Source organism: Dolichospermum sp. UHCC 0259 (assembly GCF_009711935.1).
In the GTDB taxonomy this organism is placed as follows: Bacteria; Cyanobacteriota; Cyanobacteriia; order Cyanobacteriales; family Nostocaceae; genus Dolichospermum.
Genome location: NZ_VIKX01000118.1, coordinates 1 through 54,472, shown reverse-complemented (window position 1 = coordinate 54,472; position 54,472 = coordinate 1). Strand labels below are relative to the sequence as shown.

The window sequence follows — 54,472 nt, the reverse complement described above, 5'->3', positions numbered from 1 at the left end:
CAAGGGCGTTATAAGGACGAAGACCGACGAGACGGGCGACTTCAAATTGGCGTAACATGAAGCCAATCAAACCGAATGCGCCATGTAGGGCTACGAAAGGCCACAAACCACCGAGTTGAATCCAACGGGTGAAGTCACCTTGAGCTTCGGGTCCCCACAGGAACAACAGGGAATGTCCCATGCTGTTGGCTGGTGTGGATACTGCTACTGTTAAAAAGTTAGCTCCTTCTAAGTAAGAAGATGCTAGTCCGTGGGTGTACCAGGATGTGACGAAGGTTGTACCGGTTAGCCAACCGCCCAATGCGAGGAAGGCACAGGGGAATAGTAATATTCCTGACCAACCTACGAATACAAAGCGATCGCGCTTTAGCCAGTCGTCTAATACGTCAAACCACCCTCTACTGGGGGCGCGTCCAACTGCGATGGTCATTTACTAAAATCCTCGTTTTTACTAAAATTTCAACGTTTTTTAAGCAGTGTTTCAGCAAGTTTACTGATTTATATCATCTGCCGTGAGGAACTAAACGTTTTTTTTACAATTCTAGCAGCCTTACAGACGCTAAGATTGTGAGAACTGACTGCTTGACAAATCGATCATTTCTCATAAATTATGACATGATCGGCTACCGTTAACCAGCAATCTAGGTTTTGGTAACGTAATGATTCTTAACTTATCACATTAGTCAGAATTTGGGCTGGATATAGAACAGGAAGTTAAATATTTTCTATCAATATCAGAATTTTAACAATTTGACACAGATTTTCTCATAAATCTTCGTAGGGGCGCAGGCCCTGCGCCCTAAGTTCTTGCAAGTTGAGGATAAAATTCATTGTCATCTCTTTGATAACTTGCAATCCAGACTGCTTCAGTGGCAGACTTGAGAAAGATAGTCCAAGGTAGATTAATGACCGTATCAACAACAATTAATAAAAGCGAGAACCTCCTCTCTCAAAAGGTTCTTGGTTCACGTCGGTTTAGTAACTACTGGTGGGCAAGTATTGTAACTATGGGAGCCAGTGGTTTTTTCTTAGCTAGTATTTCTAGTTATCTCAAAGTTAATTTACTCATAGTTACCGATGCCACACAACTCATATTTGTCCCTCAAGGATTGGTGATGGGACTCTATGGTACTGCTGGCTTGCTATTAGCTACATATCTGTGGCTGGTAGTTCTATGGGATTTAGGCGGTGGTTATAATGAGTTCAATCGGGAAACGGGGGCATTAAAAATCTTTCGTTGGGGGTTTCCCGGAAAAAATCGTCAAATCCAAATTGACGGTAGGATTGCGGATGTACAATCTGTCAAGATTGTGATTAAGGAAGGTCTGAATCCTCAACGCGCTTTGTATCTTCGGGTTAAAGGTAGACGGGATATTCCTCTTACACGAGTAGGTCAACCGTTATCTTTGGCAGATTTGGAAACCCAAGGTGCGGAATTAGCTCGTTTTTTAGGAGTATCTTTAGAAGGACTCTAGGAATTTTGGATTTTGGATTGGTGAACAACAAGAATAAGATCCCCGACTTCTCTAAGAAATCGGGGATCTGAGGTCAGGTTATTTTCACAATTTAAAATCCAAACTTCACGAATTGGCAAGAACAAATTAAGATATTTTGATTAATGCAGTCACTAACAATGCGGTTAAAATTTTCACAATTTTTTGTAGTTCTATTGATGATTGGTGCTTTAACTTTGGGAGGATGTACGAGTAATCCAACATCGTCTAGCGCATCCCCAACAGCAACAGCTACCTCAGACACTACTACTAGCGCAAAAACAGTATCAGAAACTATTAGCGAGACTGTTCCTGGAATCAAGGGTTTGCCACGTCTTCAAGGTAAGGCTACGGTGGTGATGACGGTGAAGCGTGGAGAAGTTGTTAACCCCACACCAATTGAGATGGAAATAGATGGGACAAATGCGCCAATTACTGCGGGTAATTTTGTGGATTTGGTACAAAAAGGTGTTTATAACGGTTTAGCATTCCATCGTGTTGTGCGCGAACCCCAGCCTTTTGTGGTGCAAGGTGGAGATCCACAAGGTAAAGACCCGAAATTTCCCGAAAGTAGATTGGGAACTGGTGGTTATATTGATTCTAAAACGGGGAATGAGCGACGGATACCGTTAGAAATTAAACCAAAAGGCGCAAATGATCCTGTTTACAGTAAAACTATTACTGAGAAGCCTGTATTACAACACAAGCAAGGGGCGATCGCTATGGCTCGATCACAATCCCCGGATTCTGCTTCTTCTCAATTTTACTTTGCTTTAGCAGATTTATCGTTCTTGGATGGTAACTATGCTGTGTTTGGTAATGTTACCAAAGGTTTTGAGGTAGTTAACAAAATCCAGCAAGGCGATCGCATTGAGTCTGCTAAAGTCACTAAAGGTGCGGAAAATCTGAAAATTTCTCGGTAGTTAGTTGTCAGTGGTCAGTTGTCAGTTTTCAGTTGTTCGTTGTCAGTGGTCAGTTGTTGATTTGTGATTTTATAAGTATTCTGATTCGTGACTCCTTCTTTCTTCATCCTGACTCCTGACTCCTTCTTTCTTCATCCTGACTCCTGACTCCTGACTCCTGACTCCTGACTCCTGACTCCTGACTCCTGACTCCTTCTTATATAAAATCTAAAATTGGTTAAAGTTGTTGTTACTGGAATTGGTCTAGTTTCTGCTTTAGGTAAAAGCTTAGAGGCTAATTGGCAAAATCTATTATTAGGAAAAACGGGAATTAAATTACATCAAATATTTCCAGAATTGGGAATCATTCCCCTGGGATTAATTGGTGAAAAACCTTCTTTATTAAATACACTCACGGAAATAGTTGTTAATTCAGCCCTACAAGATGCCCAATTAGAAACACCGTTACTTGATTGTGCTGTAGTCATCGGTTCTAGTCGGAGTTATCAAGCATCTTGGGAGATAATGGCGCGACAGATATATCAGAAAGAGGCAGAATTAAACTTAGACAATTGGTTAAATACTCTACCACAAATGAATGCGATCGCTGTAGCCCGGAAAATAGGCTCAACAGCAGCGGTTTTAGCACCAATGGCGGCTTGTGCAACAGGAATTTGGGCGATCGCTCAAGCTACAATGTTAATCAAAACTGGGCAATACCAACGAGTAATTACAGGGGCAATAGAAGCACCTATAACCCCCCTGACAATAGCCGGATTTAGGCAAATGGGGGCTTTAGCCAAAACAGGCGCTTATCCCTTTGATTTACAGCGAGAAGGCTTGGTAATAGGTGAAGGTGGCGCTGTCTTCATTCTCGAATCTGCGGAATTAGCAACCCAACGACAAGCCAAAATTTATGGAGAAATATTAGGTTTTGGAATGACAGCAGACGCATATCATGGAAACTCACCAGAACCAGCAGGTAAAAGTGCCATCATCGCCATTAAGCAATGTTTAGAACGTAGTCACATTTCACCCACAGACATAGATTATATTCACACTCATGGTACAGCTACCCAGTTAAATGACCGAATAGAAAGTAAAATTATTCAACACTTATTTTCACCAAAATTAGCGATTAGTTCCACCAAAGGTAGTACAGGTCATACATTAGGAGCATCTGGAGCTTTAGGTGTAGCCTTTTCACTCATGGCATTGCAACAGCAAATTTTACCCCCCTGTGTAGGACTTCAGCAACCAGAATTTAATTTAAATTTCATCACCTCAGCACAAGAAAGCACAATTCAGCAAGTGCTGTGTTTCAGCTTTGGCTTTGGTGGACAAAATGCTGTCATAGCTTTAGGAACAAGTAAAAATTTTTATTAGTTGTGAAAATTGATAAATTAGAGCTATAATTTATTACATCAACGTAATATAATAGAAAGTGAGTTGGGAAATAGAATATACTAATGAGTTTGAACATTGGTGGCAAACTCTTAGAGAGGAACAACAAGATGATATTGTCAGCATTGTTCAACTACTAGAAGAAAAAGGAACTCAATTACCCTTTCCTTATTCATCCGATGTTAAAGGTTCAAAAAATTCCCACTTAAGAGAGTTACGTATTCAAAGCGGTGGTAAACCACTCAGAATATTTTATGCTTTTGATCCGCGACGAGTGGCAATTTTACTGATTGGTGGAGATAAAACAGGAGATAACCGATTTTATGAAAAATATATTCCCATAGCAGATAGTCTTTATGATGAATATCTTGAAGAAATTAGTCGTGAGGGTTTAATATGACAGGACATAAAAAGTTTAGCAATCTTACTAAAGATTTCTCCGCAGAAAGAAAAACCAGAATAGCGAATCAAACAGCTACATTAAAAGAAGAAATGGCATTAGCTGAATTACGTCAAGCTTTAAAAATATCTCAAGCTCAATTAGCTGAAAAATTGCAAATTAAACAACCTGCTATTTCTAGATTAGAAAATCGTACTGATATGTATGTTAGTCATCTAAGACAAGTTATTGAAGCTATGGGAGGAGAGTTAAAAATAACGGCAATTTTCCCTGATGTGGAAGTAACAATTACTAATTTTGAAGATTTAGCAATGGATGTTGATAAGTAAGGTAATTCTTGATTAAGGAATTTACTACAAGAATTTTCGTAAGATAGTAACAGATTAATGAAGTTGTTGTTTTCGTAAAACCTCGAATAATTATTCAAAAATTTGAATCTGTGAAACTACCAGGAGTATCAATGATTTCCACACACAACTTTTTTTTTCAAAAAGACAAACAACAATTATTAGTTGATTTTTTATTGCATGGTAATGTAATAGATGAAAAATACCATTTGATTTTAGTAAGCTGTTATTTTAATTTAGAATCTACCAATACAATCATTCAAGTATTACAAAAAAAAATAAGCTTATGTAAAATATCAATATATATAGATAGAGGAGAAGCTATATGTATAGGACTTGACAAGATCAATGATTGGATTAAAAATAAGCATTCCAATAATATTGAGATATCTTTTAAAGTTAATAACTCTTCTAGCTTATTTCATGCAAAGGCATATTGTTTATTTTCGGATACTTCTAAAAAAGGAAGTTTGGTTGTAGGATCAGCTAATTTAACAGGAAGGGGCTTAACTGACAATAACGGAAATATAGAAATATTATATAATACTCAAGATGAAAGTGATATAGAAAACTTTTGTAATGATTTAAAAATCTTAGAAAACGACTTTATAGATGTTTCAAAAATAAATAAATTTGTAGCTGATGATGATTACTATTTCAAATATGCTCTAATTCAATTGGGGTGTTTTGTTGAAACAAATGATATAACTATTAATGCTGTACTACAGCATACATATAACTTCAATAAAAAAGGAAAGGAAGAATCCAGAACTGATAAGTATAAGCAAAAAGGCTTTTTAGAAGGAAATGGAGCTAGTAAAAATTATTTTCAAGGCATTAACGAAGATATAGAGACAATTTTTATAAAATATAATAACACTTATAATATCGACTGGGGAAAATACAGTATTAGAACAAAATTTGGTCATTGGATTCCTAAAAAAATACTAGGATATTTAGATGAAATTCCCAAGGAAAAGCAAAAAATAAAAGAATGTCAAAATAGCATATCTTCTGATCTTAAAAGTTGTTTTACAAAATCCAAGGAAGATATGGTGGAAGAGTGGAGAGAGTTATTAATGGATGACCGTTGGGTTGATCATCAGAATATTACTTCCTTAGAAGAAAAAAATTATAATAATATTATAGATATTTTAACTCAAGAAACTGAAAAATTTTTAAAAGATAAAATGGAATATTTTGTTTCTGAGTCTTGTCTAGAAAAGCTATTATTAAGATATGAAACCTTCAATATTTCTTTTGATTTTGCTAATCAAGATGAGATAAACACATTCTTTGAAAATTTAAAAGATAATTGTGTGAAAAGTATTAATAGTGATAAAGTAGATAAAAAAATAGATGCAATAAAGGAAGATATTAAAAATATTAATGATGAAAAGCCAGGGGATAAAGTTCTTGAGATATTTAACAAATATAACCTTGATATTAATACAAATATATTAAATTATTGCTTATATTTATCAATAAAATGCCAAAATCTTATTTTTTTAAATTGGCTCGATACAGATAGATTTATTAAAATTCAAGAAGAACTTGATAAAAAAAATAAAGCTAAAAAAGATAGAGAAAAAGCTACAAGAAAAACTGATACACGGTCAAAATAATATTATTATAATGATTGAAGTTACTTCCACAGCAAATAAAATAGGAAATCTTCTTCAAGGATAACTTATGAAAGAACTGGAACTACTTAAAAACTTATATTCTCAAGACTTAGAAACTAGAAAAAACTGGTATTCTCATGTTGCAGAAGCTTATAATAAATTCAGACCTCGCTATCCACAAGAAATTATTAATGGTGCTGTAGAAGTAGCTCAACTTTCCCACAAAGCTAATATTCTAGAATTAGGTTGTGGACCAGGAAATGCAACTTTAGCATTTGCTCAATTAGGTTTTTCGATGATCTGTCTAGAACCAAGTTTAGCAGCTTGTGACTTAGCCAGAAAAAACTGTGAAATGTATCCACAGGTAGAAATTCACCAGACTACATTTGAAGAATGGGAACTAGAAACAGAAAAATTTGATGCTGTTTTAGCAGCAACTTCTTACCATTGGATTAATCCTGAATTTGGTAATCTCAAGATTAATCAAGCTTTAAAAAATGATGGTTCTTTAATTTTGCTGTGGAATATGACACCACAACCAGAATATGAAGTATATCAAAGTTTTCGAGAAATTTATCAAAAGTATGCTCCATCTTTGGATAGATATGAAGATACGCAAACTCAAAAACAGATAGTGCAGTCTTTAGGACAAAAAGCCATTGACTCAGATAAATTCAAAAATCTAGTTTCCGAACAAGTTGTCTGTAAAGTTAATTATTATATAGATGATTTCTTATTACTGTTAAGCACATATACACCATACCTAAACCTAGATAGAGAAACTAGAAATTGTTTATTTACAGAATTACGAGAAAAGATCGCCAATAACTATGGAGGAAATATACAAATCACCTATATCTCAGCCTTTCAAGTTGCCAAAAAAGCTGAGATATAGTTTAGTGGATATCCTTTTTTTTCATTTGCGGGAACGTATAAATGAAATTATTTACACACCCAATACCTGATCACTATATTCATCTGCTGTCAATGTATCCTCATTAACTTCATCAGGGTCATTAATGCGAACTTTTAAGAACCAACCCTCACCATAAGGGTCTTCAGCTACTTGTTCTGGATCATTTATTAAAGCTTCATTGCGTTCTACAACTGTACCAGTAACAGGTGAATTCAAATCTTCAACAGCCTTCACAGATTCAATAGAACCAAATGTATCTCCCTTAGTAATAACATCACCAATATCTGGCAATTCCAAAAACACAATATCACCTAATTGGTCTATGGCAAATGCAGTAATACCAATAGTGGCAATTTCTCCATCTAAACGAACATATTCATGGGAATCTAAGTAGCGAAAATCCTGGGGATATTCTAAAGACATATCACTTTCTCTTCCACGTTAAAAAATAGTGTTACAAGAGTAACCTAAAAGACATTATTCCTCAAAACTCTCAAAGATTATCAGTTAGTAACACGATTCTTTGAGCGATAAAATGGGCGTTTCACAACTACCGCAGGGTAAGCTTTACCGCGAATTTCCACATCTAGCTGCTGCTTAAGTCTTGCTAATTGGGTGGGAACGTAAGCTAAGGCTATGGGATAACCAAGTGTGAGTGAGAGAGTACCACTTGTTACTTCTCCTACGACTTTTTCCGATGATAATACTGGGTAGCCGTGACGAGGAATATTACGTCCTTGTGTTTGCAAACCGACGAGTTTACGGGACATTCCTTGGGCTTTTTGCTGGACTAAAACTTCTCTGCCAATAAAATCACCTTTAGTATCCAAATGTACTAACCAACCTAAGCCAGCTTCTAGAGGTGTGGTGGTATCGTCAATATCTTGCCCGTAAAGTGCCATTGCCGCTTCTAAGCGAAGGGTATCTCTACAACCAAGTCCGCAGGGAATAACACCAGCATTATATAAACTTTGCCACAAGTCTATACCAACGGAGGAATCTACCATCACTTCAAAACCATCTTCGCCAGTGTAACCTGTGCGGGCAAGAAAGGCAGGTTTTCCAAAAATGGTCGTTTCTAAATGCCCAAAAGCCTTAATAGGTGATAAGTCTGTTGTGACTAGGGATTGCAGATGATCAGTAGCTGTGGGTCCTTGAACGGCAATTAAGATTTTATCCCGTGATAGGTCTTGAAATTGGACTACATCAAGATCAAGATGTGCCAATAGCCATTTTTTATCTTTGTCGGTAGTTGAGGCATTGACGATGATAACTAAATTCTGCGTACCACTGCTATCTGTATTTTGGTAATAAATAATGATGTCGTCAATGATTCCGCCTTGGGGGTTGAGCAATACGGTATATTGCGCTTGTCCAGGTTGTAACCGACTTAAATCGGAAGGAACTAAATACTCCAGTTGGGAAATCAGGTTTTTACCTTGAAGGGTAAATTTGCCCATGTGAGAAATATCGAACATTCCAGCGGTATTTCTGACAGCATGGTGTTCTTGGGTAATACTACTATATTGTATGGGCATTTCCCACCCCCCAAAGCTGGTAAATCTGGCTTTGAGTTCTATACCCATTTGATATAGAGGGGTTCGTGTTAGAGATTGGGTAATATTTTCTTGATTAGCCACAGGTAGTTATTTATATTTAAGTTTACGTGCGATCGCATCTCAACATTTATCTATCCTACGAGATCGTTGTTAATTTAGCAGAAAATCACTTCTGCCTCCTTCCTGCGGTTTAATGATTAATGGTGGAATTGTTGAGATTTATTAAGCAAAAATTATGAAGTATCGCTCAATTTTGGCTAGTGTGATTTTAGCTTTAGTATTGTTTGTGTTTCCCTTATCAGCGCAAGCAGCAAGCTCTTCTAGTGTTACTAATTCTCTTATAAACAAGGGAGTCGGGGGGAAAGACTTTTCTGGACAGAGTTTAATTGGGATTGAGTTTACCAGTGTGAAATTAGAAAATACTAATTTTAGCGACGCTGATTTACGTGGTGCTGTATTTAACGGTGTTTTATTGGATGCTGTAAATTTTCATGGTGTGGATTTTAGTCAAGGAATTGCTTATTTATCAAGATTCAAAGATGCCGATTTAAGTGATGCAGTTTTTACAGATGCGATGATGTTGCGTTCTACTTTTGATGAAGTTAATGTTACTGGTGCTGATTTTACCAATGCAATTCTAGATATGGTACAGGTAAAAAAAATCTGTGCTAAGGCTAGTGGTGTCAATTCTAAAACAGGTGTAGATACTCGTCAATCTTTAGGATGTAGGTAAAAACTCCTGTGGTTATCCCCTTCAGATTAATGAAGGGGCTTTTCATTCTTTTCTATTAAAAATCATGGTTTATATTTAGTGAATTTTGTCAATACTTAATTTTATTTGTATGCCTCAATGAGTATTTGCAAGCACAAACTTTTTTATACAAAATGAAAAACTAAATCAACATTAGTACAAAAACCTGATAGTACAAGCTCTATCTAGGGATAAATTGAGCAATTTTTTTTTGCTTATTGACTTTTATTCTTAAAAGGTCTAAAGTTTTTGATAAAATTAGTTGCAAGTAATTTGCAAAAATATTGAAAATAATTCTTAGTGGAGTAAAAAAATGGTAGTGAGTAAAAAAAGCTTTTGGGCGGTTAGTAGCGGATTCTTAGCCTTGACAGGAATGGTGTTAAGCGGTTTGGATTCTCACCAAATAGCCATAGCTAACCCTTTGAAAAATCAACCAGCACCACGCCTAATTGCTCAGAGAATCAATCCTTTAACTATAGTTTTTTCTAGTCGCTCTGATTCTACAGACTTGCAAAATAAAGCTAATAATGTAGCTGCTTTTTTATCCAAAGAGATAGGCATACCCGTTAAAGCGCAAATAGGTGATGAGACAGCCGCAGTAGAAGCTTTAAGAGCAAATCGGGCTGATGTAGCATTTTTAAGTAGCCGTCCGGCTCTAAAGGCAGAACAATTAGCAAATTCTCGGTTATATTTGGCTGAAGTTCGCAAAAATTACTCCGGTAGATATACTTATAATTCTATTTTTGTTGTTCCTAATAACAGCCAATTAAAAAGTAAAAATTCTCCAAAAGCAACTTTAGAACAACTCAGAGGCAAAACTATGGCTTTTACTTCTCCGACATCTGGTTCTGGGTTTATTTTTCCAGTGAGTGAGTTAGTAAAACAAGGTTTTGTGCCTAACCGCGATCGCTTGGAAAGCTTCTTTGGTAAAATTAGTTATGGGGGAAATTATAGTAAAGCTTTAGATGCTGTGGTTAGAGGTCAAGCTGATGTAGCTGTAGTCTCAGAATACGCTCTTTTCCCTCCCTATTTGGCGGCTGAAAATAGAGATAAAGTTAGAATATTACATAAAATTTCTGGTGTTCCTGCTCATGGTATTGCGATTGATGATGATGTCCCAGTTGTTACAAGAGAAAAGCTAATTAATGCTTTGTTGAAGTTAAATAAATCAGAAAATAATCAATTACTGAGCAGTTTATATAATTCTACAGAATTGGTTAGGATTGATCATAATCGTCATCTTCGACCAGTGCGGGAAGCCCTAAAAAATGTGGGGATGGAATAATAATTTAAACGTCAGCATTCAGAATTAGGAATATTGACAACAAAATTCTTAATTCTGACAAATTATGATTTCTTGATGAAATTTCCACCAAAATAGCTATGACTCTTAACTCTGAAGTAATTACAAATTATCATTTATCTAAAAGTAACGTGAATTTTATTGAATGTTGTCATTTGCAAACAGATTATATTGCTTCTTTAGAACGGCCGATTTTAAATAATATTAATTGCCAAATTAATCAAGGTGAATTTGTAGTATTGCTAGGATTGAATGGGGCAGGTAAATCAACATTATTAAAATCACTTGTGGGGTTAGTTCCCTTGATTAAAGGGGAAATTAAAATTAATGGTGTGTCCGTAAGTGATCAAAACTTACCGCAAATCCGTCGAGATGTGGGAATGCTATTTCAGGGAGGGGGCTTAATTCGCCAATTATCAGCAATTGATAATGTTTTATGTGGCAGATTGGGGGTAAGAAAGACGGGGCAAACTTTATTCGGATTTCCGCAGCGCGATCGCACATTAGCCTTAGAATTATTAACACAACTAGGTTTGAAAGAACAGGCATATCAAAAAACTAGTAGATTAAGTGGTGGACAACAACAAAAAGTAGCGATCGCTAGAGCATTAATGCAGTCTCCACAAATACTTTTAGCCGATGAACCTACCACAGGTTTAGATGTGGTAGCCTCACAACAAGTCATGGCAACTTTATCAGAATTGCATCAACAAGGATTAACTATAGTTACTATTTTACATGACTTAGCACTAGCTACAGAATACGGTCAAAGAGCGATAATTTTAGATAGTGGAAAAGTAGTTTACGATGGCAAATGTGAAAATTTACAACAGCAATTTTCATAACCTATTAAGTAAAATAATTAAAATTATATGGAGTAAGTTAAAAAATGAAAAAATTTTCTAGTTTACAAATTTTTCATCGTTATCCTTGGTTTATACCTTCACTTGTCTTCCTATTAATGATAGGAATTTATATTTGGTCGTTACAAGGATTAAAAGTTGATCTTCAATTATTAAAAGATAGCTGGCCTTTTATCACAGATTTTATTGCTCGGTTATTTCCTCCCAATTTACAAGTTTTAGACATTGCGATTAAAGGATTAATTGAAACCGTGCAGATGTCTGTCTGGGGAACATCCATAGGTGCAGTTTTATCCTTACCAATTGCCATAGCCAGTTCTAATAATATCGCCCCTTTATGGTTAAGATGGATAGCCAACTTACTACAAAATGCTGTGCGTTCCGTACCTTCAATTATCTTAGGTTTAATCTTTGTAGCTGCTACAGGTTTGGGTGCACCCGCTGGAACATTAGCATTATCAATATATACTATTGGCTATCTTGCTAAATTTTATCAACAAGCTATAGAATCAGTAGATTATCATTCCTTAGAGTCTTTACAGGTAATTGGTGCATCAAAAATACAAATTGCTCAATATGGGATATTACCACAAATATTACCATTAGGATTAGGTTATACCCTGTGGATGTTTGAATATAATATTCGTGCTGCTTCGGTTTTAGGAGTAGTTGGTGCTGGGGGAATAGGATTTCAATTAAAAAGCTATATAGATGGTTTTGAATATACCAAAGCCACAACCATGATGTTAGTGCTATTAGTAGTAGTCACAGTGATTGATTGGTTTAGTAGTAAATTACGCCGATATTTAGAGTCAATTTAGTATTTATCTGCGTTCAATTATTCTAAAAATCTTACTAATTCTTCCTTCTTGCTCCTGACTCCTGACTGGGCGCGGGCCCCGCGCCCCTACCTACTTATTAATAAAATCCCAAATAGCTTCAGCGACAACACCAGTACAAGTTTCTGGTAAATTACTTTCTCCGTGAGCAATATTATGTAACTGAACTTCGGGAATTAATCGAGCATAAGTATTACTTTTGGATATAGCAGTTTGTGTATCTTGACTACCTTGTAAAATCAAACAGGGAACATTAATTTTCGGTAAGCGGGTTTCTAATAATTCTGCTTCTATTTCTGGTCGCTTACGATTAAAAAGTAATTGACAAGCTGTTGAGGATTGTAACAATGTTTTTCTTGATTCTAAATTTCTAGCAATTTTTTCTTCCCAACCAATCAATTTAATAAAAGGCATAATTAAGCGTAATAATTTAATAATCAAGGGTGAAAAATAAAATAACCGCCGTTTTTTTTGCCATTCCTTTTTTTGCCCTTCCGCTGCAACACCCTCTGGTGATAATAATATTAAGCCAGATATTTGTTCTGGATATTTTAAAGCATAACTAGCCGCAATCCAACCTCCTAGAGAATTACCAGCTAAATAGACCTTTTCTAATTTTAAAGCTTTTAAAAAATCAGCTAAACATTCGATTTGTAAATTGATGGAATGGTGAATTTTAGGATTTGCTGATTCACCAAAACCTAACAAATCCGGTGAGAAGCAATGGATTTTTTCAGCTAATAATTCCATCGTGGATACCCATTCGCTACCATCATTCCATGCACCATGTAGAAAAACTACGGGTATTCCTGTACCAACTTCACGCCAAAATAATACCCCTTGACTAAGTTTTATGCGGGAGTTACGAAATAAAATATTCATTTTAATTTACTAATTTATTTGTCTAAGTTGTGCAATTTACAAACCCAAAATTTTGAATTTTCTACTTTTTAGGCAAGTGTTGTTAAACCATTTAAGTAGTCTTGTAACTGACGGAAATGATCATGGGACATATCTGGTTTTGGCAAAGAACTAGGAGGAAAAGCTTGAATTTCCATAACTTCTAAGGTATCTTTAATTGCCATTTCTCCTTGGACTTCAACTTCAACAGTAATGCAGATAGAATGAATCCGAGGATCACGATCTGGGGACGAGTAAACTCCCACTAAACGGCGAATTTTAACTACTTCCAAACCTGTTTCCTCTATCAATTCCCGACGGACTGCATGAGGAACATCTTCTCCCCAATCCACCATACCACCAGGTAATGACCAACGACCATCATCCTTTCTTCTAATCAGGACAATTTGACCGTCAGGTAAAACGGGGATAATACTTGTGCCAGTAATGGGGTGGCGAAATATAATACCCAGTACCGTTTGTCCAAAGTGCCATAAGCTCCGTGTGGACTGAATTATTGATGTAAAATTAGCAAAAATGTTCAAGTTTAAAATTGTTTGATTGTGTTCTATATATTTTTATAGCAGGTTGCATAGTTAGGAGGTACAAAATCTCAATTAAAACCTATACATAAAGCCAGTTTTACTCCTGACTCCTGACTCCTGCTGTAATTCATGTTGTTTCTGGAATCTGAAAAATTATTTCTTCTAATGTTCGTAATAATTCTTGCTCATTGTAAGGTTTAGAAAAATAAGCTTTTGCTCCTAATTGCATAGCTAACTGACGATGCTTACTACTACTACGGGATGTTAACATAGCGACAGGAATATTTCTTAACTCTGTATTGTTGTTGATGCGCTCTAAAAAGCTATAACCGTCAATACGTGGCATTTCAATATCACAGATCACCGCTTGGACTTGCAAACCACTTTCTAGCTTTTCTAAAGCTTCTTGACCATCTTTAGCCTGTTCGACTTGATACCCGCCTTTTTCCAAGGTTAGTGCCAGGTAACGGCGGACGTTAATGGAATCATCAACGATCAAAATTATGCCTTTTTGGCGGCTAGGTTGATTTAGGGTGGGGACTTTTGGCGGTTTGAGGAATGCAGTTTGTAGTCTTGTTGTTGGTAATTTATTACTGATGTGGGGACGTTCACCTGTTGTAATCCACGATACTAAATCATTGGTATTAATGAGGGGAACTACTCGACCATCACCAAGAATTGTACAGTTATCAAAACCACTGGGAAGGGGAATATTACCTTCTACTTGACGAATAGCTACTTCTTGTTCACCCCAGCAGCGTTCTACTTGAACTGCGACTTGTTGATGATCATGTTTGACTATCAATACACTTGTAGCATTAATGATCGGCAGAGTTTCTAATTCTAGGTTATTGTAGCGGGAGCAATTAAAGTCAAAGTAACTATTGAGACGCAGTAATGGTAATTGATTGTTTTGCCAGTTAATAAATTCTTTCCCGTTTTGGGAGAAGATTTGCTCTTGTTCTAGTAAGAAAATTTCCTCGATTACGTCTGTAAAAAATGCTAACACTAAGCGATCGCTCTCAACCAATAAAACCCGCGCGACTGACAAGGTAAATGGTACTGATAAGGTAAATTTTGTCCCCACTCCAGCTTGGGTGTCAACATTCACATCTCCTCGTGCTAATTTTAAGTTATTACGCACTACATCCATACCTACGCCCCGACCTGATAAAGCTGTGACTTGTTCTGAGGTACTAAATCCTGGTTCAAAAATCAATGATAGTAGTTCTTCATCACTAGCGATCGCTAATAAAGAATCATCCAAACCCATTGTTAAAGCCCGGTGACGAATTTTGTCTAAAGAAATACCTTGTCCATCATCACGAATAGTAATAATTGTGCGATTACTGTGATAGGCAGCTTTCATTTCAATTAAACCTTGTTCAGGTTTGCCTTGATTTTTCCGAGTAGTAGGATCTTCAATTCCATGATCAAAAGCATTGCGTAACAAGTGCATTAAAGGCTCATTTAAAGCTTCCAAAATACCTCTTTCAATTAAAGTATTTCCACCTTCAATTTTTAACTGCACATTTTTTCCATACTCAACATTTAAATCCCTAATAGCTCTAGGAAAACGTTCCACTAAATCAGAAAAAGGACGCATTCTCACCTGGGTTAATTGTCTTTGTAATTGTTTAGAAGTTTTATTTAGTTTTCGTGTTATTTGGTCTGTATCGTCCACACTTAATTGAATATCACTGGTAACTTCGGCAACTTGGACAATAGTTTCCATGACATTTTGAGATAATAAATTCAATTTTTGATAGCTATCCTGTTCTATAAAATTATTTTCTGCTTCTTGATTGCTATGATTAGGTGATTCCTCCGGCAGATGATTATGAGTGATTATTTTTGCGTAAGCTGTGCGTAGTTCTTGATTTTCTTGATCAAGAATTTGGACTCTTTGACTAAGATTACGCACCAATTTACGTAATCTTTCCATTTGCACATTTAACCCATTCCGTTGAATAATAACTTCTCCAAATAAATCATTAATTTTTTCTAAATGTTTACTAGGGACTCTAACTGTATTTTCTTGGTTTTCTCTTTCTTTAGGATGGGAATTAATATCAGTTTTACGTTCAGTATATTTATAATCTATGGGGAGATTGTCTGAAGCTAATACTTTATCAACACTTTCTGGAGATAATTCGACATTTTCTAATAATTGAAAGTCAGAAATAATTGATTTATTTAATAAATAATCTTGCTGGTTTGATATCTCAGAAGAATTATCATTAATAACTTCACCAAAATCAATTCTATTTGGTAAATTACCTAATTGATTACTTAATACTAAAGTTTGAGATTGTCGCCATGCTTTTAATGCTAAATCAGCGATTTCCACACAACTATCAGGATTAATTTCTAAATAATGGCTAACTGATTGACATAGTTGAGTAAATGCCGTTAATTGCAGCATTTCTCCTAACCCACCTAACTCGGTTGCCATTATTACTAATTCTGCTCTCAATCCCGATTTATTGGCATTTTTTAATCTAGCTTCTAGGTGTTGTAAATACTCTTCAACTTCAGTTTCAAATAATAAAGGGATAATTTCTGCATCATCTTCTGATGATAGCAAAGTTGCAATATTTTCTGGAGTCGGTTCACCTAAACGCTCATAAAGCTCGTCAAAAACTGGATAACAAAATTTTCTTAACCAATTATGATCCAGATTATTACCCTTTGCCAGTAACTCAACAATTTGCCGTAGCCAATCAACACTAGATAGTAATAAACTTTGTAAATGAGTATCAAGTTCCAAGGAATCTTTTTGAGTCTTTAAAACTTTAAAAGCATCTTCTAATTTATGAGCTAAATCACTTAATACGCGAAATCCCATCATTGCTGCTCCACCTTTAATAGAATGGGCGGCTCGCATGGCAGCATTAATATGTTCTAATTCAATACGTTTGCTGGTGTCAATTTCCAGTAATACTCCTTCTAAAGTATTGAGATAATCAGTAGCTTCTTCCAGAAATTGCATCTGGATTTCCAATTCTTTATCTTTAGTCATTAGTCATTAGTCCTTAGTCATTATTTATTAATTCAGAACAAATGAGAATATCAATTAGGTGGGAAAGTCTCAATAGTATCTTTTAACTCTTGAGAAATATCTACCGCTTTTTGTAAAGATTGGGAAACTTGACGCGAATTATGAGTATTACGTGCTGATGCCAGAGTAATATCTTTAATAGTTTGACTAACAATTTGTGATGTTTGAACTTGAGATTGAGTAGAAGTTAAAATTGATTGAACTAAGGTATCTATTTGCTGGGATACATCAACAATTTGTTGTAAACTATGTTTGGCATTTTCAATAATATTGCTGCTTTGGGTAACTTGATTAGTCCCCGTTGTCATTGTTTTTAATACTTCACCTGTTTCTCGTTGGATTTTGACAATTATTTCCTCAATTTCTTGAGTAGCGGCGGCACTTCTGGCGGCTAATTCGCCAACTTCTTCAGCTACCACTGCAAAACCTTGACCCTCTTCTCCGGCTCTTGCAGCTTCAATTCCTGCATTAATTGCTAATAAATTAGTTTGCATGGAAATTTGATTAATTATAGAAACCACACGGGAAATTTGTTGAGAAGATTCCCCTAAACGTCTCACTTTTTTAGCTATTTCATCAACTGTTTCTTGGACACAGAAAATATTTTGCAATGTTAAATCCATTTCTGCTCCAGTTTTAGTGGCTGTATGGTTAGCATCATTAACAATGGTGACAGCTTGCTGTGCTATATCAGCGATAGATTGAATAGCAATGGTCATATTTTCAATAGTTTCTAAGCTTTGGTGCATTTTTTCAGGTTCTATAATTGCCTCTGTGGTGAATTTTTCTAAATAAATATTTACTTCACTAACAGCTTGTTGAATTTGGTTGACAACTGGCTGAATACTATCCTGAAAATTCTGGAGTTCTAGAGAGTCTTGATTAATATTTGTTTGACTATGAGCTTTCAATTTTCTGATCTCTACTAGCAGATGAGATTGTTCTAAAGCATAGCCGACTTGTGTAGCAACTTGGGTCAGAAAATTAATTTCTCCAACTTGCCAAACATGAGGATGATGACAATGATGAGCAATCAAGAATCCTTTAATTTCCCCATGACTTAAAATTGGTGCTGTTAAACTACTTTGTACAGAAAATTTCTTTAACCATTCGATATAGCTACTGGTTAAATTTACTTCTTGTTCAATATCTGATATAGCCTCAAATTGATTACTTTTGCCAAGTTCTCGCCAGTGGGAATCATTGTTGTATACACCGAGCATTTTTTGATAATCATCAATTACCGATTCAGCAATTACTTTGACAGCTTGGGTTTTTCGGTGGAGTTTATAAACTATGACTCTATCTGTTTTGAGAATATGACTAACTTCAGAAATTGCTGTTTGATAAATAGCTTCAGACTGAAGGTTTAGGCGAATTTTTCTAGTTACCTCTAGCAGTAATTTTAGCCATTCAATTTCTCTTTCTTGATCTTCTTGTTTGTTGACTACACTTAGATTTATTTGCTCTTGAATTTCCTCAGCTTTTGCAATAGATGTACTCGCAATCTTAGCATTAATTCTCTGACTTAACCAAGCTACAAGCAACGTCATTAATAATGCGATTAATGGTGTTGTACTAGCAGTTAATGTTAAAAATTCTCTTTGTTGCTTAAAGGCGATCGCTGTATCTTTTTCTACGATTAATTGCCACTTGATATCCGGTAAACCTGATATTTGGGAAAATGGTATATAACTAATAAGTTGCTGCTGTTGATTATTTTTGGCAATGGCTGTAAATGTATCAATATTTTTTGCATTCAACACATTAGTTAAACTCGGATATATATTGATCAATTTTTCACCTAATACATCTTGATAAGAACTAATTAAAATTTTTCCTGTTGCATCTAAAAAATAATATTGATGATTCTCATCTATATAACCTTTGATTACTTTTTTTAAAGCCTTTATAGGCATACGGGTTCTGACTATACCAATAGTATTGCCCTCCACTGCATCCTTAATTGGTGCAGCTATGTAAATCACTGTGCCAATATTTTTAACTATTTCTGGTTGACTAATAATAGGAGTATTTTGTTTAATTACCTCTTGAAAATAGATGAGTTTTTTTTCTGGACTTAAAGATTCTCCTGATGATTGAATAATCACTTTTCCATTAAGATCAAATATGGCTACACTATCATAAACATTACTATTTTTGATTAAGCGATCTAAGGAGGCTTTTGTTTCTATATTAATTGTGCTGGTATCAACTTTGGATATTTTACTAGATTTTTCTGCTCCTGCTTTTTTGGGAGCTTTCGTCGGATTTGAAAAAGATATACTAGATAGGATCTGAATATCTCCATAACGTTGTCCAATAAAGTTATTAACTTTATTGCTTAAGTTAATTGCTGTATTTTCTTGGGATGTAATAATTTGCTTTGTAATTAACTTACTACCGAAAATATAAGCGATCGCGCCAATTCCCAAAACTGGTAAAGTACCAATAGCTATAGACAATATTATAGATTTTGTACTCAATTTAAATTGTCGCAAATATTCTAACATCTCATACAAAAACCTCTGATAGCTGGAACTTTTTCCTCTATTATCAACAACTTTAGCTGGAGAAATTAAAGATGCTTGATTTTGAGAATTACCACTTTGTTTGATATCAGTTTTATTCAACATATACTCCTCACACCACATCTATAAAATAAAAAATTACCACTTTCTTTGAGTATTAATTATTAGTTAATACCAAGAACCTCTGAACTTAAAATATGTACTGCATTTAATACCAATAAAATTTCTTCTTGTTGCACCACACAACCAGATAAGTACGGTACTAAACTAGATGCTACCTGTCCCACAGGAGAACGGATATCATCAGCAATAAACTTGGTTGTACCTTTAATTTCTTGAACAACTAAACCTAAAATCATTGATTCTATTTGAATAACAATAATATTATACTGACGCAACCGATGATCAAGACATTCCAGATTAAACATCTTTGGTAAATCAACTACCCAAATTATATGACTACGCCAATTCATCAATCCTAATATACACGCAGGCATATTCGGAATAGCTGTAACTGATGTCACAGGTACAATAATTGCTTCCTGCGTATGAGCAATGGATAAAACCGCACCCGTTTGTTGATTAAGTTGAAATTTGAGATAGCCATCTTCTCGGCTGTTATGTATGGCTTGATGGTTAAAGTCAATTTGCAACTTTTTCATGAGTAAGTATAATTAAGATCAATTTATTGTTGTTTTATGGGATAGCCATAAGTTTCCATAACTTTCTCTCATACTACCTTAATTATCATTCCAGTCCAGTAATTTCTCCATCTCTTCATCTGTGCCAAGTATACAGTAGGCACTAAATTTAAGGGCAGAGTTTAAATGCTTTACTACTGTTATAATTACTGTCACTACAAATTTACACATTCCGATCTCAAGATATTTCACTAACAGCCTTTTTTTACAGCTTCTTCCACTGCGATAACACCAATTACAGTTAGGAACGCAAATTTAATAACCTGGAATGGTGCGTTACGCTGTCGCTAACACACCCTACTTTTGCACTTTTCTTTATCTCATATTTTGCTTTTTCTCAGCTTTAGGATCACGATTGGCTACAGCGGCTAATTCGGCATCCATTAAGGTTTTTCCGGTGGCTGCGAGGTAAACATCATCTAAACTAGGACGAGATTGAGCGATGCCAAAAATTGGTAAATTGGCATTATTTAATGCTTGTTGAATTGTCATCAAAACGTCATTTTGCGGAGTAACTACTAAATTTAGAGAGTTACCTTGGGCGCTGTTGATGATGATTTCTTGGACAAAAGGTAAAGCTGCTAACAGGTTTTTGGCGGTTTCGGCTTCTTCTGGAGGTGAAAATTCACGGATTCTTAAAGTGATGCGATCGCCCCCCACCTGATCTTTTAACTGAGAAGGTGTACCATTAGCAATAACCAAACCTCTATCAATAATTGCCACTCTGTCAGCTAAAGCGTCAACTTCTTCTAAATAATGGCTAGTAATTACCACAGTAGTTCCCCCAGTCCGTAATTGCCGCAAGAACTCCCAAACTACAACCCGGCTTTCAATATCCAATCCTACCGTTGGTTCATCTAATACCAACACATCCGGCGCATGAAGTAAACCAGCCGCTAAATCTAGCCGTTTGCGTAAACCACCGGAATAAGTGCCAGTTTTTTTATCTGCGTATTCTTGTAACCCCAGCAAATCCAAAATAGTATTAATTCGCTGTTTAATCACCGCACCAGGAAGGTGATACAGCGCCGCTTGTAATTGTAGTAACTCCCGTCCAGTTAGCACCTTATCCAAAGCTACTTCTTGGGCTACATAACCCAGCTTTTGCCTAGCCAATTTGGGGTGATTTAAGACAGAAATGCCAGAAACTTCAATTTTCCCAGTATCAGGCGTTGTTAGGGTACATAAAGCCCGGAGAGTGGTCGTTTTCCCAGCCCCGTTAGGTCCAAGTAACCCAAAAATTTCTCCAGGTTGGACTTGAAAGGAAACATCCTGGACTGCGACTACATTACCGTAGCTTTTTTTAAGATTTTCGATTAAAACAGCGGCAGTCATGACAGCTATAATCCTTAACTATACAATTCGCAACAATCTATCTTTTATTGTACAAGTTAGGCGATCGCCATGATGAGTTGAATATTTCATTTTCAGATAATTTTCAATACAGATTTAGCCAAATGATCAACTATAGGGATAAGCTCATCTCTATCGTTATTGTTGATACTCTAGCTATACAGTACGGCTATCAACTCGACTTATTTGATTTATTTTTGAAACTATATAGTCAAAGAAACAGGTATAAATTTAGTACAATTTTGAGATACACCCAAGACTTGAGGAGTAAGTGGTGGAAAGTGCTGTAAGTTTATTAAGTTATAATCAAGAGATGGACTGGGAATGTCAATAATATATTTTGAACTTCTCATTCGCAAGCGGCCTGTTTCAAACCAAACACGGAACAAAATAAACCGTCGAGAATGGATAAATTTTGTGCATTCTGAAGCCCAAAAGGTTTGGACGGGTAGCAGTCCAATTAAAGATGCTAATTTACAGTTAACGCTAATTTATCTTTGTGGTGATAATTATGGTGATCCGAATCTACTTGACACCGATAACATTATTAAACCCATTCAGGATGCACTCAATGAGTTAGTTTATGAAGATGATGGACTAATATCAGATGTAGAGAGTCATCGTCGGTTTTTATCTGAGCCAATTGATATAACAAATTTACCTTTATTATTACAGGAAGGTGTCATCATTGGCGAAGAGTGTGTTTATGTCAAAGTAAGTGAATCTCAAACATTGGAAAAATACTTATGATAGACAATACTAAAAGTTTACATGATGAAAAAGTTGAATCTTTGATCAAGAAGTATCGTGATCAAGGATTTACTGTTATACAAAACCCGAAAGCAGATCAATTACCGTTTGATTTGGATAATTATCAACCCGATATTCTTGCTACGAAGAATGAAAATGAATCTAGTTTAATAGGTTTAATAATTGAAATAAAAACCAGTATTCATCCAGTTTCAGTTGAGCGTTTACAATCTGTAGCGGAAGAAATTAGTAGACATCCGGGCTGGCGTTTTTTATTAGTGACACTTGAAGATATAGAAGCCGAATCATTACCTGGAACATCGGAAGAACTACCTTCTTGGGAAGAACTAATCAGCTATTTTAGTCAAGTTAGCAAGCTTATTGAGAATAATAATAATATTGAACCTGCTTTTCTTTTTCTCTGGAGTGTTTTTGAGGGAGCATTAAGAAAAAGAGCAGTTGATGTATCAATTCCTGTTGAACGTTTACCAGTCATAAGATTGCTAAGATCAATGTACTCTTTGGGAGAGTTATCAATTTCTGAATTTGATATTGTTCAAGCTTATTTTGAAAAGCGCAATCGTCTGGCTCACGGTTATATTCAGAAGCTAGATTCAGAGGTTTTAGGTAAGTTTTTAATGTTGATTGTTGAGTTATTGGATGAATGGATTCCTGCCATACATAGAAGCCTTTTAAGCAAAACAGTGGCTAGTATGAAAGAAAATATTGAAACTGCACGACAGGAATATCATAAAGTTATGGAAATAGTTGCTTCTAACTTAAATGACGTACCAATAGAAACCAAGGATAGAATATTAGCAGTTATTAAGGAGATTTCGGAACAAGAAGGATTAACTAATAATTTCAATGATTTTCAACACTTAATTTATGAGTCTTGCGATCTTTCTACTGAATCTAAAAATCAACAGCTAAACAAAAATGAAATAGTTTTAGATGATAACGCACAAATAGCACTTGATGCTTTACCAACTCAAGAAAAAGAAAAGATTAGTTATGCTATTAGTTGTCTAGAAAACTTTCCTGATTGTTCAGAAATTGAAGTTTCTAATCTGAATTCAAGCCCAGATAATGATTTTATTGCGAAAGTAGGCATATATCGAATCATTTTTGAAGTTCAATCTAAAAAAGTAACTATTATTGATATAGTTAATTACAAACGGATTGAAATGTTATATGGATTATTAGCAAAGGCTAAAATATGAGAGATATAGATTCTTTTGATATAGATATTAATATGAAATTACTAATTTTACCCTCTTCTTTGCGCCTTTGCTTCTTTGCGTCTCTGCGCGAAACAAAAATAATATAAAAAAACCCAACTAAAAACATGGAACTATACTTAATCCGTCATGGTATCGCCGAAGAACATCAACCGCAACTAAAAGACGAAGAACGACAACTCACCCCAGAAGGAAGACAAAAAACCGAGAAAGTAGCCCAAAGATTAGCAAAGCTAGAATTACACTTTGATCTCATTCTCTCCAGTCCCCTAATTCGCGCTTATCAAACAGCAGAAATACTCATTGCGGCTGGACTGAGTTCCCAATTAGAAACATCAGATCATCTTAGCTTCGATGGTAATATTCAAAATTGGTGGCAAGAATGGCTTCAACCCAGAAAATATCCCCAGAAAACTAAACTAGCATTAGTCGGTCATGAGCCTAGTTTAAGCCATTGGGCAGAAATTCTCCTGTGGGGAGAAGCAAAAGAGAGCCTCATCCTCAAAAAAGCAGGTATGATGGGAATAAAACTACCAGATGATGGTTCAGCTTGGGGTCGTAGTCAAATGTTTTGGTTGACACCACCCAAGTACCTGCTGTAATAGTTGTTGCATCTGCAATTATTGTGGTGAAAATAGTCTCTGGTGAGTTAGCGTGAGCAGATATTTTACAAAGTAAATGGTGTTGCCATGACGGTATGCGAATACAAGCCTGGTTTAGAAGGCATTCCCGCAGCCCAGTCGAGTATTAGTTATGTAGACGGGCAGAAAGGAATTCTAGAATATCGTGGTATCAGGATTGAGGAATTAGCCGAAAAAAGTACATTCCTAGAAACTGCATATCTGTTAATTTGGGGCGAATTACCAAACGAGGAAGAACTAAAAGCATTTGAGCATGAAGTTCTCTTCCACAGACGCATCAAATACCGCATTCGGGACATGATGAAATGTTTCCCTGAAAGCGGTCATCCGATGGATGCGCTTCAAGCCTCGGCTGCTGCTTTAGGTTTATTCTATTCTCGTCGGGATTTACATAATCCGGTCTATATTCGGACTGCGGCTGTTCGTTTAATAGCGACCATTCCCACAATGGTGGCAGCATTCCAGTTAATGCGAGAAGGTAATGACCCAGTTAAGCCTAGAGATGATTTAGGCTATGCGGCTAACTTCCTGTATATGCTCAACGAGAAAGAACCTGATCCTTTAGCAGCCAAAATCTTTGATATCTGCTTAATTCTTCATGTTGAGCATACAATGAATGCTTCTACCTTTAGTGCAAGAGTCACAGCTTCTACATTGACTGATCCCTATGCTGTCGTTGCTAGTGCGGTGGGTACTTTAGGCGGTCCATTGCATGGTGGGGCGAATGAAGAAGTAATTCAGATGTTGGAAGCAATCGGTTCTGTAGAGAATGTTGTCCCTTATGTGGATGATCTTCTCAAACGCAAAGCTAAAATTATGGGCTTTGGGCATCGTGTCTACAAAGTCAAAGATCCCCGCGCTACAATCTTACAAGGCTTGGCAGAGCAGTTGTTTGAGAAATTTGGCTATGACGAATACTATGAAATTGCCGTAGAAATGGAACGGGTAGTTTCGGAAAAACTGGGTGGCAAAGGGATTTATCCTAATGTTGACTTTTATTCCGGTTTAGTGTATAGGAAGATGGGAATTCCTACGGACTTGTTTACACCAGTATTTGCGATCGCTCGTGTAGCTGGTTGGTTAGCACACTGGAAAGAACAACTGGTAGAAAACCGGATTTTCCGTCCTACCCAAGTTTACAACGGTCGTCACGAAGTCGCTTACACTCCCATTGACCAACGTTAACTAACAAACCACTCAACTCTAGATTTTGGATGTTCAATTCAAGTCCTCCGATGGACAGATTGATAACTGTCATATCTGCCATCGAGGCTTGTAGTCCAAAATCACAACTTCCTCCCATTGACAAATTTACAACAGCCGCCCAGGGCAAAAAATTAGACAATTTGGATACAATAGATAACCGTTGCCAACCTGGAAGCGGCTAATTTGTCTTGTCTGATGACTTACTGGCTCAACTTTTCCCCACTTACCAATCATCAATTCCCAATCCCAACCATAAGTAGAAGTTGTCTTGTGGAGTTTCATGGAGAAAACCATCCAAGGATATACTAAACTCATGACTTGGCAAAGGTATGGAACTGCAATCGAGCATCATCTCAGCAGAGATTATTACTAAAGCTGAAGGACAAAAGATGAAGATGGAAGTAATTTCATCCTTCATCGTTCATCAGAACGTTGACTTAAAGAGCAGCAAACATGAATCCAGGAATTGACCTTCAAGGAACTTTTATTCAATCTGTCAAGGACTTAGGCGTACCTCCAGGAGCAGCCAAAGCCCTATGGATGCCATTACCAATGGTACTGATGCTCATTGGGGCTACAGTAGGCGTTCTAGTTGCCACATGGCTAGAACGGAAAATTTCGGCGGCAGCACAGCAACGGATTGGGCCTGAATACCAAGGACCATTCGGATTATTAGTGCCTGTAGCAGATGGTCTGAAACTGGTATTCAAGGAAGATATCATCCCCGTCAAAGCAGATCCTTGGCTATTTACCATCGGACCAATTATTGTCGTTTTGCCAGTATTTCTGTCCTATTTAATTGTGCCATTTGGACAGAATATCATTATTGCTAACGTCGGCATGGGCGTGTTTTTATGGATTGCATTATCCAGTATTCAGCCCATTGGGTTATTAATGGCAGGTTATGCCTCTAATAATAAATACGCCTTGTTGGGAGGGTTGCGGGCAGCAGCGCAGTCCATCAGTTATGAAATTCCCTTAGCTCTGAGTGTACTAGCGATCGCCATGATGTCCAATAGTCTTAGCACCGTTGACATCGTGAATCAGCAATCCAACTTTGGCATTCTCGGCTGGAACATTTGGCGACAACCATTAGGTTTCGTGATCTTTTGGATAGCCGCCCTAGCAGAATGCGAGCGCCTACCCTTTGACTTACCAGAAGCCGAAGAAGAACTAGTAGCAGGGTATCAGACCGAATATTCAGGCATGAAATTCGCCCTCTTTTACCTCAGTTCCTACATCAACCTTGTACTTTCTGCCCTATTAGTAGCAATTTTATACCTTGGTGGTTGGCATTGTCCTATCCCCCTTGAGATGATCACTGGTTGGTTAGGAGTCAGCGAAAGTGACCCAGCCATTCAGGTAGTCACAGCGGTCATAGGCATTACCATGACCGTCATTAAAGCCTACTTACTAGTATTTCTTGCCATCCTCATTCGTTGGACAGTACCACGAGTACGGATTGACCAATTGCTAGACTTAGGATGGAAATTTCTCTTACCAATAGGCTTGGTAAATCTCCTATTAACCGCCGCCTTCAAACTAGCCTTTCCCGTCGCCTTCGGTGGGTAATGGGGATTGGGGACTAGGTAATAGTTTTCCCAATCACCAATCACCTTTTCCCCAATCACCTGTTACCTATCGCCTTAAAAGAGTAGAGATACAAAATGCTAAAATTCCTCAAACAAGTTGGTGATTACGCCAAAGAAGCAGTCCAAGCAGGTCGTTACATTGGTCAAGGATTATCCGTCACTTTTGACCACATGAGACGGCGACCTGTCACCGTCCAATATCCCTACGAAAAATTGATACCCGGTGAAAGATTTCGCGGTCGCATTCACTATGAATTTGACAAGTGTATTGCTTGTGAAGTCTGTGTGCGTGTTTGTCCCATTAATCTCCCTGTCGTTGATTGGGAAATGGACAAAGGCACTAAAAAGAAAAAGCTCAAACACTACAGTATTGACTTTGGAGTTTGTATCTTCTGCGGTAACTGTGTGGAATACTGTCCCACCAACTGTTTATCCATGACAGAAGAATACGAACTAGCCACTTACGATCGCCATGAACTTAATTACGATAGCGTAGCCCTGGGACGTTTACCCTATAAAGTTACAAACGATCCAATGGTGACACCACTCCGCGAACTTGTTTACCTACCTAAAGGCGTAATGGACCCTCACGGAGTTCCCGCCGATGCCCCCCGTGCAGGTTCTCGTCCAGAAGACCTAGTAGAAAGTGGTAATGGGTAATAGGTAATGGGTAATGGGGAATCAAAAATTTTTTCCAATTACCAATCACCAATTACCAATTACTAGTCAGCATTTATTAATCATCAATAAGGACAGAAAATAGTGAATCTAGCAGAAGGAGTACAGTCTGTATCACTTGGCATTCTTGGTGTAATGATGATTGGGACAGCGCTCGGTGTAGTGCTATTCTCTAACATTGTTTATTCCGCCTTTTTGCTGGGAGGTGTATTCATCAGCATGGCGGGAATGTACCTATTGCTAAATGGTGATTTTGTCGCATCAGCGCAAATCCTAATTTATGTTGGTGCAATTAACGTTTTAATTCTGTTTGCCATTATGTTGGTAAACAAAAGACAGGATTTTTCACCATTGCCTAGTGCGGGATTACGAAAAGTATTTACAGCTTTAGTCAGTTTTGGACTATTTGCGCTTTTAAGTACAATGGTATTAGCTACACCTTGGGCTTATACAACCAATCCCGTAGTTAGTCAAAATTCCATCGTTGTCATTGGTGAGCATTTCTTCAGCGACTTTTTGCTACCCTTTGAATTAGCTTCCGTCCTCTTGCTAATAGCGATGGTAGGCGCAATTATTTTGGCACGTCGGGAATATCTCCCCGACCAAGTACCAACCACTGAACTACAACAAACAATTTTAACCCTACCAGAACGTCCCAAAGAACTCATCTCCACTGGCAGCAGTTCTGGGAATGGGGAATAGGGACTGGGGACTGGGGACATGAATCACCCAATTACCAATTACCAATTACCAATCACCAATCACCAATCATGCAACTCCAATACTTTTTATTACTAGCCGCAGCTTTGTTTTGCATTGGTATTTATGGCTTAATTACCAGTCGGAACGCAGTGCGGGTACTCATGTCAATTGAGTTATTGTTAAATGCCGTTAATCTAAATTTAATGGCATTTTCCAACTTTCTTGATTCAACCTTAATTAAAGGTCAGGTTTTTACCGTTTTCGTGATTACCGTAGCAGCAGCAGAAGCAGCAGTAGGTTTAGCGATCGTTCTGACTATTTATCGCAACCGCGATACCGTTGATATGGAGCAGTTTAATCTTCTGAAGTGGTAATAGTCCGTGCAACTCAAGCAGGTAATCATTGCTTATAAAGCGCGAGATCCCCAGAGTAAACGCTGGGCCGAACTCTGTGCTAAACAACTAGAAAATCGTCAGTGCCAAGTATTGATGGGACCCAGTGGGCCAAAAGATAACCCCTATCCGGTTTTTTTGGCCTCTGCTAATCAACCAATTGATTTAGCTTTGGTACTCGGTGGTGATGGCACTGTCTTAACTGGTGCTAGGCATTTAGCGGCAGCCGGTATTCCTATTCTCGGAGTCAATGTAGGCGGACATTTGGGGTTTTTAACCGAGTCAGTAGATGAGTTTCAAGATCCAGAACTAGTTTGGGACAGGCTCTTGGAAGATCGTTATGCTATCCAACGACGCATGATGTTACAAGCAGCGGTATATGAAGGAACTGGCTCAAATTTAGAACCCGTAACTGAAAGTTACTTAGGTTTAAATGAATTTTGTGTCAAACCCGCTTCTGCTGACAGAATGATTACCTCAATTCTAGAAATGGAAATTGATGGTGAAATAGTAGATCAATATGTGGGAGATGGGTTAATTATTTCTACTCCCACAGGTTCTACTGGTTATACTGTTTCTGCCAGTGGACCAATTATCCATGATGGGATGGAAGCAATTACCATCACTCCCATTTGTCCCATGAGTCTTTCTAGTCGTCCTCTGGTTTTACCCCCCGGTTCGGTGGTTAGTATTTGGCCTTTGGGCGATTATGATTTAAGCACTAAACTCTGGATGGATGGTGTTTTATCTACTTCCATTTGGCCAGGACATCGTGTTGATGTGCGAATGGCTGATTGTCGCGCTAAGTTTATTGTATTACGAGCAAATAATTCATATTATCAAACATTGCGGGAGAAGTTACTTTGGGCTGGAACAAGAGTTCGTTACAACAATAATCACCGCAATTGATGTTTATGTTTATTTTCTAAACTTTCACCTCGGTACGCCCGTAATTGTTAATTCATTTTCGCCCCCAATTGCAATTTATTTGGGGGTTTTTTTATGTTTAAATGTAATAACCAGAATAACCAGATCCCCGACTTCTTGAAGAAGTCGGAGATCTATCTCCTCCTCATTTTGCAAACTGATAAATTTATGGCAGCAGTCAGGAGTTAGGGGGAAAAAGAAAGGAGTTATATGAGAGAATGGGAGTATTAAAAATGTGATTTAAGTAGGTAAGCGAAAATAAATAGAACTATGTTAAGTAAGTTAACAGATTCTGAAATTTGCTCATAGTTAGGGCTTTAGCCCTACTTTCAGGTCTAAAGACCTTACTACAAAACTTTAATTATTTACGTTACTCTACTTGTATTGGGTAGTGCATATTAATGGTAAAGTTACTGTTACCGTTGTTCCTACTCCCAGTTGACTTTCCATTTCAATTTTACCTGCGTGCATATCTACGCATTTTTTGACAATAGCTAGTCCTAGTCCTGTTCCTTGAATATTTTGAACATTACTGGCACGATAGAAATTCTGAAATAGATCAGCTTGATCTTTTAAAGGAATGCCAATTCCTTGATCTTGAATACAAAAAGTGGCAGTCTGATCTTTACAGATGACATTAAAGTAAATTTTGCTATGTTTATGAGAATACTTGATAGCATTGGAAAGTAAATTACTGAGAATACAGCTTAATAAATCTTCATCCATTTCTACTTGGGTACATTCTCCCTGGTAGTTAAAAATAATTTCGTATTGATTTTTGGTACTCAGTTGATTTATTTCTGTCATTTCTAGACAAAAATCTTTTAAGGATAATACTATTGGTTGATATTTAGTTTTCGCTGAGTCAGCTTTATTTATAAATAAAATATCATTTAATAAATGCAGCATTTTATCAATAGCATTTTGAATTCTTAAAAAGTATTTTACCCGACGTTCTTCACTTAAATTAGCACCGTGATATTCTAGTATTTCCACAGAACTTCTAATGATGGTCATGGGGGTGCGAAATTCATGAGATACCATAGCGACAAAACTAGATTTTAGTTGATTTAATTCCTGTTCTTTCGCTAGTGCTTGACGAGTTTTTTCTTCACTTTCTCGCAGTTTATTAAGAATTTCTCCACGTTCAATAGCATAGCGAATGGCTCGTTCTAATCTTGGCATTGTGATATCATCTTTGACGATGTAATCCTGTGCGCCTTGTGCCATTGCTTGTAGTGCTAAATCTTCACTATCTAAACCTGTTAAAACTACTACGGGAATATGGGGTACTGCTTCACGATATTCTTGGAGTGTTTGTAGTCCTATAGAATCTGGGAGGCTGAGGTCTAATAAAACAACATCAAATTTTCTCTGGTGATAATTTTCTAGTTGGGAATGATCTTTATTTAATTCTGAGTTATTTGTACTAATTTTAATGGCTGCTTCTAGGTTTTCAACATGAGTTATATGCCATTTTTTCGGATTGGCACGGGAAAATGTCCGATTAATAATCACTGCATCAGTCGGACTAAGTAGGTCAACAGGAAAATTTAAAGGTATGTAACGGTATGTAAAGTTGTCTCAATGCGATATTCTGATTGAGTTTCAGCCATTTTATAAAACGCAATACCCCTCATTTTTATTTTGTTCACCTACTTATCTTCTACTAATAAAATATGAATAGTTATTTGCTCCATATATAAAAATTGTCACAACTTATTAAGAATAAGGGGATTGTCTTTGTTGGGAAATCTATAAATCTCATTATTTCATATAATAGTCATTTCTCTAAGCTAACAAATATCGTTCTTGGTTAAGACTTTATACTATTTGGAGATAGTTGATCAATAAATTCTGGTGGCAATAAGGAGTAATTTTTATTACTTTTTTTCTTGGCTAAATTTATATGTACACAAAAAATGCAAAAAATCGTCTAATTAGATACAATTTATAAACATTAGGAGAAGTTTCGGAGAATAACATGGTCTTATTAAAAGGCTTTGAGATTGAGATGTACACTGGCACGCCTCAAGGTGACATTGTGGGACTATCGGACAAAATTGTTACAAATTTAGATGGGTTTATGCGTGAACCAGATAGCCGCAATGTGGAGTACATAACTCAACCATCTATAAATTATGATAGTTTGTTGTGTGCTTTGTTACGTCCTAGAAAGACGTTGCGGAATTATCTTCAAGGTTTAGATAATTATACTTTGATACCGGGTAGTACATTATCTTTGCAAGGAAGCCAACACTTTTTGCGTTCTGACCCCACGAATCCCTATCATGATTACATTGAACAAACCTATGGCACAAAGGTAGTTACAGCCAGCGTTCATATCAATGTTGGTATCAGTGACCCAGAGGTATTAATGCGTGCCTGTCGGGTCATCAGAATGGAAGCGCCTCTATTTTTAGCTATGAGTGCCTCTTCTTCTTTCCTGGACGGTAAAACCACTGGTTATCATTCCACTCGCTGGGGACTATTTCCCCAAACTCCTGATTATGTACCCTTATTTGCTAGTCATGCTGATCATATTCAATGGGTAAATGAACAGTTGGCGGCTGGAACAATGCAAAATGTTCGGCATTTGTGGACTTCAGTACGTCCAAATGGCGATCGCCGACCTTATGATCTAAATCGCTTAGAATTGCGAATTTGTGACCTAGTTACAGATCCTATTGCCTTGTTAGCGATGACAGCAATGCTGGAAGCACGGTTAATCCAAATTATTGACAACCCCAATATTGACCCCTTAACTCAAAGTCCATTTTCTCCCGAAGAACTCATTACCTTAACCAGAAGCAACGAAATGGCTGCTGCTACTCACAGTCTGGATGCAAAATTACAGCGATGGCAAGATGGTAGTAGTATCCTGGCTAGAGATTGGATAACACAAATCTATCAAGAAGTTTGGAGTATCGCCAAACAACAGGGCTTTAGTTGTTTCTTATCCCCTTTACAAAAAATCCTGCGCGAAGGCAACGAAGCTCAACAATGGTTACAACTGCATAAAATAGGCGTTGATACCCAGCGTGTAATTGCTCAAGCTATTATTGCTACCCAAGAACGGGAAACCGAACTAGAAAGCAAACTATGTTCATCTGTGAGGCAATAAAGGAGAGGCAAAAGGCAAGAGGGAATAGGCAATTTTCTAAAGTCGAGAAAATTCTTCCTCCTTCCTCCTTCCTCCTTCCTCCTTCCTCCTTCCTCCTTCCTCCTTCCTGACTCCTGACTCCTGACTCCTTTCTTCTTCTTCCATCCTGACTCCTGACTCCTGACTCCTGACTCCTGACTCCTGACTCCTGACTCCTGCTGAATGATTTAAAAAAAATAATCACAGAGAAATACTTAGCACATATTAAAAAAAACTATATATCGCCTCTACATTTTGGTAGATTTTTAGACAGCAAGAAATTCCCTAATATACAAATTAGAGTTGAGAAAGATGCCCCAGATAGTTTTAGTCAACCCACAAATTCCCCCTAATACTGGCAACATTGCCCGGACTTGTGCCGCTACAGGTACGGAATTACATTTGGTCGGTCCATTAGGATTTGAAATTAGCGATCGCTATCTCAAACGAGCCGGGTTAGATTATTGGCCTTACGTTAAATTCCATTATCATAATTCCATAGAAACATTTCAAAACGTACATAAACAACGTGGAGGTAGATGCTTAGGTTTTAGCGTTCGTGGTAATTTTAATTACATTAATTTTGAATTTCAACCGGATGACTGGCTACTTTTTGGCAGCGAAACAGCCGGATTACCAGATCCCATTCTCTCCACTTGTGACTCCACCTTATATATTCCCATGTATGAACCCGGTGTGAGGAGCTTGAACCTCTCAGTCAGCGTCGCCATAGGTTTATTTGAATGTCGTCGTCAGTTAGGCTATTTACAATAATTCATATTCACCAACAGAAATTTAGGATTAACTGTGATAGAAACATATTTATCAGAATCAACCATGCCAGAACCTTTGAAAATAATGTTGCATAAAATACACAACCAAAAGGTTAATCATGGTATATACTGATAAAATCTGTTAAGATGACATAAGAAATTTGTATAGATATTTTCAGGGTGATCTAACCACCAAGGATAGATTTTAGTTAATTCTCAGCTTATGACTCAAAAAAGCCAAAACACCCCAACACCTTGAATCTCAATGAATCGGACAACATTGTATCCAGAAATACAACAAAATAATGCAAAAATTGCTGATGTTGTATACGGTTGTTTTTTAGGGAAGAATAAAAGTAAAGTCTCGTATTGATAAAACGGATTTAGTTAAAAAATCTTGAAAACGTCTACAGCGGGATCATTGCTATTGTAGAAATCATCCCAGATCATGAACTAATAGAGACAATAGACCTAGCCAAGTTATGATATTTGTTTAGTTCTGTCTTTTTGCAGCAGAATGATTAGGGATGACTCTCAACAGTGAAAATTTTTAGGTTGTGAGGAGTGACTTAGACAAGAAAGCACCAAAAACTCTAGAGTTTACAAAGGTGTAGAACTTGTTTAAATCAGAGAAGCACGTTAATCTTGCGTAAGTGTCTCTGGTGAATGTGATCTTGATATGTGGTTTGATGTGATATCAATCATGAATTAATATCCAACTTAAAAATCAAGATCAGTTAAACGCTAGTGATCATTAGGAGGTCGTCTTTGAAACGAGCATTGAAAAAAAGAGATAAGGCTGTGTTGAACAATACCCCCAGCAGCGATGATGCCCCGGTAGAGCAAACAAATTATGAGATCAATACCAAAATGAACCGCCGGGCGCGGACTCATCAGGCAGCCATGATTGGCTTGGCGATATCCATGGGAGCAACCAGCCTTTTGGTGACTCGACAAAGCGATCAAGCCCAAGCAGCGGCTCCTGTTGGCAGTCAAAAAGCAGCTTCAACAAATCCATTTGTTGCTGAGAGTGAGATGAAATTTGCCGCCACCAAACTGGAAGCTCCAACCGTCTCACCCGCAGGCGCGTTAGCAAATCCAGTAATATTGGAACCAACAGTAGTTTCACAAGTACCTGGGCTTGAAGCTAAATGGCAAATTGCAACCAACAGCACAGCCGTCGAAGGCACCGCATCCAACGTAATTTCCTCAGCCCAATTGGTTGACAGAGATTCTGTTCACTCACAATTAGCACCCGGAGTAAGCTATAGCCCAATTCAGGTGACATTACCAACAAATAACCAACAGCCTGAGACGGCATCACAGTTGTCTAAAGTGGAAGAGGTTACTGGCAGTACCCAAAATTTGCCAGCAGGCGAGTTAGCCGACGGTAATGTTGATGCCCAATTAAAAGCACAGCAGGAATTTGCCCTGAATCGCTTACAGGAAAAATCAACCCGCTTAAGAAATAGTTTGGCAGATTTACGGTCTGAACAAACTCAAGATTTATTAAAAACTGGTATTAAAGAAGCACAGCCAACCACTGTAGCTAATAGATCCATACCAGAGCAATCGGAGAACTTGACTGATTTCAAACAATCTGATCTGATTTATCGGTTGAAACAGAACAAAGAAACAAGTGCAACGATAAAGCCAATACCTCTGCCTGCATCAGCCTCAACAAAAGTTGTCGCACAACTGTCTTCCTCAACATATCAAGTCAAGCCCGGAGATACCTTAGCAGAAATTGCTACCAATTACGGTACTTCTGTTTCTGATCTGGTTAGAGCTAACAACCTGAGTGATCCTAATCAACTGCAAATTAATCAAAGGTTAATTATTCCTGCGGACAAGATAGTAGAAACCTCTAGCCAGGTAGATAATTCTTCTTTAAACAACCCTAGTTTTAACCCCAGATCATTTGTTGCCAATAATACCAGTGTAACAATTACTGCCCCAACAAATGAGCAGTTAGAAGGGATTGAAACTCCGGCTACCAATAGCGTGGCTATCCCAGTACCAGTGGTGACAGCAGAACAAGAACGGACTAATTATCCTAGTATCGCTAACCAAATTAATGTTCCCGCGCCAATAGTCACAGACAGCGAAGGGCAGTCTACTATTCCTATTGTTATTCCCAAAGCCTTACCTACTCCCAGTAACTCTTACGGACTAGGTGGTGATGTCCCATTACCAAGAACTTTTTCCCAACAAAAGCAGGGTTCACAAAAACCCGTGCAAAAGGTATCTAAAGCCAAAGGTAATGAACGTATCCGCAGCTTGCAAGCAGAAATTGAGAGATTGCGTTATAAATACCGCGCTCAACAAGCCAGTATAGCTGTTACAGCCCCTGAAAACAATAGTCAGTCTGTACCCGTTGCTATTGAATCATCCAATAACTCCACAGTATCTCAAGCGAATGCCATCCAGATTGCCGTACCTCAAGCAATATTGCCCAGCTACAGCAATCAACCGCTTAAGACTCTAGTAACAGCATCTGCTCCCACCAACGATCCAATTAACCCAGAATTTGTGTCTAGCAAAACGGGCGCTAGATGGAATTCTCCCCGCAAATCATCTGGCATTAAGTTAACAGTGCCTCCTGCTCGGACTAGTGCATCTGACTCTTTAGGAAAACTGCGAGGAACTTCTGTTTCTCCAGCTTTACCACCTATAGCAGCAGTGGATATCTACTTGCCTCAGACCACTGAAGACAATCCTAGTTTCCCAGGTAGTTCTTCCTCCACAAGCTACATTTGGCCTGCTAAGGGAGTTCTGACCTCTGGTTATGGCTGGCGCTGGGGAAGAATGCACAGAGGGATTGATATTGCTAACTCAACCGGCACACCTATTTATGCTTCATCTGCTGGTGTCGTTGAGAAAGCTGGCTGGAATAGCGGTGGTTACGGTAACCTTGTGGATATCCGTCATGATGATGGTAGCTTAACTCGCTATGGACATAACAGCCGAATCCTGGTGCAACGTGGTCAAAGAGTGCAACAAGGTCAAACAATCGCGGCTATGGGTAGCACTGGTTTCAGCACTGGACCTCATAGTCACTTTGAAGTTCATCCATCTGGTAAGGGCGCTGTTAACCCAATTGCTTTCTTACCCAATCGCATTTAATTTCCGCTGGTTGGGAATTTAATGATTCTTTGGTTAATTGAGGGAGGTGAACTCCCTCTTTTTATTTTTCTAGTAAAAATTTGGAAATTGATAGTTGTCAAATGCAAATTGGTATGCTATCTTAATATAAGTTGATAAAACAACGTGGCTCAGTAGCTCAGTTGGTTAGAGTACGGGACTCATAAGCCTGGGGTCGTCAGTTCAAATCTGACCTGAGCCATTAAAAGCAATACAAAATAGAAGAGCTTCAGCTTTCAGTTATTTATATAACTGGGGGCTGAATATTTGTCTTAAGGCTTTCGGGACTATCAATTTAAGCCAAGGATAGTTAGGAAACTTTGCTCCTACTCTGATTAAATACAAGTCTCAGTACCAGCCTCCTAAAAAATCTTGGCTCTACGCTCCCTTGATGATATTTTTGGTAAAATATGCCCTACCCCAACTGGATTTAAGGTTTTAATTTTTTCAGAAATATAGATACCATACGTTAAAGGAAGCGGCAGAACCAGTTTTTATAAATACTTGTATTTTGAAATTAAATCTTGATTTTTTCCTTATTTTCCAGAGGAAAAGCTGCATCGGAAAAATCAATAGTTTCGCCAGCTATGGGTACTAAATGAGAATTTATATATGCTCATGCTACTTTTTTGTTTGGCTTTCCTTTCTAAAATTCCTTGACAATTATCCGTACATCATGATTAAATTTAGGCTTAACTTATATCCTTTTTATGCTATATTTAGCATATTTTTTTGAGAAAGCGATCGCTCTTTTTTCATCTAACATCTTCCACAATCATCATGATATTACCACCACTAAGAAATTCATTTCTTGGCTAATAGCAAAATTCAGCTAAAGCTAAATCAAGATTGATATTTATTCAGTCTGTTTTAACAGACTTTTGCTATTAGACTCAAAATTCATTCTGAGGCGGTTTTGCGGGAAAATGAAAGATGTATATTAACCGCAAAACCCTTAGATAAGTTCACCGAATGTTGATTAATTTTACTCGATAAATAAACACTTTTATTTAATTTATAATTGATCTAATTGCCTTTTTAATATTTTTAAATCATCAGAAACATAATCTGATTCCATCATGCTAATTTCCGATACTTCCTGGTATTCAAAATTAGCAACCTTATCTCGAAAAATCTTAGCTTCAGCAACTTTATTAGACAAAGCAAATAAACTCAGCTTTAAACAACTAGATAGAATCATCTGTTCTTGGATAGCAACCTTTAAATTATTCACCTTAATGGAGAAAAACTTTTGACGCTTTAAAGCCTCTAATGCCAAATAATCATTACCTTTTTCAATAGCTAAATTAGTTCTATCTTGCCATTTTTTCAACTCCACTTCGGCTTCATTATACTTTTTTATATTAATTTTTTCTATAGACATAGCTGAGACAGTAGCTTCACGAGTGCTTATTAATTCTTGTTCCATATCTTCAATAGCTAAATCTAAACTGTCCGTTCGCTCATTTTAGAAATCAAAGAAGGAATTAAGTCTTGCATGGTAAGAGATGTAGTTGATAAAGAGATTCAGGCAATTTCATCAGTGAAAGAATCTGTCGTTGAAGATCAGAAAGAGGCGTAACAAAGATGGTAGAATCAGGGAGAGAGTAAAGAGTTAAGTTGCGAAAAGTCTTAAGTAGCTGCTCAGTAGAAGGACGCGCAGTGGCTCGCTTAGGATTACCATCATAAAGACCAGCGAGAACTCGCTGTGCTTTTTGAAGTGCTTCGCGGACAACAAACTCTATGAGAGTAAAAACTCGTAATGCGATAGTCAGTAAAAACATCAAGCCAACAATTCGGTCTTGATTTTGAAAATAGATAGGTAAAGCAGGTAGATTACCACGCTTAAAACGATGAAAACCCCGTTCTAAGAGCCATTCATCACGATAGTAGATAACCGCTTGGGATAAAGAAAGCTTGATAATGGATGCGTTAGTAACATATAATCGCCATCCGAGTAACTGTTGAGCCTGTTCAATGGCAGCAGACTGACGAGAGAATTGAAGTTGAAGTTGAACACAAACTATCTGCTGTTGAGGAGATTTAGCTGTAGGTCGTCCCCGTCCCAGATGGCGCGTTTGGGTGGAAATTTCTGCCTTCGTGTTCACCACAAAGAACTCACTCACACGGTGACGTTTGAGAATAGCCTCAATTTTTTCATCGAGTTGTACTAAATCCTTTCCCGGTTTGGCAGCCAGCTTCAAAAGAGCATTTTCAGCCGCGTTGAGACGTTGTTCTAAACCTCTCAGTTGAGAATTAGCGAAGTTTTCGGAGTAAACTACTAGATAGCGTTCATGCCAACGCACCCACTGATGTGTTTCTGGATTCAGCTAACCCATGAATAATTACTACCGTATATTCACTGAAGTGTTATCACAGAAATAAAATTATCACTACCTAATTATTTTCTTCATTCTCTCTGCGCCTCTGCGTGAAAAAAACCTCTTACCCAAATCAAACAACCCACATCACATCCCGTAACGGTAAGGTAATAAAAGCCATATTTAGTAAAAATAAACAAAATAAATGACATCCATAGAATCCCACAAAAAAGCCAAAGCCCTCAAACCCGGAAGCGTGCGCCCCGCCAAAGAACTCTGTAGCGAATGCGGACTATGCGACACCTACTATATCCACTACGTTAAAGAAGCGTGTGCCTTCATTACCCAAAGAATAGACGAACTAGAAACCAGCACCCATAACCGCCCCCGCAACCTCGAAGACGAAAACGAACTTTACTTTGGAGTTCATCAAGAAATGATGTCCGCCAGAAAACAACAACCCATAGAAGGCGCACAATGGACAGGAATAGTTAGCAGCATCGCTATAGAAATGCTCAATCGTGGCTTAGTAGAAGGTGTAGTTTGTGTTCAAAACACCAAAGAAGACCGCTTTCAACCCATGCCCATCATAGCGCGAACCCCCGAAGAAATACTAGCAGCAAAAGTAAATAAACCTACTCTATCCCCCAACCTATCTGTATTAGAACAGATAGAACAATCAGGAATGAAACGGTTATTAGTCATTGGAGTAGGTTGTCAAATCCAAGCATTACGCGCCGTCGAGAAAAAACTCGGCTTAGAAAAACTCTATGTACTGGGAACACCATGCGTAGATAACGTTACCCGCGCCGGATTGCAAAAATTCCTAGAAACCACCAGCAGATCCCCAGAAACAGTCGTCAGTTACGAATTTATGCAAGACTTCCGGGTACATTTTAAACACGAAGACGGATCAGAAGAAACAGTACCCTTCTTCGGCTTAAAAACCAACGTCCTCAAAGATATCTTTGCCCCATCATGTATGAGTTGCTTTGATTACGTCAACTCCCTCGCTGATATCGTCGTCGGGTATATGGGCGCACCCTACCCCTGGCAATGGATAGTAGTTAGAAATGATACTGGGAAAGAAATGTTAGAACTAATCAAAGATCAACTCGACACCAAGCCCGTCATCTCAGAAGGCAACCGTAAACCCGCAGTACAACAGGGTATAAAAGCCTATGATGATGCAGTGACATTACCCATGTTTGCAGCGAAATTACTAGGATTAGTAATTGATAGAATTGGACCAAAAGGACTGGAATATGCGAGATTTTCCATAGATTCCCACTTTGCGAGAAATTACTTATATGTAAAACGGAATCATGGAGAGAAATTAGCAGCTCACGTACCGGAGTTTGCGAAGCGGATAGTGGCGCAGTATAAGTTACCGGAATAAAGTCTCACGCAAAGGCGCAAAGAAGCTTCTTGCCTTTGCATGAGGATTATTCTATATTGATCACCGCCTCAATAGCTGCTTGTAACGCCAGAGATACATGAGTCCAATGAGTCCCCCCTTGGCAATAAACCACATAAGGTTCACGCAATGGACCATCTGCCGATAACTCTAAGGTACTCCCTTCGATAAATGTCCCCCCAGCCATGACTACTTTGCTCTCGTAACCTGGCATATCATCGGGTATAGGTTCAAGATAAGACCCTATGGGCGAATGCTGCTGTATGGCTTTGCAGAAGGCAATTAGTTTTTTTGCTGAACCCAGTTTAATGGCTTGGATGACATCTCCTCTTGGCGCTAATGGTGGGGGGTTGACTGGATATCCGAGTTTATCAAAGACATATCCGGTGAGGTATGTTCCTTTCATGGCTTCCCCTACCATCTGCGGGGCTAAAAATAATCCTTGGAATAATAGGCGGTTTTGGTCAAAGGTTGCTCCTCCTTCGCTCCCAATACCGGGGGCGGTCAGTCTACAAGCAGAGGCTTCTACTAAATCGGCGCGTCCGGCTATATAACCACCGGCACTCACTACTGTACCTCCAGGATTTTTGATTAATGACCCGGCCATTAAGTCAGCACCAATATGGGTTGGTTCTTGGGTTTCGATGAATTCGCCGTAGCAGTTGTCTACAAAACAAACTGTGTGAGGATTTTGCTGCTTGACTATGTGGACAATTTTTTCAATGTCGGCTATGGAAAGGCTTGGTCGCCATGAATATCCGCAGGAACGTTGAATCAATACTAACTTTGTGTTGTCGGTAATGCTAGAGCTTAAGTTTTGCCAATCTATTTTTCCTTGATCAGTTAATTCCAATTGGCGGTATTTTATGCCAAAATCAATTAGAGAACCTTGGCCTTGTCCTCTCAAGCCAATTACTTCTTCGAGAGTATCGTAGGGAGAACCGACTACTGCTAACATTTCATCCCCAGGACGAAGAACACCATACAGCGCACAAGCGATCGCATGAGTTCCCGAAACAAACTGCACTCGCACCACCGCAGATTCAGCACCCATCACTTGGGCAAAAACTTTATCTAAGGTTTCTCGTCCTAAATCATCGTGTCCGTAGCCACTTACACCAGCAAAATGGTGTGCGCCTACTCGGTGATGACGAAAGGCATCTAATACTCGTTTAAGATTATGCTTGACCTGAGCGTCAATACCAGAAAAAATTTCTAATAGCGCCTGTTCTGCTTCCCGCAGCCGTTCAAAGCTGTTCATCATTTCCTCATTGAAAAACATAAAATAGATATGCGGATTTTAGGATCGCGCAGACTAGGCTGAACAATTTCTATTCAGGTTACTGCATGACAATTGCTACTTCTAAACCTCACATTAACTGGGTTAATACCCTATTTTTCATTGCATTGCACGTCGGCGCTCTCTTTGCCCTAGTTCCTAGCAATTTTAGCTGGCAGGCAGTTGGTGTGGCTTTATTGCTCTACTGGGTGACTGGAGGTTTAGGTATTACGTTGGGATATCACCGTCTTGTTACTCACCGTAGCTTTCAAACCCCCAAGTGGTTAGAGTATGTCTTGGTGATTTTTGGCACACTTTCTTGTGAAGGTGGCCCCATTGAGTGGGTCGGTACACATCGGATTCACCACTTACATTCTGATACTGAATCAGATCCCCATGATTCCAATCAAGGTTTCTGGTGGAGTCACATGGGTTGGATGATTCATTTTGCACCCGCTCACGATCAAGTTCCTCGCTTCACTAAAGACATTATTGATGACCCAGTTTATCAGTTTTTACAGAAAAATTTCATTTTCTTACAAATTGCCTTGGGCTTAGTTCTCTATTTCATAGGCGGCTGGCCAATGGTGGTTTGGGGAATTTTTGTGCGGATTATTTGGGTTTATCACTGTACTTGGTTGGTAAATAGTGCTACTCATAAATTCGGATACCGCACTTATGAATCTGGTGATAGATCAACTAATTGTTGGTGGGTTGCTATTCTCGTATTTGGTGAAGGTTGGCACAATAACCACCATGCTTTTCAATATTCTGCTCGTCATGGTTTGGAATGGTGGGAAATTGATATGACTTGGATGACTATTCAGTTATTACAATTACTAGGTCTAGCAACAAACGTAAAGCTGGCAGAGAAAAAAGCATAAGCATATTTCTTGCTCAAAGTCAATAGTTTTATAGTCAATTCTTGGCTAAAAACTATTGACTTTTTGTGTGTAAATAAAGCAATTTTTAATTTGCAATTTTTAATTGCTGACTAACTATCCTAAGTGGTTGTTAAGTTGCTATAATCTCAGAAATTAATGTTACAAAACTTTGCAGCAAGTTACGTTTTTTAGTAACGTTGTGTTGCAGTCTGTTGTTTTTCAGGTATTCATGACTACATCAATCATCAAAAGTCAGGAAATAGCGGTCTCCACAGACCTGGGCAAAGACCAAATAAAACTAAAGCATATTATCAAAAGTCTGCCCAAGGAATGTTTTCAGAAAAATAGCCGCAAAGCGTGGACAACCGTAGTTCTCAGTTTATCTATGGCGGCATTAGGCTATTATTTCATAGCAATTTCCCCTTGGTTTCTTTTACCCCTAGCTTGGATTTTTACAGGAACTGCTTTAACAGGTTTTTTTGTTATTGGCCATGATTGCGCTCATCGTTCATTTGCCAAACGTCGCTGGGTAAATGATTTAGTGGGACATTTCTTCATGATGTTCTTAATTTACCCTTTTCATAGCTGGCGCATTAAGCATAATCATCACCATAAACATACTAACAAGCTGGACGAAGATAACGCTTGGCATCCTATTAGAACAGAAGTTTTTGCAAGTTGGTCTACAAATAGACAATCTGCCTTTGAGTTTTTCATGACTAAACGTCTCTGGTGGGTAGGTTCGATTGGCCATTGGGCAGTTGTCCATTTTGATGCCCGCAATTTCCAGAAAAAAGACCAAGCTAGTGTCAAATTTTCTGTGGCTGTAGTAGTAGCATTTGCCGCCATTGTTTTCCCAACTTTGATTATCACAACTGGCGTTTGGGGTTTTATTAAATTCTGGTTTATTCCCTGGATGGTTTACCATTTCTGGATGAGTACCTTCACCATTGTTCACCACACTCTTCCAGATGTTCCTTTTTCAACTGCTGATAAATGGAATGAGGCTTTAGCACAGTTATTCGGAACAGTTCATTGTGATTACCCTCAGTGGGTAGAAGTGCTTTGTCACGATATTAATGTTCATGTTCCTCATCATATTTCTACTGCTATTCCTTCCTATAATTTACGGTTGGCTTACAGTAGCATCAAAGAAAATTGGGGTCCTTATCTTCATGATGAATATAAGTTCTCTTGGAATTTGATGAAAGAAATCACTAATCAATGTCAACTCTACAAAACTGATATTGGTTATACTACTTTTGACGCATATCGGGCGGCGAAATAATTATAGTAGGAGTCACCGAGTCAGGAGTTAAGAGTATCTTACAATAAGGCTCTTAGTGTAGATTCTGTATCTCATTCCAGTGCATACCGCTATAGGAATAAGTGATGAATTTAGAAAGGATGAATTAATTATTAATTACTTACTTTTACTTTCATCATCAGTTCTTTTAGTTTGGCAATTAACCACATTTAAAAATGTTGAAGAAAATTGCCAATATTTCTCCATTTAAATTCCAGTGGTAACTAAATATTACCTCACAGTTAATTGATAATTTACAATCAACCAATCCAGTGCAATTAGATACAATCCAGTTCAATCAAAACCCTAGTTCTGAATCTGCTGAGGGTCAAGAGAAATTACCCTTTACTCTTCAGGATTTAAAAGCTGCTATTCCCGCTGAATGTTTTCAGCCGAGTGTGACTAAATCGCTTTATTATTTCTTTCGTGACGTTCTAATTGTGGGACTGCTGTATGCAGTTGCCCATTATCTGGATTCTTGGTATTTTTGGCCAGTTTTTTGGGTAATGCAAGGAACAATGTTTTGGGCTTTGTTTGTCGTTGGTCATGACTGCGGACACCAATCTTTTTCTAAGCACAAGTGGTTAAATGATTTGGTTGGTCATATTACCCATACCTTTATTCTCGTTCCTTATCATGGTTGGAGAATTAGCCACAGGACTCACCACAAAAATACAGGTAGTTTGGAGAATGATGAAAGCTGGTATCCTGTCTCTGAATCAGAGTACGATGAAATGCCTGTAGCGCAAAAAGTTGGGCGGTTTTATCTGTTCTTATTGGCTTATCCAGTTTATTTATTCAAGCGTTCTCCTGGCAAAGAAGGTTCTCACTTTTCACCCAGCAGCCCGTTGTTTAAGCCTTCAGAAAAATGGGATATTATCACTAGCACCACTCTTTGGATTGGCATGGTAGCTTTGTTAGGTTTATTTACCTATCAATTTGGTTGGATGGCGTTGTTGAAATACTACGCTGCACCTTACATTGTCTTTATCATTTGGTTGGATATGGTGACTTTCTTACACCACACTGAACCAGGAATTCCTTGGTATCGTGGGGAAGAATGGAGTTTCCTGAAAGGGGCAATTTCTAGTGTTGACCGAGATTATGGGATTTTTAACCACATTCATCATGATATCGGTACTCATGTTGCTCACCACATTTTCTTGAATATGCCTCATTACAATTTGCTAAAAGCGACTGAGGCAATTAAACCAATTATGGGTGAGTATTTCCATGAATCCAAAGAACCAGTTTGGAAATCTCTGTGGAATTCTGCGATTGGTTGTCATTTTGTTCCAGATACAGGTAGTAAGGTTTACTACACTTCTAAGAGTCAGAATGTCAAGTAATTTGTAGATTCTTGAAATCAACGAAGTCCGCTAATGCGGGCTTTTTTTATGTTAAAATTTCCTGAAAAGTGAAAATAGGGGATAATTATCCTCAAGAATCGGCATACTGAAATAAGGGAGAAATCAAAAAACCACTTTTGGGATGAAGGTAATAAAGCGACAATGAGACGTAAATCTGCTAATAATAGACCAACTAATCCGTCTAAACCCTCTATGTTCCAATCCCCGATTTTTAACTTCGCCACCATTGCCCTTTTAGGAGGAGTGATGATTTTGGGAATTGGGATTGGGATTGCGTTTAGTTCGACAACTACATTAAGTTCATCAAATGTGGCTTCCCGTGAGTTTATTGACACTAGAGCGCCAAATCCTGAGATTTGTGTGCAGTTTGGATCTAGTGCAATGGTGATGGATGCCAGACTCTTTGTAACTCTTAATCCCTTTAATGTCTTTGTTGCCCAGCCGAATATCCGTCCTGGATGTGTTATTCGTCAAAATAACTGGGCTATTTTAGAAAATAAAAAACTTGTAACATCAGATCAGGTACGAGAATGTAAGAATCGTCTTAATACCTTTGGCTTTACAGGGGACTTAAATAGTGAAAAGCCTGATATTAGATGTATTTATCAAAATGAGTCGGCTCAAAATTTCTTTTTATCTCAACCGGGGGCTGTGGGAAGTCCTCAAGATACGGAAAGATTTTAAAGCAGCAATGTCAGCAGGTTCTGAATTGCTCTATTTACCTGTTCCATTGTGATTTCTGGTGGTAGCTTCATTCAAAAATCAAGTGCTTTTTAAAGTTCTACATGATTCTTTCTTCTAGTAGTCTGTCAAAGACATTTTGACGGATAATACCTGAGTTCGGTGTTCGGAGTTCGGAGTTCGGAGTTCGGTGTTATGATTTTTTAACGAGAGAATAAGGGTTTGAGACTCATACTTGGGGCGAATTTTCCGCAAATTATCTTATGTCGAACTCAGGTGATAATGACTTTTGTTCTTCCCTCCCCTACCTCCCCTACCTCCCCTACTCCCCTGCTCCCCCTCTACTCTTCTGCGCCTTGAATTTTGAGTAACAAAGCACCGATCGCCCAACCTACGAAGATTAGACCGAAAGATAGCATAGCTGCATTTAACATTTCGCCGCCCATTTGCTGTAATGCTCCTTTGTGGATTGTTGAGTTATGTTTCCTGTTTTTCAGACTGCTGAATTTGATTTGAAGGCTCAAATCTCATTTTCAACTTTGAGGATTCAGGTAAACTGGGTCTATCAGAATTATTGGAATTAAACCTTATAAATAATTCTAAACCAATTTAGGGATGATATTTGGGGATGGACAGGGAAACACGACGATGGGCGGGGAAACATGACAATGGGCGGGGAAACCCCGCCCCTACAATAAATGATTAATCAAGATAAACGTCCGCGTTTGGTGTTGACACTGGGAGATCCGGCGGGTATTGGTGCTGAGGTAATTTTGAAGGCTTTGGCTGATCCTCAAGTTACTCAAGATTGTGATGTGGTAGTGGTGGGAAATAGAACTTTATTAACTCAAGTTTATGAAAATATCAGTAAAAATATTGATAATTCCCTGGCTTTGGTAAATCCTGCTAATTTGTCTATAGTTGATGTGCCTAGTGCTGGTGAAATTATTACTGGTGTGGGGAATGCAGCTAGTGGTGCGGCGAGTTTTGCTTATATGGAATATGCCATATCTCAGACTTTGGCGGGTGAGTTTGATGGAATTGTGACCGGACCGATCGCTAAATCTGCTTGGAAGGCTGCTGGTTTTAATTATCCAGGACAGACGGAACTTTTAGCCGCAAAGGCTGGGGTGGAGCGGTTTGGGATGTTATTTGTGGGGCGATCGCCTTTTACTGGTTGGACTCTGCGGGCGTTACTTGCTACCACACATATTCCTTTATGTCAAGTATCTGCTACTTTAACACCACAGTTATTAACAAAGAAATTAGATTTGTTGGTGGAGTGTTTAGAAAATAATTTTGGGATTAAAAATGGGAGAATTGCGATCGCAGGTTTAAATCCCCACAGCGGTGAAATGGGACAATTAGGAACAGAAGAAATAGATTGGTTAATTCCCTGGTTGGAATCAGAACGCCAAAAACGCCCCCATTTACAGCTAGAAGGACCCATCCCCCCAGATACAATGTGGGTGAAACCGGGTATGGCTTGGTATGGTAATTCTCCAGTTAAAAATCCTGCCGATGCTTACTTGGCACTTTATCACGACCAAGGTTTAATTCCCGTGAAGTTGATGGCTTTTGATCGGGCTGTAAATACTACCATTGGTTTACCCTTTGTACGGACTTCCCCGGATCATGGAACAGCTTTTGATATTGCCGGCAAAGGGATTGCTGACGCAACAAGCATGAAAGCAGCGATTCAGTTAGCGGTGGAGTTGGTTATACTCTAAACGGTTAAAACTTGGGCTTTTTGAAAAGTATGAAAATTCAGAGACAGCAAGCTATCTAGCTTTTCTTGTTTGTCAGTATTAGCGGTGTTAATACAGTTAGATATTGCTGGCTGAAAATCAGCAAAGTTAGCATAGTATTTAGAGGATAAAAATAAAGTTTACTAAAGAATTTTTGGGTTATTTTAGTCATCTTTAGATGACTTTGGTTATGAGACTGGGAATTCATTCCCAGTCGGGCTTCAATGATTATGTAATTGTTTCAGTCCCCTTGCGGGGATTATGCAAATTGAAACTTTTATATAACATCTTTCTGTATAAATTGTCAAATATAATTAATGTTTCAGTCCCCTTGCGGGGATTATGCAAATTGAAACTACCAATCATTATTTAATTATGCCTAGAACAATTGAGTTTCAGTCCCCTTGCGGGGATTATGCAAATTGAAACTCATTTTGCAGTAGCAAATGGAGAGAAATTTTACTGTAGTGTTTCAGTCCCCTTGCGGGGATTATGCAAATTGAAACTATCTAATTCCCTACGGATTAGGGTTGATAAGTCATGTTTCAGTCCCCTTGCGGGGATTATGCAAATTGAAACCCCTGCTTTACAACATTTTTAGGAGTTAAATAAATGATGTTTCAGTCCCCTTGCGGGGATTATGCAAATTGAAACACAATTAATTAAAGCCTTGACCTAAGCAAGTCGTTAGTTTCAGTCCCCTTGCGGGGATTATGCAAATTGAAACTTAAGTTGGGCGTTACTTACTTCTAAATTATCCTTAGGTTTCAGTCCCCTTGCGGGGATTATGCAAATTGAAACTCTAAGGATAATGTTAACGGTAAGGTAAGGAAGGAAAAGTTTCAGTCCCCTTGCGGGGATTATGCAAATTGAAACATTAAGCATCTGACGACTACAACGACTAAATAAATGTTTCAGTCCCCTTGCGGGGATTATGCAAATTGAAACAATTAAGCATCTGACGACTACAACGACTAAATAAATGTTTCAGTCCCCTTGCGGGGATTATGCAAATTGAAACAAAATCACGGTTTAAAGATGATTCAAACTCGAAACGAGTTTCAGTCCCCTTGCGGGGATTATGCAAATTGAAACTTAATTGCTCGTTGGTTAGTTTAGAGTTATCAGAAATGTTTCAGTCCCCTTGCGGGGATTATGCAAATTGAAACACTCAATCTACTGCTTCAGTTGGTCTATCTGGTGTCGTTTCAGTCCCCTTGCGGGGATTATGCAAATTGAAACATTAGTGGGTTAAGCATTGAGAACGGGCGTTTTAAACATGTTTCAGTCCCCTTGCGGGGATTATGCAAATTGAAACCCCGACCTCTGAAACCCAGTCTAAGAACAGACTGTAGGGGGGATTTTGGCGGACCTCTTAAAAAACCTCATTTCAGGCTTTGGGTCAGATGCCAACTGAAACTAATGAAACGCTGAAAGTATTGAATTGTCAAGGTTCTGGCTATTTGGCGGACCCCCAGGGTTTTTGACCCCGCTTCGGATTGCCAAAAAATCAAGCTTGTATGTTCATTATATAATGATAGCTTGTTCTTGTCTAGGTACTTCCGAACCATAAGTAATAGTTCTTTTCACACTACCAGAATCTAGTACATAAATCCTAATAGAATCCTGATCAGACTTAATCAGCTTTTCCATTTTAGTTTGTAATTGGGCAAATTGCACCGCAGTCAAAAAACACTCAAACACACTGTATTGAGTCCACTTACCATAACCACTCAGCATCTTATGTAAACGAGTGCGGCGTTTATTTGCAGCTTTGTTATCAGGTAAATCGTAAATAATCAGATAAAACAATGTAGTCATCGTAAAGATAAAGGTTTGTAAGGAACACCTTCTTGTAAATGCCGACCGAGTAACCGTGCTTGTAACTCTATCGCTCGTCTGTAGTTGCAACGATAATCAAAAACAGGATGTTTAAATTCATCATTCATTTTTGTATCAAAAGCTTTTAGAAATGTTTTTTTAGCATCATCTTTCAACCGATAAGCACCCAAACTTTCATGAAAATCATCCGGTTTAATTGCTTGTTTATGTAATAACGAAAGTACCAAATTATCAGCAATCAAAGCTCGAAATTCCTCCATCAAATCCAACACCATAGCAGGTTGACCACGACTAACTTCATGTAAATAACCGATATAGGGATCTAAACCTGCAATATGCACAGCAGCCATAACTTGACCTTGTAATAAAGCATAGGCAAAACTGAGTAAAGAATTTACCGGGTCAGTTGGTGGACGGCGATTTCTACCATTAAAAGTCCATTGTTTACCTACCATACGTTGCCAACAAGCAAAATATTCCCTAGCAGCTAAACCTTCAACTCCCATAACTTCATGAATAGTGTGTTTATCTTTGACTAAACTTTTGCGTTCTTTGAGAGGATTATCTTTTTCATTATGTCGGTACAAAACATTATATTGATTGTGAATTTTAGCCATGACAATTGCTTTGACTAATTCCAATCTTCGCACAGGATCACGATAAACTTCATACTGTGCTAATCTCAATTGACCATTCCGAGAAGATTTAGGCAAAGCCGAACCCAAATATTTACCAAAACTAGAAAGATAATGCACCGGCATTCCTAATTCTAAAGCGTAAACAAAAGCATCACCAGTAACTTGGGGATTACCCATCAAAATAACTTCATTTACAGTTTGAGCCGCAACTTTCTGTTTTTTCCAAGTCCCATCTTCCTGTTTTAAAGCTACTTGAAAGGCTTCATAATCTTTGCTTAGAACAGCATCGGGTTGGATAACGTAAAGAGTAGTCATAATTTAGTATTCCTGGCGTTGTAATTGTTTAATTTCAAGAGGTAAACAGATGTCTTTGAGACTGCATGATTGACATTTTTTAGGATGATCAATAGGTGCTGGCATTTTGTTTTGACTAGCAACATGAGCGAGTGCTATAGCTTGTTCTGTCATTTGCCTTAATTGCGGTGTAAATGCCACAGTTTGCCGTCTCCGATTGGCATGATAAAATATTTCACCATAGGTAATCGTGTGTCCTGTCCGTTCCTCCAAACATAAAGCCGCAGCACAAACTTGAAAATGGTCATTCAAATGTTGTGCCATTTTGCCTTTCTTATATTCCACCGGCACAAGTTGACCATTGGATTCTTCCACAGCATCAATAATTCCAGAAACTTTTAATCTATCTGACCATACCCATTGTTGTTGATGAATTAATGTTTCTCCTTCTTGAAATGTGCCTTCTTCATTAATATTGCGGTGGACATGACGACCTAAGATAATATGTTCATTATCTGCCATTTCACCTAATACATATTCTAGGTAAAATCTGCGTGGACAATATTCCCAAGCATTCAAATAAGCTAAAGGTAAATAATCTTCATTCATTGGTAATTGGTAATTGGTAATTGGTAATTGGTAATTGGTGATTGGTGATTGGTGCGTCGGATTTTAGTATTAAGTATTTAATTAAAATCCTTTAACTTTTGACTTTTAATTTGACCTGTCCCATACCCATAGATGTTTTGCGTCCTACTCCAGAAAAGACAGCAAAGTTAGCTAAAATATTGGCAATTCTGGCTTGTTCGGGGTCAAGAAAGTGATATTTCACCCAACCAACCGCACCAATTTCTGCTCCTCCTGCCATTTTTAAAGCATGAGTTTTCAGTTCAAAAGCGGAAACTAAACCTTGCCATTCAATTTGAGAAAATTGTAATTCTGTGGGTGCAAATCTGTTCCAACGTCGTAAAAGATTACCAAAAACTAATTCAGGTAATGGAAAAGGTTGAATATTTTGATGTTGCTTAAAACTGGTAGGAGAAATAAATTCTAAAGTGATATCATTCTCAATTGGAGATGTATTTAACAAGATGTTGTAGTCTGAACAACATACTAAAGGATGAGTTTCTGGTAATGAATAAATACTGCGAATTACAAAAGGACATTTTCCTAAATAAATAGCTTTGTCTTGGCAAGACTCTACACCTTTTAATAATGGTGCAATTAAATTACCATCTAAAAGAGAAATCCGAATCAGAAAATCATCACCTAATTGTGTGCCTTGTTTACGCCGATAACCAATTAATCCTGATAAACTAAAAGGTGATTCTTGACTATCATGAACTGCGGTTGCTATTTGAGGATTTCCTAAAGTTAACCATTGCAAAAATTGAGCATGAATCGCCCTACCTAATGTAGCAGGAATTGTATTTTCACTAGCAGCACCTAATTGGATAACTAAACTTTGTAAATTCATATTTTTTAGAAAAATGTGTGTTTTCAGATCCCCAACTTCTCAAAGAAGTCGGGGATCTTATTCTTCTGTAATACTTGCCCCATAAGCTATTCCTATAGGTAAACAAGTTTGATCAGGTAATTGATAATAATCTCCTGTCAATTGGGATTGACTGACTAAACTTGCAGGAGGCATCACAATCCGGTTATAAAGTAATAATTTAGTTGACGTGGATAAATCTAATGGATTTAAAGGATGTTTGGTAATATATTCTCCTGATTTGTGTTTAATATCTGTGATGATACTTGTTTCAACTCGGATTTTAGATGACCATTTACCCAAGCGAATCCAATTAGGAATTTTGATTGGTTCAGAAGCAATAATATAGGTTTTGAAGTGGCTACCAATTGCTAATTCTTTAGCACGACCATAGTTAACAGGATAATTTTTTCTTGCCCCTTCACCACCAAATTGTGCAGATTTTCCATAATAGGCAACTTGTGCAGCTTTAAAAGTATTAACTTGATATGACCAAGTAATAGGTAAAGCTGGAAAAACATAAATTCCTGCATTGTTTAGATGTAAAAGATTTTGTTCTTGACTAGAATCTAAATAACTAGGTTTTTGAGCATTTACACCTTTGACACGATAGACTTTAGGAATATATACGGTTTCAAAAAATGCAAAACTTAATGCCCAGTTGTGTAAATATTTTTCGGTTTCGTAGAGAATACCCATTTCCCGACTAGCAAAGAAAACGTTATCATGTAAGGTTAAGTCACATTGGTAGAGAATCATATTATTTATAAGTTGGGGATGGGAAATATTAATGTAATGAGGAGATAATATCCCCGACTTCTGTGATTAATTTATCATTTATGGACACAATAAATGAAAGAAGTCGGGGATCTGGGTATTATTTACCTTTGCCTTTTTTGGCTACAGCACCATAGGTTTCTGCATAGGTTTTGGTTTGTTGATATAGAGTTGTGAGGGTATTCTGTAATGCGGTTTCATTCTGATAAATAGCTGAAACTTCACCTAATAAATCAGTTAATTGTGAACCTATAATTACTTGGTTTTTCCGAATAGGTTCTTGATTAAGTAAATTGGTTGTCACGGCTGTTGCTTGGGTGATAATATCGGAAATTGGGGCATGAATATCTGGTTTGAGGGCATCATATAATGCTTGAGTCAAATGCAAATTACTAAATATTTCCCCATCACAAATAACAATGCCAATAATATGATTTGACATTGTACCTGTACGTGATTCCTGTGCGCCATAACGACGGGTTCGCATCAGATTCCCCAAGACATATAAAAAGCCTTCAAATGTAGGGTCACGCAGGGTTTCTACGGTGGGAAATGTGACTTCTGGGAGTACATGATCTAATTCATTAATTGCACTTCGCATTTCTCCTTTTTCGCTCATTGTTCCCCCTTCAAATGGTGCATTAAAGGTAAAACTGCGGTGAGATTGTTCGTAGGAACTTAGGGAAAAAGCAGAATCAGAATAAACCTTAGAACGTTCTGAACCACTATCACCAATTGCAAAACCGTAAATAATACAATCAGGGCATTTTTTACAGGAGTTTTCACCATTGTATTCACAGAATTTATCTTTTTCTGTGACGTTACTACTGGTTAAACCCAGAGAACGTAATAATTCTCTTCCTCCTAATCGTTCGGGTGTGATTTGTTTACGTTTGAACATTACTAACCGACTAATAGGTTCTTTTGCTGTTAAACCTGCTTGAGTTCGTGCTGTATTAAGAACTCCATCAGTTTGAAAGACGGGGAAAGATTGACTATGACGTAACATTAAAAAGTGAACGTATTTCCCAGATGCTAAACGTGGGAAAGAGGTATGAAATTCAGGTTTGATGGTGTTTAAAAAGTCCATGTTTTTGATTCCTTATAATTCAGGGTTTTCTGTTTGTTTTTGTTGTAAAGCTAACCAACGATAGGCAAATTCTGCGCCAGATTTAATGCGGTTACGGTTTTCTTGAAGAAGTGCGCGATCGCCTTTATACAATCCACAAAATAAATCATCAACACAGGTGGTCATAAATTGATGAATTGCCGTTAATTCTTGATTCTTTCGCGTAGAAATATCTACAGATTTATCCATTAATAGAGGACGTTTATAAACTTCCTGTCTTTCTAAAGCATCATGTAATTGTCCTGCACCTTGAAAGATGATATCTTGCCGATCAAGATGTTCGGGAACTGTGAGAATTACTTCTAATGCTTTAGAAATTGGCAAGAGAATTGCATGACTAGATTCACCAATATTCACTTGATAAAATTGGCGGTATTCTGTGACAATGCGCTGAATGAGTTTGAGTTTTTCTTGCATTTTTAGGTCTCCTTTTACCCAGGTTTGGGCATAATTCCAAATTCGTTTAACATCTTCTGTTCCTGGTTCTTTTTTGTTGTTACGAAATCCTTCGTTAGAAATAGCAAAGATATTTAAAACATCTGTGACTAAATCTCTAAGTAACTGTTCACACTCCCCCACTAAAAAGGAATTAGGAAGTAACAGGGATAGG

At 37.8% G+C, this 54,472-nt stretch carries 52 protein-coding genes, 1 tRNA gene, 1 pseudogene and 1 CRISPR repeat array; of the genes and pseudogenes, 31 read left to right on the top strand and 23 right to left on the bottom strand.

What is annotated here, in order from left to right:
* Positions 1-430 (bottom strand): annotated as a pseudogene (locus FJR05_RS09490) (photosystem II D2 protein (photosystem q(a) protein)); the annotation flags it as partial.
* 475 nt (positions 431-905) lie between these two features.
* Here FJR05_RS09490 and FJR05_RS09485 point away from each other — a divergent pair.
* The 7 genes from FJR05_RS09485 (at position 906) to FJR05_RS09455 (ending at position 7,066) form a co-directional block, all read left to right on the top strand.
* Complete coding sequence (locus FJR05_RS09485) at positions 906-1,475, top strand: photosystem I assembly protein Ycf4 (protein ID WP_168643868.1); 570 nt, start codon at positions 906-908, stop codon at positions 1,473-1,475.
* 158 nt (positions 1,476-1,633) lie between these two features.
* Positions 1,634-2,416, top strand: coding sequence for a peptidylprolyl isomerase (locus tag FJR05_RS09480; RefSeq protein ID WP_168643872.1), 783 nt, complete (start codon positions 1,634-1,636; stop codon positions 2,414-2,416).
* A 213-nt stretch (positions 2,417-2,629) separates the two neighbouring features.
* Positions 2,630-3,781, top strand: a complete 1,152-nt coding sequence (locus tag FJR05_RS09475; RefSeq protein ID WP_168643867.1) for a beta-ketoacyl-ACP synthase — start codon at positions 2,630-2,632, stop codon at positions 3,779-3,781.
* Between the two features lie 58 nt (positions 3,782-3,839).
* Complete coding sequence (locus FJR05_RS09470) at positions 3,840-4,199, top strand: type II toxin-antitoxin system RelE/ParE family toxin (protein WP_168643866.1); 360 nt, start codon at positions 3,840-3,842, stop codon at positions 4,197-4,199.
* A complete protein-coding gene (locus tag FJR05_RS09465) occupies positions 4,196-4,528 on the top strand; it encodes an XRE family transcriptional regulator (protein WP_168643865.1) in 333 nt (110 codons plus the stop codon). The genes FJR05_RS09470 and FJR05_RS09465 overlap by 4 nt, the downstream gene beginning before the upstream one ends.
* Positions 4,529-4,638: 110 nt before the next feature.
* Positions 4,639-6,171, top strand: coding sequence for a restriction endonuclease PLD domain-containing protein (locus FJR05_RS09460; RefSeq protein ID WP_168643864.1), 1,533 nt, complete (start codon positions 4,639-4,641; stop codon positions 6,169-6,171).
* 67 nt (positions 6,172-6,238) lie between these two features.
* On the top strand, positions 6,239-7,066 hold the full coding sequence (locus tag FJR05_RS09455) for a class I SAM-dependent methyltransferase (protein ID WP_168643863.1): 828 nt from the start codon (positions 6,239-6,241) through the stop codon (positions 7,064-7,066).
* A 51-nt stretch (positions 7,067-7,117) separates the two neighbouring features.
* Here FJR05_RS09455 and gcvH read toward each other — a convergent pair whose 3' ends face one another.
* Positions 7,118-7,510, bottom strand: a complete 393-nt coding sequence (gene gcvH / locus FJR05_RS09450; protein WP_168643862.1) for a glycine cleavage system protein GcvH — start codon at positions 7,508-7,510, stop codon at positions 7,118-7,120.
* A gap of 80 nt (positions 7,511-7,590) precedes the next feature.
* Positions 7,591-8,727 carry a glycine cleavage system aminomethyltransferase GcvT gene (gcvT, locus tag FJR05_RS09445; RefSeq protein ID WP_168643861.1) on the bottom strand — a complete coding sequence of 379 codons (1,137 nt, stop codon included), beginning with the start codon at positions 8,725-8,727 and terminating at the stop codon, positions 7,591-7,593.
* Between the two features lie 154 nt (positions 8,728-8,881).
* Between gcvT and FJR05_RS09440 the strand changes: the two genes are divergently transcribed.
* The 4 genes from FJR05_RS09440 to phnE all read left to right on the top strand — a co-directional run bounded on the left by FJR05_RS09440 (position 8,882) and on the right by phnE (position 12,384).
* Positions 8,882-9,379, top strand: a complete 498-nt coding sequence (locus tag FJR05_RS09440; protein ID WP_168643860.1) for a pentapeptide repeat-containing protein — start codon at positions 8,882-8,884, stop codon at positions 9,377-9,379.
* Between the two features lie 331 nt (positions 9,380-9,710).
* A complete protein-coding gene (locus FJR05_RS09435) occupies positions 9,711-10,682 on the top strand; it encodes a phosphate/phosphite/phosphonate ABC transporter substrate-binding protein (protein ID WP_168643859.1) in 972 nt (323 codons plus the stop codon).
* A gap of 98 nt (positions 10,683-10,780) precedes the next feature.
* On the top strand, positions 10,781-11,545 hold the full coding sequence (locus FJR05_RS09430; RefSeq protein WP_168643858.1) for a phosphonate ABC transporter ATP-binding protein: 765 nt from the start codon (positions 10,781-10,783) through the stop codon (positions 11,543-11,545).
* Between the two features lie 44 nt (positions 11,546-11,589).
* Positions 11,590-12,384, top strand: coding sequence for a phosphonate ABC transporter, permease protein PhnE (phnE, locus tag FJR05_RS09425; RefSeq protein ID WP_168643857.1), 795 nt, complete (start codon positions 11,590-11,592; stop codon positions 12,382-12,384).
* 90 nt (positions 12,385-12,474) lie between these two features.
* Here the strand turns inward: phnE and FJR05_RS09420 are convergent, their stop codons facing one another.
* The 6 genes from FJR05_RS09420 to FJR05_RS09395 all read right to left on the bottom strand — a co-directional run bounded on the left by FJR05_RS09420 (position 12,475) and on the right by FJR05_RS09395 (position 21,475).
* Positions 12,475-13,284 carry an alpha/beta fold hydrolase gene (locus FJR05_RS09420; RefSeq protein WP_168643856.1) on the bottom strand — a complete coding sequence of 270 codons (810 nt, stop codon included), beginning with the start codon at positions 13,282-13,284 and terminating at the stop codon, positions 12,475-12,477.
* 68 nt (positions 13,285-13,352) lie between these two features.
* Positions 13,353-13,847 carry an NUDIX hydrolase gene (locus tag FJR05_RS09415; RefSeq protein WP_168643855.1) on the bottom strand — a complete coding sequence of 165 codons (495 nt, stop codon included), beginning with the start codon at positions 13,845-13,847 and terminating at the stop codon, positions 13,353-13,355.
* Between the two features lie 127 nt (positions 13,848-13,974).
* Entirely contained in the window at positions 13,975-16,869 is a 2,895-nt protein-coding gene (locus tag FJR05_RS09410; protein WP_168643854.1) for a hybrid sensor histidine kinase/response regulator, read from the bottom strand.
* Between the two features lie 50 nt (positions 16,870-16,919).
* On the bottom strand, positions 16,920-19,544 hold the full coding sequence (locus tag FJR05_RS09405) for a methyl-accepting chemotaxis protein (RefSeq protein WP_168643853.1): 2,625 nt from the start codon (positions 19,542-19,544) through the stop codon (positions 16,920-16,922).
* Positions 19,545-19,603: 59 nt separating this feature from the next.
* Positions 19,604-20,101: a chemotaxis protein CheW gene (locus FJR05_RS09400; RefSeq protein WP_168643852.1), complete on the bottom strand. Its 498-nt coding sequence runs from the start codon at positions 20,099-20,101 to the stop codon at positions 19,604-19,606.
* Positions 20,102-20,455: 354 nt separating this feature from the next.
* Positions 20,456-21,475, bottom strand: coding sequence for an ABC transporter ATP-binding protein (locus FJR05_RS09395; protein ID WP_168643851.1), 1,020 nt, complete (start codon positions 21,473-21,475; stop codon positions 20,456-20,458).
* A 342-nt stretch (positions 21,476-21,817) separates the two neighbouring features.
* Between FJR05_RS09395 and FJR05_RS09390 the strand changes: the two genes are divergently transcribed.
* The 4 genes from FJR05_RS09390 to FJR05_RS09375 all read left to right on the top strand — a co-directional run bounded on the left by FJR05_RS09390 (position 21,818) and on the right by FJR05_RS09375 (position 25,310).
* Complete coding sequence (locus FJR05_RS09390; RefSeq protein ID WP_168643850.1) at positions 21,818-22,243, top strand: RusA family crossover junction endodeoxyribonuclease; 426 nt, start codon at positions 21,818-21,820, stop codon at positions 22,241-22,243.
* Positions 22,240-23,466 (top strand): hypothetical protein, encoded by a 1,227-nt coding sequence (locus tag FJR05_RS09385; RefSeq protein ID WP_168643849.1) that lies wholly within the window; start codon positions 22,240-22,242, stop codon positions 23,464-23,466. The genes FJR05_RS09390 and FJR05_RS09385 overlap by 4 nt, the downstream gene beginning before the upstream one ends.
* 125 nt (positions 23,467-23,591) lie before the next feature.
* Positions 23,592-24,086: a phosphohistidine phosphatase SixA gene (gene sixA, locus FJR05_RS09380; RefSeq protein WP_168643848.1), complete on the top strand. Its 495-nt coding sequence runs from the start codon at positions 23,592-23,594 to the stop codon at positions 24,084-24,086.
* A gap of 87 nt (positions 24,087-24,173) precedes the next feature.
* Complete coding sequence (locus tag FJR05_RS09375; RefSeq protein WP_168643847.1) at positions 24,174-25,310, top strand: citrate synthase; 1,137 nt, start codon at positions 24,174-24,176, stop codon at positions 25,308-25,310.
* Between the two features lie 244 nt (positions 25,311-25,554).
* Here the strand turns inward: FJR05_RS09375 and FJR05_RS09365 are convergent, their stop codons facing one another.
* Positions 25,555-25,749, bottom strand: a complete 195-nt coding sequence (locus FJR05_RS09365) for a hypothetical protein (RefSeq protein ID WP_168643845.1) — start codon at positions 25,747-25,749, stop codon at positions 25,555-25,557.
* 35 nt (positions 25,750-25,784) lie between these two features.
* Between FJR05_RS09365 and nuoH the strand changes: the two genes are divergently transcribed.
* The 5 genes from nuoH (at position 25,785) to FJR05_RS09340 (ending at position 29,604) form a co-directional block, all read left to right on the top strand.
* Positions 25,785-26,903 (top strand): NADH-quinone oxidoreductase subunit NuoH, encoded by a 1,119-nt coding sequence (nuoH, locus tag FJR05_RS09360; protein WP_168643844.1) that lies wholly within the window; start codon positions 25,785-25,787, stop codon positions 26,901-26,903.
* A 95-nt stretch (positions 26,904-26,998) separates the two neighbouring features.
* Entirely contained in the window at positions 26,999-27,583 is a 585-nt protein-coding gene (gene ndhI / locus FJR05_RS09355) for an NAD(P)H-quinone oxidoreductase subunit I (protein ID WP_168643843.1), read from the top strand.
* A gap of 102 nt (positions 27,584-27,685) precedes the next feature.
* A complete protein-coding gene (locus tag FJR05_RS09350; protein WP_168643842.1) occupies positions 27,686-28,303 on the top strand; it encodes an NADH-quinone oxidoreductase subunit J in 618 nt (205 codons plus the stop codon).
* Between the two features lie 68 nt (positions 28,304-28,371).
* Positions 28,372-28,677, top strand: coding sequence for an NADH-quinone oxidoreductase subunit NuoK (nuoK, locus tag FJR05_RS09345; RefSeq protein WP_015080280.1), 306 nt, complete (start codon positions 28,372-28,374; stop codon positions 28,675-28,677).
* 6 nt (positions 28,678-28,683) lie between these two features.
* Complete coding sequence (locus tag FJR05_RS09340) at positions 28,684-29,604, top strand: NAD(+) kinase (RefSeq protein ID WP_168643841.1); 921 nt, start codon at positions 28,684-28,686, stop codon at positions 29,602-29,604.
* Between the two features lie 393 nt (positions 29,605-29,997).
* Here the strand turns inward: FJR05_RS09340 and FJR05_RS27925 are convergent, their stop codons facing one another.
* A complete protein-coding gene (locus FJR05_RS27925; RefSeq protein WP_371416865.1) occupies positions 29,998-31,140 on the bottom strand; it encodes an ATP-binding protein in 1,143 nt (380 codons plus the stop codon).
* Between the two features lie 466 nt (positions 31,141-31,606).
* Here FJR05_RS27925 and gshA point away from each other — a divergent pair, with 466 nt between their 5' ends.
* Positions 31,607-32,746, top strand: a complete 1,140-nt coding sequence (gene gshA, locus FJR05_RS09330) for a glutamate--cysteine ligase (protein WP_168643840.1) — start codon at positions 31,607-31,609, stop codon at positions 32,744-32,746.
* Here the strand turns inward: gshA and FJR05_RS09325 are convergent.
* A complete protein-coding gene (locus FJR05_RS09325) occupies positions 32,688-32,969 on the bottom strand; it encodes a hypothetical protein (RefSeq protein WP_168643824.1) in 282 nt (93 codons plus the stop codon). The two genes, gshA and FJR05_RS09325, sit on opposite strands and share 59 nt — an antisense overlap.
* A 107-nt stretch (positions 32,970-33,076) precedes the next feature.
* On the opposite strand from FJR05_RS09325, the gene FJR05_RS09320 reads away from it, so the two are divergent.
* From FJR05_RS09320 to FJR05_RS27620, 4 genes are all read left to right on the top strand, one after another.
* Complete coding sequence (locus FJR05_RS09320; RefSeq protein ID WP_053538214.1) at positions 33,077-33,538, top strand: tRNA (cytidine(34)-2'-O)-methyltransferase; 462 nt, start codon at positions 33,077-33,079, stop codon at positions 33,536-33,538.
* A gap of 767 nt (positions 33,539-34,305) precedes the next feature.
* Positions 34,306-36,663, top strand: coding sequence for a peptidoglycan DD-metalloendopeptidase family protein (locus FJR05_RS09315; RefSeq protein ID WP_168643839.1), 2,358 nt, complete (start codon positions 34,306-34,308; stop codon positions 36,661-36,663).
* Between the two features lie 146 nt (positions 36,664-36,809).
* Positions 36,810-36,883 (top strand) — tRNA-Met (locus FJR05_RS09310).
* Between the two features lie 508 nt (positions 36,884-37,391).
* The gene (locus FJR05_RS27620) at positions 37,392-37,517 is read left to right on the top strand and encodes a hypothetical protein (RefSeq protein WP_256376185.1); all 126 of its coding nucleotides are present in this window, start codon (positions 37,392-37,394) and stop codon (positions 37,515-37,517) included.
* A 179-nt stretch (positions 37,518-37,696) separates the two neighbouring features.
* Here FJR05_RS27620 and FJR05_RS09305 read toward each other — a convergent pair whose 3' ends face one another.
* Both FJR05_RS09305 and FJR05_RS26700 read right to left on the bottom strand, forming a co-directional pair.
* Positions 37,697-38,119 (bottom strand): PspA/IM30 family protein, encoded by a 423-nt coding sequence (locus FJR05_RS09305; protein ID WP_371416866.1) that lies wholly within the window; start codon positions 38,117-38,119, stop codon positions 37,697-37,699.
* Positions 38,120-38,168: 49 nt separating this feature from the next.
* The gene (locus FJR05_RS26700; RefSeq protein WP_174783645.1) at positions 38,169-38,987 is read right to left on the bottom strand and encodes a hypothetical protein; all 819 of its coding nucleotides are present in this window, start codon (positions 38,985-38,987) and stop codon (positions 38,169-38,171) included.
* A 220-nt stretch (positions 38,988-39,207) separates the two neighbouring features.
* Here FJR05_RS26700 and FJR05_RS09295 point away from each other — a divergent pair, with 220 nt between their 5' ends.
* Complete coding sequence (locus FJR05_RS09295; protein ID WP_168643837.1) at positions 39,208-40,401, top strand: Coenzyme F420 hydrogenase/dehydrogenase, beta subunit C-terminal domain; 1,194 nt, start codon at positions 39,208-39,210, stop codon at positions 40,399-40,401.
* A 46-nt stretch (positions 40,402-40,447) separates the two neighbouring features.
* Here FJR05_RS09295 and FJR05_RS09290 read toward each other — a convergent pair whose 3' ends face one another.
* A complete protein-coding gene (locus tag FJR05_RS09290) occupies positions 40,448-41,680 on the bottom strand; it encodes a methionine gamma-lyase family protein (RefSeq protein WP_168643869.1) in 1,233 nt (410 codons plus the stop codon).
* 86 nt (positions 41,681-41,766) lie between these two features.
* On the opposite strand from FJR05_RS09290, the gene FJR05_RS09285 reads away from it, so the two are divergent.
* The 4 genes from FJR05_RS09285 to FJR05_RS09270 all read left to right on the top strand — a co-directional run bounded on the left by FJR05_RS09285 (position 41,767) and on the right by FJR05_RS09270 (position 45,942).
* The gene (locus FJR05_RS09285) at positions 41,767-42,582 is read left to right on the top strand and encodes an acyl-CoA desaturase (protein ID WP_168643836.1); all 816 of its coding nucleotides are present in this window, start codon (positions 41,767-41,769) and stop codon (positions 42,580-42,582) included.
* 229 nt (positions 42,583-42,811) lie between these two features.
* Positions 42,812-43,870 carry a fatty acid desaturase gene (locus tag FJR05_RS09280; protein WP_168643835.1) on the top strand — a complete coding sequence of 353 codons (1,059 nt, stop codon included), beginning with the start codon at positions 42,812-42,814 and terminating at the stop codon, positions 43,868-43,870.
* A gap of 290 nt (positions 43,871-44,160) precedes the next feature.
* Positions 44,161-45,237, top strand: a complete 1,077-nt coding sequence (locus FJR05_RS09275) for a fatty acid desaturase (RefSeq protein ID WP_168643834.1) — start codon at positions 44,161-44,163, stop codon at positions 45,235-45,237.
* Positions 45,238-45,399: 162 nt separating this feature from the next.
* Positions 45,400-45,942, top strand: coding sequence for a DUF3172 domain-containing protein (locus FJR05_RS09270; protein ID WP_168643833.1), 543 nt, complete (start codon positions 45,400-45,402; stop codon positions 45,940-45,942).
* A 338-nt stretch (positions 45,943-46,280) separates the two neighbouring features.
* Here FJR05_RS09270 and FJR05_RS09265 read toward each other — a convergent pair whose 3' ends face one another.
* A complete protein-coding gene (locus FJR05_RS09265) occupies positions 46,281-46,385 on the bottom strand; it encodes a PetM family cytochrome b6-f complex subunit 7 (protein WP_015078782.1) in 105 nt (34 codons plus the stop codon).
* Between the two features lie 252 nt (positions 46,386-46,637).
* Here FJR05_RS09265 and pdxA point away from each other — a divergent pair, with 252 nt between their 5' ends.
* A complete protein-coding gene (gene pdxA / locus FJR05_RS09260; RefSeq protein WP_168643832.1) occupies positions 46,638-47,669 on the top strand; it encodes a 4-hydroxythreonine-4-phosphate dehydrogenase PdxA in 1,032 nt (343 codons plus the stop codon).
* A 256-nt stretch (positions 47,670-47,925) separates the two neighbouring features.
* A CRISPR array of direct repeats spans positions 47,926-49,005; the repeat unit is 37 nt; unit sequence GTTTCAGTCCCCTTGCGGGGATTATGCAAATTGAAAC.
* Positions 49,006-49,214: 209 nt separating this feature from the next.
* Here the strand turns inward: pdxA and cas2 are convergent.
* The 7 genes from cas2 to cas10d form a co-directional block, all read right to left on the bottom strand.
* Positions 49,215-49,508 carry a CRISPR-associated endonuclease Cas2 gene (gene cas2 / locus FJR05_RS09255; RefSeq protein WP_168643831.1) on the bottom strand — a complete coding sequence of 98 codons (294 nt, stop codon included), beginning with the start codon at positions 49,506-49,508 and terminating at the stop codon, positions 49,215-49,217.
* Positions 49,505-50,482: a type I-D CRISPR-associated endonuclease Cas1d gene (gene cas1d, locus FJR05_RS09250; protein ID WP_168643830.1), complete on the bottom strand. Its 978-nt coding sequence runs from the start codon at positions 50,480-50,482 to the stop codon at positions 49,505-49,507. The genes cas2 and cas1d overlap by 4 nt, the downstream gene beginning before the upstream one ends.
* Before the next feature lie 3 nt (positions 50,483-50,485).
* Entirely contained in the window at positions 50,486-51,070 is a 585-nt protein-coding gene (gene cas4, locus FJR05_RS09245; protein ID WP_168643829.1) for a CRISPR-associated protein Cas4, read from the bottom strand.
* 91 nt (positions 51,071-51,161) lie between these two features.
* Positions 51,162-51,938: a CRISPR-associated endoribonuclease Cas6 gene (gene cas6 / locus FJR05_RS09235; RefSeq protein ID WP_168643828.1), complete on the bottom strand. Its 777-nt coding sequence runs from the start codon at positions 51,936-51,938 to the stop codon at positions 51,162-51,164.
* A gap of 57 nt (positions 51,939-51,995) precedes the next feature.
* Positions 51,996-52,715: a type I-D CRISPR-associated protein Cas5/Csc1 gene (gene cas5d, locus FJR05_RS09230; RefSeq protein WP_168643827.1), complete on the bottom strand. Its 720-nt coding sequence runs from the start codon at positions 52,713-52,715 to the stop codon at positions 51,996-51,998.
* A gap of 118 nt (positions 52,716-52,833) precedes the next feature.
* Entirely contained in the window at positions 52,834-53,823 is a 990-nt protein-coding gene (cas7d, locus tag FJR05_RS09225) for a type I-D CRISPR-associated protein Cas7/Csc2 (protein ID WP_168643826.1), read from the bottom strand.
* 12 nt (positions 53,824-53,835) lie between these two features.
* Positions 53,836-54,472, bottom strand: a 637-nt coding sequence (cas10d, locus tag FJR05_RS09220; protein WP_168643825.1) for a type I-D CRISPR-associated protein Cas10d/Csc3, incomplete at its 5' end; no start/stop codon positions are given.

Bases quoted from the DNA above. Each gene is read 5' to 3' on its own strand.
- FJR05_RS09485 (WP_168643868.1), top strand. From the start codon at position 906: ATGACCGTATCAACAACAATTAATAAAAGCGAGAACCTCCTCTCTCAA.
- FJR05_RS09480 (WP_168643872.1), top strand. From the start codon at position 1,634: ATGCGGTTAAAATTTTCACAATTTTTTGTAGTTCTATTGATGATTGGT.
- FJR05_RS09465 (WP_168643865.1), top strand. From the start codon at position 4,196: ATGACAGGACATAAAAAGTTTAGCAATCTTACTAAAGATTTCTCCGCA.
- FJR05_RS09455 (WP_168643863.1), top strand. From the start codon at position 6,239: ATGAAAGAACTGGAACTACTTAAAAACTTATATTCTCAAGACTTAGAA.
- gcvH (WP_168643862.1), bottom strand. From the start codon at position 7,510: ATGTCTTTAGAATATCCCCAGGATTTTCGCTACTTAGATTCCCATGAA.
- FJR05_RS09440 (WP_168643860.1), top strand. From the start codon at position 8,882: ATGAAGTATCGCTCAATTTTGGCTAGTGTGATTTTAGCTTTAGTATTG.
- FJR05_RS09435 (WP_168643859.1), top strand. From the start codon at position 9,711: ATGGTAGTGAGTAAAAAAAGCTTTTGGGCGGTTAGTAGCGGATTCTTA.
- FJR05_RS09430 (WP_168643858.1), top strand. From the start codon at position 10,781: ATGACTCTTAACTCTGAAGTAATTACAAATTATCATTTATCTAAAAGT.
- phnE (WP_168643857.1), top strand. From the start codon at position 11,590: ATGAAAAAATTTTCTAGTTTACAAATTTTTCATCGTTATCCTTGGTTT.
- FJR05_RS09420 (WP_168643856.1), bottom strand. From the start codon at position 13,284: ATGAATATTTTATTTCGTAACTCCCGCATAAAACTTAGTCAAGGGGTA.
- FJR05_RS09410 (WP_168643854.1), bottom strand. From the start codon at position 16,869: ATGACTAAAGATAAAGAATTGGAAATCCAGATGCAATTTCTGGAAGAA.
- FJR05_RS09405 (WP_168643853.1), bottom strand. From the start codon at position 19,544: ATGTTGAATAAAACTGATATCAAACAAAGTGGTAATTCTCAAAATCAA.
- FJR05_RS09400 (WP_168643852.1), bottom strand. From the start codon at position 20,101: ATGAAAAAGTTGCAAATTGACTTTAACCATCAAGCCATACATAACAGC.
- FJR05_RS09395 (WP_168643851.1), bottom strand. From the start codon at position 21,475: ATGACTGCCGCTGTTTTAATCGAAAATCTTAAAAAAAGCTACGGTAAT.
- FJR05_RS09390 (WP_168643850.1), top strand. From the start codon at position 21,818: ATGTCAATAATATATTTTGAACTTCTCATTCGCAAGCGGCCTGTTTCA.
- FJR05_RS09385 (WP_168643849.1), top strand. From the start codon at position 22,240: ATGATAGACAATACTAAAAGTTTACATGATGAAAAAGTTGAATCTTTG.
- sixA (WP_168643848.1), top strand. From the start codon at position 23,592: ATGGAACTATACTTAATCCGTCATGGTATCGCCGAAGAACATCAACCG.
- FJR05_RS09375 (WP_168643847.1), top strand. From the start codon at position 24,174: ATGACGGTATGCGAATACAAGCCTGGTTTAGAAGGCATTCCCGCAGCC.
- FJR05_RS09365 (WP_168643845.1), bottom strand. From the start codon at position 25,749: ATGAAGGATGAAATTACTTCCATCTTCATCTTTTGTCCTTCAGCTTTA.
- nuoH (WP_168643844.1), top strand. From the start codon at position 25,785: ATGAATCCAGGAATTGACCTTCAAGGAACTTTTATTCAATCTGTCAAG.
- ndhI (WP_168643843.1), top strand. From the start codon at position 26,999: ATGCTAAAATTCCTCAAACAAGTTGGTGATTACGCCAAAGAAGCAGTC.
- nuoK (WP_015080280.1), top strand. From the start codon at position 28,372: ATGCAACTCCAATACTTTTTATTACTAGCCGCAGCTTTGTTTTGCATT.
- gshA (WP_168643840.1), top strand. From the start codon at position 31,607: ATGGTCTTATTAAAAGGCTTTGAGATTGAGATGTACACTGGCACGCCT.
- FJR05_RS09320 (WP_053538214.1), top strand. From the start codon at position 33,077: ATGCCCCAGATAGTTTTAGTCAACCCACAAATTCCCCCTAATACTGGC.
- FJR05_RS27620 (WP_256376185.1), top strand. From the start codon at position 37,392: ATGCTATATTTAGCATATTTTTTTGAGAAAGCGATCGCTCTTTTTTCA.
- FJR05_RS09295 (WP_168643837.1), top strand. From the start codon at position 39,208: ATGACATCCATAGAATCCCACAAAAAAGCCAAAGCCCTCAAACCCGGA.
- FJR05_RS09290 (WP_168643869.1), bottom strand. From the start codon at position 41,680: ATGAACAGCTTTGAACGGCTGCGGGAAGCAGAACAGGCGCTATTAGAA.
- FJR05_RS09285 (WP_168643836.1), top strand. From the start codon at position 41,767: ATGACAATTGCTACTTCTAAACCTCACATTAACTGGGTTAATACCCTA.
- FJR05_RS09280 (WP_168643835.1), top strand. From the start codon at position 42,812: ATGACTACATCAATCATCAAAAGTCAGGAAATAGCGGTCTCCACAGAC.
- FJR05_RS09270 (WP_168643833.1), top strand. From the start codon at position 45,400: ATGAGACGTAAATCTGCTAATAATAGACCAACTAATCCGTCTAAACCC.
- FJR05_RS09265 (WP_015078782.1), bottom strand. From the start codon at position 46,385: ATGGGCGGCGAAATGTTAAATGCAGCTATGCTATCTTTCGGTCTAATC.
- pdxA (WP_168643832.1), top strand. From the start codon at position 46,638: ATGATTAATCAAGATAAACGTCCGCGTTTGGTGTTGACACTGGGAGAT.
- cas2 (WP_168643831.1), bottom strand. From the start codon at position 49,508: ATGACTACATTGTTTTATCTGATTATTTACGATTTACCTGATAACAAA.
- cas1d (WP_168643830.1), bottom strand. From the start codon at position 50,482: ATGACTACTCTTTACGTTATCCAACCCGATGCTGTTCTAAGCAAAGAT.
- cas4 (WP_168643829.1), bottom strand. From the start codon at position 51,070: ATGAATGAAGATTATTTACCTTTAGCTTATTTGAATGCTTGGGAATAT.
- cas6 (WP_168643828.1), bottom strand. From the start codon at position 51,938: ATGAATTTACAAAGTTTAGTTATCCAATTAGGTGCTGCTAGTGAAAAT.
- cas5d (WP_168643827.1), bottom strand. From the start codon at position 52,715: ATGATTCTCTACCAATGTGACTTAACCTTACATGATAACGTTTTCTTT.
- cas7d (WP_168643826.1), bottom strand. From the start codon at position 53,823: ATGGACTTTTTAAACACCATCAAACCTGAATTTCATACCTCTTTCCCA.